Source organism: Treponema parvum (assembly GCF_017893965.1).
GTDB classification, from domain to species: domain Bacteria; phylum Spirochaetota; class Spirochaetia; order Treponematales; family Treponemataceae; genus Treponema_D; species Treponema_D parvum.
This window is the reverse complement of record NZ_CP054142.1, coordinates 1,959,889-2,017,559: the sequence shown is the minus strand read 5'-3', so window position 1 is coordinate 2,017,559 and position 57,671 is coordinate 1,959,889. Positions and strand designations below refer to the sequence as shown.

The window sequence follows — 57,671 nt, the reverse complement described above, 5'->3', positions numbered from 1 at the left end:
TCAGCGTCTTGGTTTTTACTGTTTTGGGCTTTGGATAAAAAGGATTCGCCTTTTTGCGCTATAAAAGAAAAAGAAAACGCAACTGCCGCTCCGAATGCCGCCGCTAATATTATATGACGACGCGTGTATAACTTCATAAAAAAAATATAATGATTTAACCGCCGTAAGGCAAGACCGCATTTTATACTGCATTTTCTAAGGAGTAGGATCTGTCGCTGAAGGCAGTTCTACATAATAGTTTTGTACCAGCCCGCGCCTTACTTCTATTTGATATACGTGTTTTTTTTCCGATTTGTTTTTTGTATTCGTGCTGACCGACATGATATAGTTTCCGGCAACGAGACCTTTCACCGTTAAAGGCGTTTGCCCCATAAAATTCTCATTTAAAAATACTTGAACCTTCTTTTTATTGGAGCGGATTACGATAACCGAAAGTTCGCTGTCTAAGGCTGATTTTGATTCCGGTTCAAGGACAACAGGTTCTCCGCTGCAGTAAAAATTTACGACGAATAAAAGAAGCGATATAACGGTAATATGTTTGAACGGCTTCATAAAAAAATTATAACGACGTTATTTTATTTTATCAATAATTTATGTTCGGCAAAACTGTAGTAAAGGTCTCCGCCGAGTATTATGTGATCTAAAAGCGTTATGCCTAAGAGCTTTGTTCCTTCCAGTAAGGCTTTTGTTGATTCGATATCTTCTGAAGAAGGCTCGGGATTTCCGGAAGGATGATTGTGGCTCAGTATGATAGCCGCGGCGTTTTCTACAATGGCTGAAGAAAAAATTTCTCTCGGGTGTATGAGAGTTTTATTCAAAGTGCCTACGGACGTTACGTGTATTTTTATTATTTCATGCGCGCCGTTTAACGTAATGCATAAAAAATGCTCTTTTTGTTCAAGCGCGTAATGTTTTATAAACGGAATAATATCTGAAGGCTGCTTTATTACGGCTTTTAAATGTCTTGTCTTTCTTCTTCCGAGTTCTATTGCCGCCGCAAGTGCCAGCGCGCGTCCCGTTCCTACGCCTTTAATCTTTAAAAGTTCCGGCACAAGGTCGGGGTAATTTATTGTGTTAAGCATGGAAGCGATTTTTTCCGAAAGCTCATCGATAGGAATGCCCCTTGTGCCGCTTCCGAGTAAGAGCATGATCAATTCCTTATCGCTGGGATAATCGAATCCCTTTTTTAAAACAAGTTCTCGTATATTCGGTTTTAATCCCATGCTTTTATAATTGCAGCGAAGATAAAAATCGGAAAAACTGCATGTTTGGGTTCAACGGCAGGATTAAAAAGCCGATACATAAACTATGAAAAGACACAAGCTTATTTTTGCAGTACAGTTTATATGCCTCATCTTATTTTTTTCCTGCCGTACGACAATTTCCATAGAGGGCTTTGAAAGATTGCCTTCGTCGCATAAAAATCGGCATTTTCCCCAGAAAGAAATTTCCCGGTCTATTGCCGGACGCGGCATAAAATCCGCCGAACAGCTTACGAAATTCTTTATGGCCAACAGGCCCGACGGCGACCGAAAGCAGGTTAAAAGGCTTGCGAAGTATTATATTGAAGAAGGCCTTACCGAAGGCATAAATTCCGACGTCGCCTTTGTTCAGATGTGCCTTGAGACGGGTTTTTTGCGTTTCGGGAACCTTGTCACGGCCGACATGCACAATTATTGCGGGCTGGGCGCCATTGACGCTGCGCGTCCGGGGGAACGTTTTTTGACGGAACAGCTGGGAGTTCGCGCCCACATACAGCATTTGCACGCTTACGGAACCGCTTCGGACGTGCGCCTTGTAAACCCTCTCATAGATAACAGGTATAAATGGGTGAACCCCAGAGGTAAAGCTTTTAGCGTTTTTGAGCTTTCAGGGACGTGGGCTTCGGATCCGCGGTACGGTTTAAAACTCGACGAACTTCTTACGAGGCTTTCAGGCTGTTAAAGCAATCCTGTCGGGAATGACTTTTTATCCTTTGATCCGTGTTCCTATGAATGCTTTACCGTCAAGGATTTTTTTAGTGTTTTCAATATTTTTGCCGGAGGCGCATATCACGGTCAGTCCCAAAGATTGCGCTTTTTTGCTTGCAATCGGGTCAAAAGGCGTGTTTTTACCGGGACTCCACTCATCTCCCACCATTTTGCAAAAGTCTTTCCACGTTATAAGGTCTATGGGGCGTGCGTCGGGATTTGTTTTAGGATCGTCCGTATAGACTTTTTCTATATTTGAAAGATTTATGACCGTATCCGCATTAAAACGCTCCGCAAGTAAAACTGCGTCGTTGTCCGTTGAAAAACCGGGCTTCCAGCCTGCCGCTACTAGGACGCGTCCTTTAAATTCGTTTATCGATAAAGGATCGTATACCACTTCCTGAGCGCAAAGATGCCCTAAACAGGCTTTTAGAAGCTGGGCGTTAAGGCGGGTAGCCATAATACCGATCCAGTCGGCTTCGCCGCTGCACTCGTTACTCTTCGGATCGTTTTCGCCCGTCTTACCTTTTTCGGAATTGTCGGAATTTTTGCCGCTGAAAGAGTCGGAAATTATTTCCGAATAGGCTTTCTGATAAGCTCTCGCCGGGCCTCCGCCTCCTACAACCAAGATCAGGCGGCGATCATTTTCTTCTTCGAGCCATGTCCTTATCATTTGGATAAAGCGTCTTATAAATTCCACGTCCGGTTTTTCAGGAGCTACTATGGAGCCTCCTACCGACAATATCTTTGTTACGGCCATAAGACCTCCTTGTTTATTCCTATAATAAAGTAAAAATCGTTAAAAATAAATGCCGGCCGGTATTATGTGTCAATCTTAAAAATACCGTTTGTGCGGACAAAAAACTGCGGCCGCATTAATAAAGGCCTAAAACTACGGGAACGTTCCAAAAAGAGCTGTAACTGTCCGTCCCGGCGCTGGCTTCTTCCCAAATATTTTGCAGCGCATATGATCGGGGACGATAAACTATCTTATTATTTACCATATAGGGTTTAAGTATTTCCCAGCCGGTAGAAAAAACGATATGCTGCGAGTCGAGGTTTCCGAAGTAATATTCTTTTTTGTTTTCAACGGGATGGAATGCTTCATATCCCATTCCCGCTCCCAAACCGGGATCTACCGGAACCCACCCGAAGTTTTCAATATAAAATTCGCTCCACCAATGGTTCTGCGTTTTCAGCCGTGCGTCTACAAGAATCCCGCTCATCATTTTTGCAGGAACGCCGAGAGAACGCAGCATCGCCGTAAACAATACCGTAAGGTCGTAGGCGTCCGCCTGTTTTTGCTGAAGAATCGTTTCAAGCGCGAAATCTTTGGAAGAGGCTACGTCTGAAAGAGTAAAATTTTCTATGAGATAGTCGTATACGAGGCGCGCCTGCACGTAAGGATTTGATTCTTTTTTTACGACGTAAAGGCCCAGTTCTTTTACTGCGTCCGAATCCGAGGGGACGTACGGATTTGCTTTTATGTTTCCCGCGTACAAGGGCCTCTCTTTGTCGCTGAACGGGCGGACCTGATCCTTATTTATTTCGCAGGAAATTTCATACACTTGTACCATAAAATTCTGCGTAAATTGTTTTTTATTATCCTTTAATTCTTTGAATTCCACTTGGTGAATGACGGTGTTGCGGTAATTATCCAAAAGCGGCTGAGGATTGCATTCGGTCATTTCAACTGCCGGTTGGGACGACAGTATGTTAGGACGCGGAATATGCAGCGTCAGAGAGCTGTTTGAAGTTGCCTTTACGTTTGCAATGTCGGCGCTTACCTGAACGAGGTATGTTTTGCCGTTTGAAAAAGTTTTTTTTCCGCGGTTTGCTATTGTTATGGGCTGCGGCCGCGATAGGCCTTCCGGAGTTTTTACGGTCACGTTGCCGCTGATCGCCCCGTCCGGAACCCTTACGCTTATTTCGGTATCGCTCCAAAATTCATAGTCATAGTCGTCCTGATTTGCGGGAAGCATGTCTGCTGTATTCAGCGAAAGATTTGAGTCGGAAGGCAAAGACGAACTTCTGGATGTTTTAAAAAAAACGCATGAATCGCCGCGTATGTCTCCGAAATTCGCACCTGTAATGGAAATTTTCTGTCCCGTTGCGGCCGTGCCGTGCGACAGTCCAATGATCACAGGAATTTTTGAAATTTGATCCGATCGTACCGTAACAGGAACGGTAGTCTCGTTCGTAAATACTCCGGGGTTCGATCTTTTCCCCGAAACATCCACAATCACAAGACCTTCCTGCACGTTTGACGGAAGAACGAGTTTTATTTCGTCGTCCGCCCAAGAAAGATAACTGCTTGCCGTAAGACGCTCTCCGCCTATTTCAACAAAGCCTGTGTTCCGCGTCGAGCCGAAGTGGTCGCCTTTTAAAACAAGCACGTCTCCGGGTGAGCCAATCGACGGGTTTACGGATTTAAGAAGCGGTTCCGAAACAAAATGCATGTTTATGACCGCCGCCGAACCGAAAACGATCATGATCAAAAGCAGCCATACCAAGGTACGAAAAAGAGGATATTTTCTGAATGCGTATGAAAATATACTTAGCGGTTCCACGGTATCAGTTTAAAGGTTTTGCCGGAGCGTCCGACGTGATCGGGATATTTATCGCACTCGGGATCGTTATGCTTATTCGGATAGTATCTTGTCCTTCAAATTCCGGCTTAAAAATATCTACGGCGGCCAAGGCTTTGCTCATCTTTTGTACTTGCTTTTGCGGAGCATTTGAGGCTATATCGTATTGCACAAATGAAGACGGCGCCGCCGATACTGGTATGGAAGCCGCCCCGGCCGGCGAGGGCAGAAGATCCTGCATTGAAGCGACGGACACCTGAGCGGTGTTTTCTAATCCCGGGTTTTTATTTTGGAATAAACTTGCAAGAGCTTCCCGCGATATATTACCGCTTATCACTATGTTGTTTTCGGATATCGGGGAAGGATTTGCTTGAGATACTAGGGGCGTGAGCTCGCTTTCACTGTGAAAGGATGCGTTTTTTTGAGTTCTCAAAGGAATTGTAACTGCAAGGACTGCAGCCGCCGCGGCTGCAGTGAGCATCGGTTTTACGGGTGCGAATTTAAAAATACTTTTTTTATCCGCATAGGAAACCGTTTTATGAAAGGCAAGGCGGGACTTGAGTTTTTCATAGCTTTGACGTTTTAAAGTTTCGTCAAGGTATAAAGAAGCGGAATCTTTTTGAAAAAGATCCCTCAAATTTTTCATACGCTCAAATACTTTACGGCATTTTTCACAGGACTGAATATGTTCCATATATTCTTTTACATACGCGGGCGGCAGCTCGTTATCAAGATATATGGAGTGAATGTCTTTTTCAGGACAAGTAAACATTGTCTTCCTCCAGAAATGTGAGCAATTTTTCGCGGGCGCGGAATACGCGGACTTTTACGTTTCCTTCCGTAATACCGAGCACCTTGCCGATTTCTTTATAATTTAAGCCTGCATATTCATGCAGTACAAGTACTTCTTTTAAATGCTTGGGAAGTTTATTTAGAGCTTCCCGCGCCGTATTCATGGTTTCGGCTTTAAGCAAGTCCGTTTCGCCTGAAGGCGTTGTGCGGCGGTCTTCGTATAAAGCCTTTTCGTAAGCCTTTTTTTCCCTTTGCTTGCGCTTTATATAGTTGAGAGATGCATTTTTTACTACCCGTATGAGCCAATATTTTGCATCGTTTATGGACGGAAAAACGAGCCCTTTTTCATTGGCCTTTATAAGCGAGTCGTGCGCCAAGTCTTCGGCGGCTTCTTCGTCGTTTACTATACGGTACGAAACCTTATACAGGATCTGCATTGTACCGTCATAGATTGTTTTAAAATCACCCGGATGAGATGCGTTTAACGAGCCGACCGTTTCTTTTTGATTTTCCGTCATATCAGTAAACACAAAAACTCCCAAAAGTTACAAAGATCCCGAATTTTTTAGGATCCGAAAGCGGTATTTCAGATCTCAACCACGCACCGTCCGGTTTTATGGATCACCCTTGGCCGCCGTCCTGCACCGGTCTTGAATACGGCTGGATAGCGTTATCTTGAAGCGCCTGGATTCAACCGCGCTTCCAGACGGATCCATCGGGCGTATCGACAATAATAATTCCCTTTGCCGCAAGATCGTTACGGATCTTATCGGCTTTTGCAAAATCCTTGGCTTTTTTTGCGGCCGTGCGTTCATTTATGAGAACTTCTATTTCATCCGACTGCATACCTGAAATATTATCGTCTGGGTTGACGGAAGACGATGGAATGTTTAATTTTTTCGCTTCTTCTTCAAGATTTAGGGCGAGCACCTTGTCCATTTCACGCACAAGATAAATTATCGTTTCGGCGGAAAGCTCTTGATCTTTTACGGCTGTCTGCAGTTCCCGCAGAGCCTGCGGCGTAGAAAGATCGTTTTCAAGCGCCGCTTTGAAGGCCGCCAAGTAATTTTTTGCTTTTTCACCGATAGCGGGAACGGAAGCATCGAAGCCGCCGCCCGCCGAAGTTTTGCCGTTTATTGCTTCACCGTCGGAAACGCATTCTTGCAAGGCTTTACCCGCTTCGGTTTTACCGGCGTTTTCAGGGAGCGCGTTTAAGACTTTTGCAATCCGCTGCACGAGCGACTTACGCGCCTTTTTAGCTCCGTCCATCGCTTCCCAGCTGAAATATATCTGCTTTCTGTAGTGAGTGCCCAGCAAAAAAAATCTGTAGTCGAGCGCTTCATAATTTTTGTCCAAGAGCGACTGCAGCGTCAGAAAATTTCCTGCGGACTTGGACATTTTCCCCGCTTCTTTATCGTCCTTTGCACCTGCAATAACTAAAAACTCATTGTGCAGCCAGTAATTAACCCATTTATGCCCGGTTGCGCCTTCCGACTGCGCGATTTCATTTGTGTGATGAATAGGAATGTGATCTATTCCTCCCGTATGTATGTCAAAATGTTCGCCCAGATACTTCATGCTCATAGCCGAACATTCTATGTGCCAACCGGGGTATCCGCGCCCCCAAGGACTGTCCCAAGACAGGGCCTGGTTTTCAAATTTGGACTTTGTAAACCAAAGAACAAAGTCATACGGGCTGCGCTTGTTTTCGTCAACTGCGATGCGTGCTCCTGCCTTTAAGTCCGAAAGATTTAAGCCCGAGAGCTTTCCGTAATCTTTATAAGTCGAAACGTCAAAGTAAAGGTTCCCGCCGGACATGTACGTGTGGCCGTTTGCTTCTATGCGTTTTATCAGTTCGATCATGTCTTGAACGTGCTCGGTAGCCTTGCATACGACGTCGGGACGGCGTATGTTTAAGCTGTCCAAATCGTTAAAAAAGGCTTGGGTGTAAAACTTAGCTACGTCGAGGACGCTTTCGTGACGTTCCCTTGCGCTCTTTAACATCTTGTCTTCACCCGCGTCTCCGTCTCCGGTTAAATGGCCTATGTCGGTTATATTCATTACATGTTTGATTTTGTATCCCAGAAAGGAAAGAGTGCGGTCAAGGATGTCGATAAAGACATAAGCCCTCAGATTACCGATATGCGCATAGTTATAGACTGTAGGACCGCAGCCGTAAAATCCCGCAAAACCCGGTTTAATGGGAACAAAATCTTCTAATTTCCGACCCATCGTATTGAATAAACGTAGACCCATAAAATTCTCCGGTGTTAAAAACGGCTTTTATAAAAGCTGCATTTCCTTTATAGTATAAGAATTATGTATAATCTACGGGAAATAGCCGAAAAATGCAATACGGATAAAATTTTTAAAGGCCGCATCCTTTTTGATGAAAAGATCGCTCCTCGCACTTCTTTTAAAATAGGAGGAGCGGCTCCCGTTCTCTTTGAGCCGGCGGATACGGCTTCCCTTCTTTATATACTTTCCCTATTGAAAAAAAACTCTGCACCGTATTTTGTTTTGGGCGGCGGAACAAATCTTGTGGTTTCGGATAATGGATTCGATACGGCGGTTATCGCAACTTGCGCTCTTAACGGCGTTAAAATGGAAGAATCTTGTTTTCAAAATTCCAGCAGTACGCAAAATTTGCAGGATGCGCAAAGATCGAAAGATGATTTTGTTTCGGTAACGGCTTTTGCAGGAACGAGCGTAAACCGTATAGTAGATTTTTGTACAGAGAACACGCTTTCGGGAATGGAGCCTTTTGCGGGGCTTCCGGGATCCATAGGCGGCGCCGTTTATATGAATGCCGCGTGTTTCGGCCTTTCAATAAGCGACGTTTTTCTTTCTGCGGAATATATTGAAGACTGCTCCGTCGCTGATCCCGCCGCCGGGGAATATGGATTTGACAAATCGGACTGGGGGTATAAAAGATCTCCTTTTACCGATGTTCCTCGTATAATTACCTCTGTAAGTTTGCGTTTAACAAAAAAAGCGCAGGATGAAGGTAAAGACATAAAAGAAAGATGCGCCGCCTTTGTGCGGGAACGCGTGCAAAAGGGGCATTTCAAATATCCCTGTGCCGGAAGCATTTTTAAAAACGACCGCGCCGTCGGAATCCCTTCCGGAAAAATCATCGAAGAAGCCGGGCTTAAGGGGTTTTCAATAGGCGGCGCGCAGATCGCTCCGTGGCACGGCAATATAATAATAAATAAAAATAAGGCGACTCAGGCGGACGTAAAAGCGCTTGTAGACTATATAAAAGCTAAAATTTTCGAGGAAAAGGGTATAAAACTTGAGACGGAAGTCATATTTTGCGGAAAATAGAAAAAACTTATACATCCGGCGCCTTAATACGCCGATAATAAAATTGACAAGTTTAAAACATCTTTTTATACTTAAAACTGAGTGGTAAAAATTGTTGCAATTAGCGTTTGTTAATTTCAGAAAAGGTTCGTATCTCGTTGTTGAAGGCAAAGCCGAAAGCGACCGCTTTTATATTATTCAGAGCGGTCACGTAAAGTGCTGGTCTTCGAATATGACCGCAAGCGCCTCAAATCAACTCTTGGGTCCCGGAGATTTCGTCGGAGTTATTCCTTGCATGTCAGGGCATTCCCAGATCGAAAATGTCATTGCCCTCACCGACGTAGTGGCCATTTCCGTACGGCGCGATCAATACCCCGAACTTATTGCGCGCAACACGCCCGTCGCCATGAAAATCATAAGAACGTTCGCCAACAACATGCGTGAGATGAACGAGCGGCTTACCCAGCTCACTTTAAAAAACACTGTCATAGGCAGTCCGGAACAGATATTCGATGTTGCGTCTTATTATGAAAAAATGAATAAGCCCAGCATCGCCATATACGCTTATTATCAGTATTTAAAAGCCTGTCCCGACGGAATTAATTCAGCAAAGGCAAAAGAGCGCTTTATAGTGCTTAAGCCCAAATCGCGGGCGGTCTATTTTGAATCCACTCCCGATCTTATGCGCCTTTATCCCAAAGATACGATGATCTTTTCAGAGTGTCAGCGCGGAGCTGAAATGTTTATAATTCAGGACGGCAAGGTAAAAATAACTAAGGTAGTAAAAGGCGAAGAAGTTACGCTTGCGGTTTTAAAAAAAGGCGACATGTTCGGCGAAATGGCCATGCTTGAAAACAAACCGCGCTCGGCAAGCGCCGTTGCGGATGAAGAATGCCGCCTGATGACGGTAAACCGGCACAACTTTGACCAAATGGTTGCTACGCAGGCACAGCTCATCGCACGCTTGACGACCATGCTGGCGGAACGCCTTTGGTCTATGTGCCGTCAGCTTGCAAACGCTCAAATTTCCGATCCATTGTATAAACTTCTCGACATGCTTGCTTTGCAGGTGGAAAAGGCGAAGATCAATTTAAAAGCCAATACCTCCTACGTTACCGATTTGACCTTACACGACTTGGCCAATATGTGCGGCATACCGCAGGAAGAGCAGGCCTCTTGCCTGTACAAACTGCAGATAGATCCTCACATAAAGATGCGGGGAACAAAGATCACCATTCCCGATTGTGTTGAGCTTATCAAAAATGTTTCGTTCTATCGCCGCCAAAAACGCTGAGTTTACGATGTTAAAGCGACGGCTCTGTCTTGTTTTATTTTTTTTTACATTGTGCAGCGTTCTTTTAGCTCACGAAAATCTTCCTTCTGGTTATGCAAAGATTCGCTTGGGAATGTCTGTGGAAGAAGTAAAAAAGCTTTTAAGGGAAAATCCCGCATTCGGTTATCACGGGGACCGCGACGTATCGCTTTTGCCCGGAGAAAACCGCGTGCTCATAGAAACCGACGCGTTTGCAGGCCATGTGGATTCTTTTCTTGACAGATGCTGGTTCCAGTTTTACGAAGACAAACTATATATCATAATCATAAATTTAAATCGCGCCAAAATCGATCACTACAGTGTTTTTACCGCGCTTTGTAAAAAATACGGGGATCCTTCAACTCTCAATCCCGAGAGATCCTTGTGGGAAAATGATAAAATTTCAATGTCGCTTGAAAGGCCTCTTTCGCTGAAATATGTGGATAAAGCCGTGTTTGAAAAATTAAGCGGCAAATCCAGAGTAGAACAGACCGTTCCCGAATTGACCCAGGAATGGTTCCTTGACAGTTTGTGATATGAAAGACCTTTTTAAAGCCGCATTTTCGGTTTTTGTCTGCCTGATTTTTCTTTCCTGCTCCCGCACAAAACTCGAAGTAAAGACTTTTACGCTTACGGCTTTAGGCGTAGAGGAAGGCAAGAAGGTATCGATTAAGGCGGAAATCGCCGACACTTCTTTTGCCCGTAATTACGGTTTTATGAACCGCAAGAACATTCCTGACGGCACGGGAATGCTGTTTGTTTTTGAAAACGATCAGATCTTAAGATTTTGGATGAAAGATACGCCTTCGGCGCTTTCAATTGCATATATTGATTCAGCCGGCCGCATAAGAAATATTTTTGATATGGAACCGTTCAGCCTTGACGGAATTTCAAGCACGGTTTCCGTGAGATATGCTTTAGAAGTTCCCCGCGGCTGGTTTACAAAAACGGGAATAAGCGTCGGAAGCGCTATAGACCTGTCGCCCCTGTACGATTGATAAAAACGCATGTCGCCGGAAGCGCTGCGGCTTGTTTTTTAGAGATTTTCCAGTTTGGCCAATTCGGCAAGGGCTATCTTATCGCCCGGAGAGAATTCAAGCACTGCGGAAAAATATTTTTGTGCTACGCCGGGTTTTCCCGTTTTTAAAGCTAAAAAGCCTAGATTCGACATGACCTTTATGTTTTCAGGATCGAGCGTGAGCGCGTTTTCAAGACATTTTTGCGCTTCCGCGTAGTTTTTTTGTTCGATATAACAGACGGCCAATTCATTGTATGTGTCGGCATTTGAGTCTCCGCCGTCGCATTCCATGGATTTTAAAAAGGCTTGCTTTGCGTCTTCGTAGCGCTCAAGACGGCGCAGCGCCCATCCCAGCATAAACCATGCGTTCCATGTGTGAGGATTTCTTTGCAAAAATTCGCGAATTTTGTCGAGAGCTTTTTCCTCTTCGCCGTTTTTTATAAATTCGTATGCGGCTGTAAATTTTTCATCGTCCGTATTGCGGTTTTTAATATCGTCGAGAATTTCCTGAGAACGCTTCTTTTTATAAATGCCGTTTTCGCCCAAATCGTTGTCGGGAATGTCGCAGGTAAGGGCAAGGTAGGTTTCAAAGCAGCCTTTTGCATCGCGGAACGCTTGTTTTTTCATATAAAAAAAACCGGCGTTAAAAAATCCGTCCGGCACAGGCGGTTCGGCTTCCATTACGGCCTTATAAAAGGCTTCGGCTTCGCAATCGCAGGCGTCGGCGTCTTCATTTAATCCCAAACGCCTGTATGCGTCGGCTCTTTGATCAAGAAACAGTGCGTAATTCAATTTTATGCTTATATCTTCGGGATCAAGCCCGCGCAGCGCGCAAAAAATTTCATCCGCCAAATCGAAGTCTTCGTTTTTAGTTTTTATTATCGCCGCTTCGGATAACTGCGTTTTAATTTCGGGCCTTATACGCATGATAAGCGAGCGGTAATAGTCGGAGTGTTTGTTTTGTCTGTCATAGGCCAGTACCGTTAAAATCCCCGAAAGGATCTGCTCTTCGGACAGTTCTTTTATATTAAAATCCGAGGAAAAATCGGAATCTTTTTTTTGTACCGGAAGAGGAATGTTCTTATCGATTTTAAGAGAATCGTCGGAAAATTCGAAATTTCCCGGTAATTCAATATAATATATAGTGTTAAGCCGGTCGCTAAAGTTCATGATTTTTCCTTAAAGTCAAAATTCCACATCAAAACCGGTCGTTTGGAAACCGCGCGGTAAAACAGGCGGCGTTGCGCAAGACGGCACTATGCTTGAGGCGCGGACGGCTCTTGCTGTTCTCGCATAGGATCCGGCGCGGATGTAAAATCGGTTTCCGAAGACGACGTTGCATTTTCCGATTGTTCGGATTGTCCGGGCACTGAAGTTTGCCCGTCAGTTTGAGCCGCTTCAGGCGCTGTGGGATTTGCCGCTTGAGCTGCCGCCGCTGCCTGTGCTTCTTTTTGTACCTGTTCCGCTATCTGTTTTTGCTGCATGGCAAGCTGTTCCGCTGCGGAAAGGTGCTTTTTGTGAATCGATGAAAGATACGTATTTATGTGGATCTTGTATGACGAGGGTATTTGCTTTTCGTCAAAGCTGATGTTTGCAAATACTATGTCTTTTCTTCCTTCAATTCTTGTGGAATGAACTATGTGTCCCTTTATGATTACAGGCTTTGGCAGATCGTCGAACTGCAAACACAGAACCGTTTCCTTTTTTTCCAAAAACTGAGGAATCCCTACAAGAATTATCTTCGCTCCTGAAAACGACAAGTCTCTTATGATGCAGTGCCGCGGCACGGATTGAATGTATATTATGGATTCCACCTTTGAAAGGCCGAGCTTTCTTTTGCTGTCGTCGTTTATTACGATACGGTCTTCACGCCGGCGAACGGCATTGGTGTTCGCTTCGAGCAACTCTCCGATCTTTCCTATGAGATCATCAGGCGGCCTTTGGGTATATGTGAGCGTCACGATCGCAAGTTCTTGGGAACCCATATATGCAGTTACGTTTGTTACGTGTGCGGTGACAAAAAAGCTCAGAGACTGGTTTCCTTGTTCAAGAAAATAGAACCTAAGACTTGTAGGCGGAGAATCCGGCTTTGTTATCTGTGCGTAGGCGCCGCCTTTTGTACCCAGTATTATTCGCGCCATCATTAGAGAAGCGGAATTTATTATGCAAGGCCATTGAACTCCGTTGCATTTGACGTAGATTTGCCGCGGATCAATTCCTAAAGTGCGAAGAATATCTTTTGTGAATGTTACTTCTTTGTCCCTGTACTGATCGTAATATAAAGAAATTTTTTGACTAGTGACCACGCCCATATCCATAATAATAGTTTATTATAACTGCTTCGTCAATGTAACTTTATATATAAAAAACGCACCGCAAGATCGGAATTCTATTCCGTCGCTGCGATGCGCTTTAAATTCAGTCGGTTTTGTGTCTAGGGTTACAGGAAAATATTTTCCGCGAACCGATAGAATCAATATGAAACTTTTTCGTGTGTTTTACGAGTTTTTTTCATCATCTTGCGCTGTAAAGCCTTGTTTTTTCTGTTCAGGATGGTGGACGGTTTTTCGTAATACTCACGTTTTTTGTATTCGCGAATGATACCTTCTTTTTCTACCATGCGTTTAAAACGTTTAATGGCTTTTTCAAGGTTTTCGCTGTCGTCAACGTAAATACTCGGCATTCTTTATTCACCTCCTGTCTCCGGAAAAGCGCCGTGAGATTTTTTAATTATCGCACAAAACGGTTTTCGATGTCAATAAAGCGCGATTTTGTGATTTTTGTGCGATTTTGCACTTCGGCGGATGTCTACACTTTAAATTTCTTCACTTCTTCCGCTAGGTTTTGAATGCTCGCCTTGTTCTTTTGAGTGATCTCGTTTACTTCCTGTACAGCGTTGTTTATCTGAATGGCTCCAGCGGCCATCTCGTTCATGCTATCGGTAATAACTCTTGTAAGGCCGTCAAGTTTTTCCATTTCTCTTGCGACGCCTTCGCCCCCCTTAAGCATCTCTTCGGATCCGTCTTTTACTTCTACCGTTACGGTATTTATGTCTTTGATCGCGGCGAGCATTTCCTTGCTGCCTTTTTCCTGTTCCTGCATGGCTTCCGTCAAGCGGTCGCTCATTGTTTTTACCTGTTCGGTTAAGCTGAAAATGACGTTGAACTTTTCTTCTGCAGTTTTGGAAGAGGCCGAAAGATCTTCGATTTCACCTGAGAGCGTTTTAAGAGTGTTGGTTATCGTTTTACCCTGTTCGGCGGAATCTTCGGCAAGCTTTCGTATTTCGTCCGCGACGACGGCAAAACCCTTACCCGCTTCGCCTGCGTGAGCGGCTTCTATTGCAGCGTTCATTGCAAGCAAATTCGTCTGTGAAGCTATGTGTTGAATAACCGCGCTCGCTTCAATTAAACTGCCGGATTCTTCTGCGATCTTTTGAGTTACACTGTTCGAGTTAACGATTGTGGTTTTGCCGTCGACCGTTGCGTCGGCGAGGGTTTTAATCACGCCGTCGGTTTTTTCAAGCGTCTGTCCTATGGACGCTATGTTGCCGACCATCTGTTCGATCGCAGAAGAAGACTCTGCGACGCTCGCCGACTGGTTTTCGATGCTTGCGTTCAATTTATTTATCGTGTTAACGATTTCTTCGATCGTAGCGGCGGTTTCGGTGACGCTCGCCGCCTGTGTCAGAGCCTGCTGCTTAATGCTGTCTATGTTTGCGCTGATTTCATGTACCGCGCTTGCAGTTTGGGTCATATTGCTTGCAAGTTCGCTTCCGATTTCTTCCATGACGCTGCTGTTTTCGCCTACCGCTTTAATTGACGAGCCGATTTTAGCTATAGTCTGATTAAAGTATTCGGACAAGTCGGTTACTTCGTCGTTACCCGTTATGGGAAGACGTACCGTAAGGTCGCCTTCGCCCTGTGCAATGTCTTTTAAAGCTTTGACGACGATTCTTACTGGCCTTACCATTTCGCGGGCAAGGAAGTAAACAATAATAAGGACGACGATCAATATGATCAGTCCCGTAACGTTCATCGATATGCTCAGCTTATTTACCGTTCCCATAAATTCGTCGTAAGGAGCTTCAATTATTACGGTCCATCCGGCAGTTTTCATTTTTGCGTAGGAGGCTATGTTTTTTATACCATTGTATTTAAAATATCCGACAGACGACTTTTCCGCTTCAACCGCCATTTTTTCAAACGCTCCGCAGGATTCAAGTGTCGGATCGGTTTTGGATTCTTCATAGGTATTCGCACGTGTTTCAACCAAATTGAAATCTTTGTCGGCGACCGTGCTTCCGGATTTATCCAAGATATAACATTCGCCCGTCTTACCGACAACAATGTCGGAAATAATATTTGAAAGACGCTTCGCATCGATAACGCAGTTTAATATACCGAGCATGTTGTTGTTATTATCATATAGAGGGAGCGCAAGTATAAGGACAAACTTATTCAGCGACCTTGAAAGAAGCGGTTCCGAAATAAATCTATTACCGGAAGAAGCGGCTTTAAACCAGTCTCGGTCGTGCACATCTACTATCTTACCGTCGCTGGTTGTACGTACGCCTGAAAGTCCGTATAGGTTAAGCTGTTCGATTTTTTCATTGGTAGAAACCGCTTTTTGTAAATAATTTGCCTTTTCCCGATACGACACGTCAGGATCCTTTAAAACAGGTTCCCGCGCTATGTCTTCAAGAAGTTGAATAAAAATTGAAATACGCCCGTCGACAATTTCGGCCGTGTCGGATGCTTTGTCGATCAGGTGTTCCTCAATCTTTTCGGTAACGGCTTTTCGCGCCGAACGGACTGCGATCACGATTTCAACCGCTGAAGTTATAGCGATCAAAAGTCCAAAGATAACGATAAGTTTATAACGTATAGAAAATCGCTTTTTCGTCATTCTTCCTTCCTTAAATGCAGTATTTTTTTACGGTTGAAATAATAACCGTGTTTTGGCGGCGCCGTTCTAAACTTAACCGCTCATTGAAATACGGCATATTTTCAGCCTGCCCTGTGTAAAAGTCTCATACCGCTATGGGCGGCCTAAAACATAACGCAAGGTATCCGTATGATATATCCGAAGTTATTCCGTTGTCAATGAAGCGCATTGCATCACCTTAAATCTAACCGAAAAGAGCTGAATGGTGCGTTTCGAAAACGAGATGTTCAAGGCGAGGTTCCTGTTGCAAGCCGCTTCGAGCGTTATGCTTACGGAATTCTCCTTAAAGAGGCTCGCCGTTTTTTTGATTTATTTCATACCAATCGATTTTTCTTGTTATGAACATCAAAAGAATAACGACGATGAATAAGCCTACGCTTCCTATTAGCAGCGCGTAATCTTCCGCCTGCAAGGTTCCGTATAAAAAAATATAAGAAATCATTTGTACGGCGCTTAGCAACGCTCCCCATTTTATTTTTTTCAATATGGCGGAAGCGTACAGCAGCGTCGCCGCGCAAACGCAAATTGAACAGATCGCATAAGTCAAATCGAAAGAAATGTGTTCGGATATCGAAAGCAGCAGCAAATAAAAAATAACGTCGGCAAAACCTATCAAACAATACTGAATCGGGTGCACTCTGATTTTTGAAAAAACTTCACATATAAGCAATGCGATAAACGGAATGGCTAAAAACAGCAATGCGTATTTAACGCTCCTGTTTGTTTTTTTATAAGAATCGACCGGAACGATAAAAGAAACGTCGACGGTTTCTCCGTTAAAATCGTCTTCCGATTGCCAGCTCTTCGGGTAAACCGTGCTTAACCCTGCGATATTCCACGAAGCCGAAAAACCGTCTTTGCTCAATACCCGCTCTTTGGGAAGCCACCCGCCGGAAAAGCTGGGCGACGGCCAAGAAGAAACCATGTTTATGTGATTGTCCGACGCTATAGGCTGAATTTTGATATTTTCTCCGCCTTGAAAATCTATTGCTCCGTATAAATTGATTTTTCCGGAAAAATCAACTCCGGAAAGGTTATAATAAACGGAAGTTTCAAACGGAGAGACGGAATCATATTTTATCGGAGATATGAATAAATCCTTTCCGTCCATGTTCAGTTTAGGCTGAGTCATCAGATTTTTGGAATTCGATAAGCCCAGTATTAAAAAGCAATCGTTTTGCATTATATCTTTTGGGGAAATATTAAAATATGAAAAATCAAATTTGCTGAAATCGGCTTTTAGCTTTATCTGTCCGTTAAACACGGGAACTTTAAAAATTCCTCTGGTTAAATAATACGGATTTACGGAAATATCAAGATCGTATGAATCGGGTGCAAAGATGATGTATCTTATTTCAGTTTCAACGTGTTTGTTTCCATTGGAATCGAAATTTTCGATATACGACTTATACGGAACGGCAATGACGATTCCTTGAATTTCGGCGTCGCCGCCTAGCGGTCTTGTTATGGATGAAATGGCTTCTCTTTGATAATCCTGTCTGTCATAGATTAAATTTCTTATTAAATTCAGAGGAATTAAAAACAATAAAACCAAAACAAAAATTAAAACGATTTTTATACTTGAATTTGAGAATTCTATTTTTTTCATTTCGTCTCCGGATTTTAGCGACGGCCGTTCAGACGTCGCTTTTTATAGGGGCTTCTTTTTGACACAAGTCCGCCGTTTATGCAGCTTAAACCGCATTGTCATCTTGTGTCAACGCAGCGGAAAACGGTGCACAAAGACGCAGCGATCTACAGCTTGAAAAAGTAAGCGGATTGCTGTATATTTTTTATCACGGCCCTTTAGCTCAGCTGGATAGAGCACTTGCCTTCTAAGCAAGTTGTCGGCAGTTCGACTCTGCCATGGGTCAAAATCCCTCGATTTCGTTGATCCCGTTGTCCTTTAATCGATTGACAAATCCGGGGACTTTTTACGGAAGAGGAGGACGCCTTGAAAGTTGCTGTTTTTTTCGGATCGAAGTCCGATACGGATACTATGAAAAAAGTCGCTCCCGTATTGCAGCAGTTCGGGGTGGATTATGAAGCGTATATTTTATCCGCGCACAGGTCGGGCGAGCTTTTAAAACAAACCGTTCAAAAAGCCGAAGATAACGGATGTGAGGTTTTTATTGCCGGGGCGGGACTTTCGGCGGCTCTTCCCGGGGTGATAGCTTCTCTTACCGTTTTTCCCGTAATAGGCGTTCCTCTTGAATGTGTTTCTTCTTCTTCCAACGGACTTGCAGGCATGGACGCGCTTTTGTCCGTAGTTCAAATGCCGCCTAAAATTCCCGTAGCTTGTGTGGGAATAGGCAATGCGGCAAATGCGGCTTATCTTGCCGTTGAAATTCTTTCGATAAAATATCCCGAACTCCGCGAAGCGCTTTTGAATTTCAGAAAAAAAATGATTCAGGACGCCCAAAAAGAGGGAGCCGCCGGAGTCGTTTTATGAATTTTGAAGACGACAAGCTGCATGACGAATGCGGCGTCGCCGGTATATTTTTAAAAACTTCGGATACAAAGGCCGGCAATTCGGAAAAAAAAACATATTCCGGAATGAACGCCGCCACCATGGTCTATTACGCTCTTTATTCGCTTCAGCACCGCGGGCAGGAAAGCGCCGGAATCGCCGTTTCAAACGGCGATGAGATAAAGCTTCACAAGGGAATGGGGCTTGCCGCCGAAGTTTTTAAACCCGAAGATCTTTCGGAGCTAAAAGGCAGCATTGCGATCGGGCATGTTCGTTACGCAACTTCGGGGAGCAAGGGGCCTGAAAACGCTCAGCCCATGCTTGTGGGATCGAAATTAGGTTCGGTTGCGCTCGCTCATAACGGACAGCTTATAAACTACGAGCAGTTGCGCGAAATGCTTGAGGAGACGGGGTCTACTTTTAATTCCACGAGCGATACCGAAGTTATTGTAAAACTTATCGCAAAATCATACAAAAAAGGACTTGAGAAAGCGCTTACCGATACTATTCAGATGATAAAGGGTTCTTTTTCGCTTTGCGTCATGACCGAAAACTGCCTTATAGGCGCGCGGGATCCTAACGGAATACGTCCGCTTTGTCTGGGGAAGCTTGAAAACGGCTGGATGCTTGCGAGCGAAAGTTGCGCCATCGATGCGGTAAACGGGACTTTTATGCGCGACATAAATCCCGGAGAGATCGTAATAATCAACAACGACGGAGTTCTTTCGTTCGAATTCGGAGAAAGAACTTCAAAGCGTTCCTGTATTTTTGAATATATATATTTTGCGCGCCCGGATTCCGTCATAGATCAGATAGGCGTTCAGGAAGCGAGGATCCGCATGGGCGCGGTTTTGGCGGCGGAGAGCGGAGTTCCGGCGGACGTTGTCATAGGAGTTCCCGACAGCGGGATAGGTGCCGCCATGGGTTACTCGAGGGCTACGGGAATTCCTTTCGCTATGGGGATAGTAAAGAATAAGTATATAGGGCGCTCGTTTATCGCTCCTTCTCAAAAAGAACGCGAAAACATGGTATTTGTAAAATTGAACGCCATGAAGAGCGACGTAAACGGCAAGCGCGTCGTTGTCATCGACGATTCCATTGTCCGCGGAACTACAAGCCGCAGACTCGTTCAAATTTTGCGCCGCGCCGGAGCCAGAGAAGTTCACTTTAGAATTTCAAGTCCGCCCGTAAAATTTCCGTGTTATTTTGGAATAGATACGCCGAGTCGTGCGGAACTTATTTCCAGCACTCATGACGTTGAGGCCATTTGCAAAGAAATCGGGGCGGATTCTTTGGCGTTTATTTCCACCGACGGAATGCTTGAGGCTTTGAAAAGCTGTAACCCCCAACAATACGGATACTGCAAGGGCTGTTTTACAGGCGAATATCCGATACCGGTGCCCGGAGAATTAAACGGAAAAAGTTTTCGATAAAAATCGAGGTTTATTATGGCGACTATTGACTATAAAGAAGCGGGCGTCGATGTGGAAGAAGGCTATCGCGCCGTAAACAAATACAAAGAGCACGCAAAACGAACCGCCATTCCCGGATTGCTTACGGGATTGGGCAGCTTTAACGGAATGTTTCAAGTGCCGAAGGGTTTAAAAGATCCTGTAATGGTCAGCGGAACCGACGGCGTAGGCACAAAACTCGACATTGCGTTTAAGATGAAAAAATACGACACGGTCGGCATAGATTGCGTCGCCATGAGCGTAAATGATATTTTGTGCGCAGGAGTTCAACCGCTGTTTTTTCTCGACTACCTTGCCTGCGGAAATCTTGACGCCGATATTGCTTCCGAACTTGTAAAAGGCGTTGCCGACGGCTGTGTGGACGCCGCTTGCGCCCTGCTCGGAGGCGAGACGGCTGAAATGCCCGGATTTTACGACAAAGGCAAATACGATTTGGCGGGATTTGCCGTGGGAGTGGGCGAAAGGGATGAAATGATCACCGGCCGGGCGATCAAGGAAGGCGACGTTCTGATCGGCCTTTCTTCGACAGGGGTTCATTCAAACGGATTTTCTTTAGTGCGAAAACTTGTGACCGACCTTGATTCAAAATTCACCGTCGGCGGAAAAGACAGCGGAAAGACAATAGGAGAAGTTCTTTTGACGCCGACGCGCATTTATGTCCGTCCCGTAATGGAAGTTCTTAAAAAATTCCGTAAAAGCGTTCACGGTATGGTTCATATTACGGGCGGAGGATTTTACGAAAACATTCCGCGCATGTTTTTCAACGAGAAAGACGAAAAAAAGAAACTCGTTTCGGTTATCAAAAAAAACAGCTGGGAAATTCTTCCCGTGTTTAGAGAGCTTATCGCTCGCGGAGCCGACGAAAGCAAGGTTTTTAACACCTTCAACATGGGAATAGGCTTTATTCTGGCCGTAGAGTCAAAGGACGCTTCGGATATATTAAAGATGTTCAACGAAAACGCTTTTAAGTACCGGCAGCCGGGAATTCCCGATATGAAAGCTTACGATATCGGCCGCACCGTTTATGCCGCAGACCTGGTCAAACGCTCTGAAGACAGCGTCATCTTTGAAGACTGATTTTATTGAGACTAACTATGGTGAATGTTGCGGTTCTTGTTTCAGGCGGAGGTACGAATTTACAGGCGCTCATAGATTATAAAAAAAACGCCGAAAACTGTCCGTATGATATAAGCGTTGTTATGAGCGATAAAAAAGACGCGTTTGCGCTTGAACGCGCAAAAAACGCCGCCATTCCCACCGAAATTGTAAGTCCGTATTTTGTACTTGGCGACTCAAAGGCCAAACTTGCGTCGCGGGAAGAAAAACGGCTCGCCGTTTCCGACAGAGCGCTTGAAAATTGTAAAAAATATAAGATCGATCTGATAGTTCTTGCAGGCTGGCTGACTGTTCTTTGCGGCGGCATAATCGACCGATATTCACAGCGCATTATTAACCTTCATCCGGCTCTTTTGCCTAAATTCGGCGGAGTAGGGATGTGGGGACGTCATGTGCACGAGGCTGTCCTTGCCGCCGGTGAAAAAGAAAGCGGATGTACGGTTCATCTTGTAGATTCAGGCTGCGACACGGGACGTATTCTTATTCAAAAAAAAGTTCCGGTATTGCCCGGCGACACTCCCGAAACTCTTTATTCGCGCATAGCTTTGCAGGAACATAAGGCGCTTGTTGAAGGCGTTTGCCTTTTGGCAAACAGTTTGGGCAAAAGTTGAAGTTCTTTCAGCTCCGGTTCTGCATGCCCTGATTTTATCAGCGCTGGGGGAGGGGAGGCGGCTTGCTGCGGTGCTCTTGGCCGAATCTGTTGATCGCCGCGGAAATTAAAATATGAAACGTTCAAAATATAATGCGCTTTTGTTTTTTATACTTTGCTTTTTTATCGTATGGTCGGCCTTAAAATATAAAAAGTCGAATTCCGATACGTTAATTTCGAAAAATACGGCCGGAGTCGAAGAATCTCCGAATGCGGTTTTAAAATTTTCGGATCAAGATCCTCTCGTTACTTGCTGCGCTCCGTGTCCCGGCCATGAAATCCACACCTACAGCGGATTTACGCTTTGCTACCGCGAAGAATACGAACAAGCCGAATGGGTTGCTTACGAACTTACGGAAAGCGAACTTGTAAAGACTGTAGAGCGGTCGAATTATTTTAGAGCAGATCCTTCAATTTCGACGAATTCCGCAAGCCCTGAAGACTATGTCGGAAGCGGCTACGATAAGGGGCATTTGGCTCCTGCAGGCGACATGGCTTGGAGCGAACAATCTATGCGGGATTCATTTTTTATGAGCAATATGAGCCCGCAGCTTCCGTCTTTTAACCGCGGAATATGGAAATATCTTGAAGATCAGGTTCGCCTCTGGGCCAGAAAATTCGGCTGGGTGTATGTTATTTCGGGGCCCGTGCTCGAAAAGCCCTCAGGCGAATATGAGTCCATAGGCAAAAACAGGGTGAGCGTCCCCGAGTATTATTATAAAGCGCTTCTTACAAAAACAGCCGATGGAAAAATTTACGTGCTGGCGTTTATTCTGCCCAATCAAAAATATACCGGCAGTTTTTACGACTTTGCGGTAACCGTAGACGAAGTTGAAAGGCGCACGTCTCTCGATTTTTTTGCGGCGCTGGAAGACGACGTTGAAAACGCGCTCGAATCTGCAGTAGATATTTCCGTCTGGAAATAAAAAGCCCCTTCGCAAGATTTTAGCCTTACGAAAGGGCTCCGATTAAACGGCTTTTGAAGTCGGCGTTTCGGCAGGCCGTCGTACGCGGTAGCGGTATGCAGTCGCCGCCATAGCCGTCTGCAGGCCGCCGTGTGCCGCCATACGTCGTATTTGAAAACTACAGATTAAACGCTTTCATTCCGGGATATACCGCGCTGTCGCCCAAGGTTTCTTCAATCCTTAACAGCTGGTTATACTTTGCAACGCGTTCGGAGCGGCTTGGGGCTCCCGTTTTAATCTGGCAGGTATTTAAAGCCACCGCCAAATCCGCGATCGTCGTATCTTCGGTTTCGCCTGAACGGTGCGAAGAAATCGCCGTGTAGCCCGCCTTGTGAGCCATCTTTATTGCATCCAAGGTTTCCGAAACGGAGCCGATCTGATTGAGCTTAATGAGAATGGAGTTGCCGCAGCCTGAAGAAATTCCCTTTGCCAAGCGTTCGGTATTCGTTACAAAAAGATCGTCGCCTACGAGCTGAACTTTTTTGCCGAGCCTTTCGGTCATGAGCTTCCATCCTTCCCAGTCTTCTTCGTCAAGTCCGTCTTCAATGGAAACGATCGGATATTTTTTGATCAGGGATTCCCAGTGATCGATGAGCTGTTCGGACGTGTATTCCTTTTTGCATTTGGGCAAAAGGTAGTGGCCTTTGCCTTTCGGGCTCTTCCATTCGCTTGAAGCTGCGTCCATAGCTATCATAAAGTCTTTTTTAGGCTCGTAGCCTGCGTCTTTTACCGCTGCAAGAATAGTTTCGATCGTTTCTTCATCGCTGCTTAGATCAGGAGCAAAACCGCCTTCGTCTCCTACGGAAGTTGCAAGTCCCTTGTTTTTAAGGATTTTTTGCAGGCTGTGGAATACTTCCGTACACCAGCGAAGAGCGTCTTTAAATGATTTTGCGCCTACCGGCATGATCATAAACTCTTGCGTGTCTACAGTGTTCGTCGCGTGCGCGCCGCCGTTTAATATGTTCATCATCGGAACGGGCAGATAATTTGCGTTTACGCCGCCCAAAAAGCGATAAAGAGGAATGTCTAAAGATTTTGCCGCCGCACGCGCACATGCTATGGAAACCGCAAGGATCGCGTTGGCGCCGAGCTTTGACTTGTCCTTTGTTCCGTCCGCCTTTATCATGATGGAATCAACCTTATAAGTGTCCGAAGCGTCCACGCCGAGGAGTGCTTCGTTTATAACGGTGTTTATGTTGTGTACAGCCTTTTGAACACCCTTGCCCCCGAATTTCGATTTATCGCCGTCACGGAGTTCCAAAGCTTCAAATTCGCCGGTAGACGCTCCGCTAGGAGCCGCTCCCAGCGCGATAGTTCCGTCGGCAAGGTGAACTTCCGCTTCTACGGTGGGGTTTCCTCGTGAATCTATGATTTCGCGTCCCACAACCTTAATGATTTCCAAATAATCCATATAAACCTCCAAACCTGCTTAAATAAATTTAAACCAAGAATATCATTTTTTATGAATTATGACCACACCTGTTCTTTTGAACGTATGCACAAAAAAAACGCCCCCGTTTCAAGTTTTGCTTGGTGCGAGCCTTGAGCTATACCTGCTTGCATACCTTCTTGTATTCCTGCCCGTCGGGCATCCATTTCGAATGATTGTATTAACATATATTCACTAGCTATGAGTTTGCGATAAGCGCAAATTCGCTATTTTCATACAATTACCAAACAGTGCGAACTTTGATTGCAATTTTCCAAAAGGATACTATGCTTACATACATGATTTCTTCGGTACTGATTATATTGACTGTCTTTTCGGGAATGTTTGGCGAGTTATGCAAAAACCACAGAAGCGTATGGGTATCCAATAGATACATCAAAGATAATCCTTAAAGCATTCAGGCGTTTCATCGAAATCGTCTGCCATGTAGAATGCACCTGCTGCAAGACCACCGGGAACCCTGCGGATTATGCTTTGTTCCTTTTTGGCAGTGTTTTGCTCCACCAGCAAATTAACATAATCGAAAACGGCTTGCTGTTGTTCTACGTTTAAGCTGTTTATTTGTTTCTCTAAAACGGAAAAAGGCATAGAAAACCTCCTTTCTGTTATGCTGTCATATATTCCGTCACGGATGGCGGTAACAGCCGACCGTCCGCGGTGTTTTGGCAGGCATCAGCCTGACAAAACTCGAGTTGGAAATCGGTCACGGATGTCCGATTTCCATACATTATACCACACTCCCCGCTGTTTTGTAAGGAACCGGAATCCTTTCGGTTAGATTTTTACTTGAGGAAATACGGGGACGCACGCACAAAAAAACCGCTCTCAAAGCCGGAGGTTCCTCCTGCCTGAGAGCGGTCAGATTGGTTTAATTACCGCCATGGACGGCGGGGGGGGGGCCAAGCTCCTTAGAGTTTGCGCTTGCCGCAAACTCTAAGATGAAGGGGTTGTCTCAAAAGTTGGTTATTTTTTCGGACAGCCCCGTTAATTACCGAATTACGGGCGCCAAGCCAGGCGGAAGCAAAGATTGCTGTTCCTGATGTCAGGACTGTAGTTGTTCCGTTTGCCTACAAGGCAGCCGCTCGCGTTGCTGTCCCAACTGCCGCCACGTCTGACGCGGTTAGGACCCGACGCGGCACCTTGCGGATCGGTAACTTCTTCCGGTTTTATTTCGGCATCATAATCAAAACACCATTCCCAGACATTCCCGCTCATGTCATGTAAGCCAAGAGCATTCTTCCGTTTTTCTCCTACAGGATGGGTTTTGATATCTGAATTACCATTATACCATGCAACTGCTTTTGTTTCTTCAGCATCGTTCCAATCTTTGTAGGCTCCGCTTGCACTGTTTAATTTGGTCAGCCATACATCGCCGTATTGTACCGCATTTGTTTTATCGCGTCCCTGCCAGCGGGCTGCGTATTCCCACTCAGCTTCAGTAGGAAGTCTAAAGCCTTTTTTACTCATATCGGCATAAGCGGCATCGCAAGCAGCTGTATCAGTCGCATTTTTTAATACAACCATATGATCGTCCTTTTTGCGGTATACACATTCGGTATCGGCATTGTTCATTTTATGAGTATACGCATTACACCACACAATGCAGTCCCTCCAGCTTATCATTGTTACAGGATGATTTTTGTTTGCTGTAGGAGACTTACCGATATTCGCAAAATTAGGATAAGTACCTCCGCCGCCTGTGCCGTCCCAACCTTCAAGCCCTTTGTTTGCAAAGGTGTAGCCATTACCTTCTGCCCATGTCAGTACCTCGTGCCATAACTCGTATGTTACCTCTGTTTTGCCGAGCTTGTATGGGCTTAATTTTACCTTACGGTCTTTAATAAATACGCCTTTCCAAGAAGCTTCAGTTCCGGGTAAGGTGCATCCGGGATCAACGCCTACAATGCCTTTTACAGGAGGCGTTATTTTTACAAAGTCGCCCGCGTCTTCAAAAGAACCTTCAGCGGGAGTTCCGCCTCCGCCGGAACTGCCTGAGCCCGAACCGCTTCCTCCCGCGTTGTTCGGGCAGGCGGTAAACATAATTGCGATGAACAGCACAAAAGCTGCTCCCAAAAAGGCAAGTGCCTTGTGTTTTGAACTTGTTTTCATCTTGAAAACCTCCTTGTTTTAATTTGTAATTGGTAATTGGTAATGTGTTTACCAATTATCCATATTGTCTATCATTACACCGGTAGATTGGCTACCATTACTGTGGTAGACTGGCTACCATTACTGTGGTAGACTGGCTACCATTATGCCGGTAGAGTGCCTACCATTATGCCGGTAGGGTGCCTACTATTACGTTTGTAGACAGTCTACCGGCTCCGTTTTATGCGGCGCACGTGAGCGGTTTGTTGAACCGGCCGGTTTTGTGCGTTTTCAGTTTTTTACCACCCATATCGATTTTTGTCCGCACTTCGATGTAGTAGGTACCGGCCGCCAAATCGGCAGGGATTATTGCCATAAGACGCGCGGGTTTGTTTTCGGCGATGACGGCGGCACGCACGGCCTCTCCGGTTTCGGGCACAAAGAAGATGCCTTGAGCTTCGTCTTTGGCGTCGAACTTGAGGCGGCTTCCGACCAGTTGAACCACCCCGCCTTTGGTCAATGTTGTGTTTACCGCTCCCGTTACGATGTCGGTTACTTCGGTTATGTACGGATCGGTGCTTGCTCCTTCGGTTTTTTCGCACTTAACCTTGGTAACCGCATCACGAAGGAGCGTGCCGGCGGTTATGTTCAAGTTGACCGTGTGCCGTTTTTTGTCGAAGCTGTCATTTGCTCCGCCGAATACGCCCGATATGCTCATCGAGGTGTTCATAAGCGGTGTGTTAACTGCCGAGCCGTCTTTGATGATGGCACTTACTACCTCTCCGTAGACTTGCAAGGTTGCCGCCACATCCGCACGCGTGAGCGTGGTACCTTTTTCCATCATCAGGTTGATAATCTCGTCAAGAGTGTACGAGCGCACATCAGCTGCCTGTGCCATGTAGTCGTCCGGCGCAGCCGTCAGTAAGTTTTCACGAAGAGCGTACTTTAACATAAATACCTCCTAAAAATTGTTTCGCAGACTTTATCAAAAGCCGAGAAACAATTTTTACGTACTTTCGCAAACGTTAGTTGAGAAAGTGCAGTCCGATAAAAAAAACGCACAAGGGCGCAATACTGCCTTTGTGCGTTCTATTACGTGAGAAAAGTTGTGTGCGTTTGAGTGAAAATTTATGCGGGCATGAGTTAGGCGACCGACTGACCGACTGACCGACTGACCGACTGACCGACTGACCGACTGACCGACTGACCGACTGACCGACTGACCGACTGACCGACATTATTAGGCGCGTTTCATCTTTGTCAAGTGCTTGAGCGTGATTTTTCGTGTTTTGCGCATTAAGCGCCGATGGCAGTGCCCGCGGTCGGTTTATAGCCGCTCGCGGCGCGCTGTGTCGCGCGTTTTGTGTGCTTTGCGTGTTTCGCGCCGGAGATAGATCTGTACCTACGGTATCGTGCATAAATCTCTCGTAACAATAAATTGCGAGACTGACTTAAGATGACTGATGTGTTTATCATACCGTTTTTCTCCGCAGATTTCAACTTTTAGGGGATTTTGTCATCAAGCCCTGTTTTTTCAAATTTTTGCGGGAACCGTACCGATGTCCGGGCGCGGCGCTAAGGGGCTTTTGCCGGTGCGAGGGCTGTGAGAGGCTAGAGAGCTTTAATCTCTTCGACGGAAAGCCCCGATATTTTGCAAATATCACTAATCGGATAATTCATCCCTTTCATCATCTTTGCCGCTTCAAGGGCTTTTTGGCGCGCACCTCTCTCTTCCCCTTCGGCAAAAGCTTTTTCGCCCGCTTCTTCACATCTGACTGCTATGTCCGTATCATAATCATATTCCGACAATAACATGTTCATTACCTCCCGTGATTTTCGTTGCAGGTATTCTCTTAAAATGTCATTTTGTATGCATTCTTTTATTGCGTTTTCAAAGCCGTACTCTTTGTCGAGCGCAGTGTTGCGGCGCACGGCTTCTACAAACATACTGTATTCTTCCAATGGTCTGCAAGTTGTCAAGACTTTATTTGTCTTATCCGTATTGATGTTGAGCACCTCTATCGCAAGTTCCAACGGTGAGAGTTCCGGTTTTACGATGTAGGCGTCTGAAAGCTTTAGCGTCTTGCGGACGGGGTAATTTTCCGTGCCGTTATAAAACACATAGAACTCCGGAGTGGGAATTTTTTGCAAGGTTCTGTGGTACTTTGCCTTAGGGTCTTGAATCTGCTCGTACAGGCGGGCTACATATTGCAAACAGCGTAAAGGCATGTTCTCGTTTATCGTCGATTGGTGCTCGGCTAATACGATAATTTTATTATCGATCAGGCACGACACGTCGTTCGACAATTTTGTATACATAGCCTGTTCGAGCTTGAGCGGTTTCAGTTCCGTCGAAATGTCGAGGTGTGTGCCGTGCAAGGCATTATACAGCGATAAAAAGTTTTCTTTCGCCTTTTCGTCCTCACTGAACAAGTCGACAAAAACGGAATCTTTGTACCGGCGGTTGTGCTTTGTCATATTCTCACCCCTCACCATTTTTCTTTCCGCACTGCAAGGACGCACAATTTTTTAACATTATACCACACTTGCGGCGGTTTGTAAGAAATATGCTTTTGGGGATTAGGCGCTGGCTGCGTGGTTTTACCGGCGCTGAGCATATGCCTGAGTGTTCTTAAAATGTGGGCGAGCATTGCGCTGAGAATGCGGTGAAGGCGACACGATGTGATTGAAGTACGGATACGGCGAAGGTCGTGCCGGGCAAGGCGTTTCACTTCTATTGATTTTTATTTTTTTTGGATATATTTTGATTCCGTTGCCGGTTCTTCGACCTAAGTTAAACTGGGGGTATGCATGAGCTATATTCAAAAAAATCAAAAAGTATTTGAAAAAATAATGAAAGCGATAGCGGCGGAATTCGGCAGTTATTGCGAAGTCGTATTGCACGACCTTACGCTCCCGTATGATCACACGATCGTTGCAATAGAAAACGGTCATGTTACAAATCGAAAAATCGGAGATTCCGGCACTAATATCGGTCTTGAAGTGCTGCGCGGTTCCATCGTTGAAAATGACAGATATAATTATGTGAATAAAACTCAGGACGGAAAACTTCTGCGATCCACCTCCGTATATTTTAAAGACAAAAAGAATAAAACCATAGGAAGTCTGTGCATAAATTTTGATATTACCGGTTTAATACAGGCGGAAAATACTATAAAGGAATACGCGAATTCTTCGTCTCCCGACGAGGTTGAAGAATTTTTTACCGGAAATATTGACGATCTGTTGGACAAAATGCTGCAGGAAACGATCAGACGTATCGGAAAGTCCGTTCATGACATGACAAAAGAAGATAAATTGCAGGCGATAAAATATTTGGATAACAAGGGTATATTTTTAGTAAAAAAATCGATGGATACCGTTTCCGATTTTTTTGGAATATCCAAATTTACTTTGTATAATTATCTTGACGAAGTAAGAAAGCAGTGACGGCTTTTGCGCCTGCCCGTTCTTAAAATTATTTTTTAAGTAGGACGGGTGTCGGAACGAATATAAATTTATTTTGTAAAACAAAACCGATTTTATACGAAATACATGAGTTTTTACAATATTTTTGTAATTTTCTTGACAATAGCCGGAAAGCTTTTTACAATTATTTTGTAAACGATCGGAGGCGCTGTGTCGGAAGAAGTTGTTTCGTTGCTTCAGAAGATGATCCGCATAAATACTGTATCTCCTCCCGGAAATGAAAAGGATCTGGCTGTTTTTTTAGAAGCATATCTGAAAGAAAAAGGTTTGAAACCCTGTGTTCAGAGCGTTGAAGACAATCGTGCCAATTTAATATGTGAAATCGGCTCCGGCGATGAAACGCTGCTTGTGCTTAACGGTCACCTTGACGTTGTTCCCGCACAGGGAGAATGGAAATTCGATCCTTTTGCCGGGAACAGTGACGGCACATATGTGTACGGTCGCGGGGCGGCCGACATGAAAGGCGGATTGGCGGCATTGACGTGCGCATTCCTTTCCGTGATCCCTTACGCAGATAAATTAAAAGGCAAACTGCGCCTTGTTTTCGTTGCGGATGAGGAGACAAGCAATCACGGATCTCTTTATTATCTTGCTCATGATAAAAAAAGATATTCAAAAAATTATGCGGTTATTGCAGAACCTACGGAATTGCGCGTCTGTAAGGGGCATCTGGGAGCCGAACGTTATTGGATATCTTTTAAAGGCTCCGGCGCGCATTCAAGCAAACCCGAAAACGGCTGTAACGCTATTTATCTCGCTTCCAAAATGATAAATGCCCTCGAACAATACCATATAGAATTGAGAAAACGTTCGTCTTCTTACGGAAGCCCTTCCTGCGCGGTTACAAGGATCGAAGGCGGCGAAAAAGACAATACCGTACCTTCGTCATGCAAGCTGTTCATTGACCGCCGTACCGTTCCGGGTGAGACAAAAAAAGATATTGACAATGAAATTGACATTATAATCAAGAATGTTTTCGGAAAAGAAAAAGACCGCGTTGAAGTATCTTCTTTTTTTGATTTTTCGGCCGGCCGTATCGGTGAAGACAATCCGTTAATAGTTACTGCGTGTGAAATTGCCAAGCGGCGCAGAGGAGAGGAGTTTGGGAAACCCATAATCTTCGGCGCCGGATGCGAACAAGCTATTTTTACCAACGGCGGATTTGACACTATTGTTTGGGGCCCGGGTTCTCTTTCTCAGGCACATGTGCCGAATGAAAGGATTCCCATAGAAGAAGTGACGGAAGCAAAAAAACTATACGAAGAACTGATTTTTAAAATGCTGCGCTAAGCGGTAAAAGGTCAAGCAAAAATATTACATAAAACAAATTATAGGAGGTTATGTAATGAAAAAGATCTTAGTATTGTTGCAAATTATAACGCTGTGTGCAGGCGCCGTTTTTGCAGGCGGGCAGGCGGATGCGTCGGTAAAGACACAGAAGAAAATTCGTGTTTTAAGCATGACCGCTCAAATTTCCGACGGTATCGAAAAATACATTGATCAGTTTGAAAAAGAGACTGGGATAAAAGTTGAGCTGGAATTGTACGGCGATCAGGAATTAAGACAAAAAGAAATGACGGAATTTATGACCGGAACTTCTACTGTCGACGCCTATATGTTTAGCCCATTACAGGACATGACTCCGTTCAGTAAGAACGGCTGGGTGGAACCCCTTGATGCCTATCTTAAAGACGCAGACTTTGATTGGGCTGATTTTAAAGCTCCTCAACAACAGATAACTATTAAGGGAACCGGCAAAGTTGGTTGTCTGCCTTTGTATTCGTCCGTGCAATTAATGTACTATCGCAAAGACATATTTGCAAAAAACGGTATCGTTCCTCCTAAGACATACGACGAACTGATCAATGTTTGTGAAAAAATTAACGACCCGTCGAATAATTTTTACGCTGTTGCGTGCAGGGGAGAAAAGATCGCGTTAACGTCCCAATTTTCGCCGTTCTTGTTCGGATTCGGCGCAAGTTTTTTTAAGAACGGCACAAGCGCATTCAGGTCTCCTGAAGCTCTTGAGGCTGTAAAATTTTACGGCCGCCTGCTCGGACAATATGCTCCCCCTGGAATAATGAATGCCGGCTATTCGCAGATGACACAGCTGTTTAATTCGGGGACGGTCGGTATCGTAATAGACGCTGCGGCATTGTATTCTTCTCTGATTGATAAAAACGAATCCAAATTTGCCGACCAAGTGGGCGTAGCTCCTATTCCCGCAGGTCCTGCCGGCGCTCATTCTTATAAACAAGTTGTTTGGGCTATTGCAATGTATTCCGGCTCAAAAAACAAAGACGCTGCTTGGAAATTTATGAAATTTGTCGCAGGTAAGGATGTTGCAACCTATATAACTCCGAGAGGAATGCCCAGTTTTAGAAATTCCGTATGGACGGATCCTCGCGTTACCGGCGCAATGGTCGCCGACATTACGGATGCGTATGCAAAAACCAATGCGATTACGACGAACAACGAATACGGTTTACCGAGGATGACTTCCGTAACCGAAGCCCGCGACGCCATGGGGCAGGCCGTAGTGTATTCGATTGAAACAAAAGGCAACGGAGGCGATCTAAATAAAAAAATGCAGGAAGCTGCTGATAAAGTCGACGCCTTGCTAAAAAAGGCCAACGAATACGGTTCGGCATATAATTGGTAGTTTTAATTTAGATCTTTGACAGAGAAACAAAAAATTTGTTTCTCTGTCGTTTGTATGAGGGTCTTCATGACAAATAATTGGGTTGATCGGCATTATAAATGGATGTTCATATTGCCTGCGCTTGTTTTTATGACGGTTATGACCGTTATACCGGTAGCGATGACGATAGGATTCAGTTTTACCGATTGGGATTTGCTTCTCGGAGATTCGGTCCGTTTTAACGGTCTTGAAAATTATATACGGATTATTTGCAATGCGGACTTTTGGAATTCTTTCGTAATAACATTTTACTATACGTTTTTGGCAACTTTTTTGGAAATGGTCTTAGGCGTTGCCGTTGCCGTGGCTCTAAACAATGAATTCGCAGGCAAAGAGTTCATTAAAACTATGATATTGCTGCCTTATATGATGGCTCCCGTTGCCGTCGGTATGATGTGGATGCTGTTTTACGAACCGTCAAGCGGTCTGATAAATTACTTATTCGGTATGCTTTGTTTGCCTAAATCGGGTTTTACTTCTGTTCGATCGTCGGTTATCCCATCGATCGCTGTTGTTGAAGCTTGGCAAATGACGCCTATGGTGATTATCGTCTGCCTTGCGGGGCTTGCCGCTTTACCCAAAGACTGTATAGAGGCTGCGGCAATCGACGGAGCTTCCGTCGTTCAGACATTTTTTAAAATAAAATTGCCGATGCTGGTGCCCATACTTTTTTCCATCGGTTTATTGCGATTTATCGATATATTTAAATCATTTGACTTGATTTTTGCTATGACAGGGGGAGGTCCCGCCAATTCTTCGCGGACTATGAATCTTCTGGCGTATGAAAATGCTTTTTCGTATTATAAATTCGGATTGTCTTCCGCTATTCTTACTCTGGTTTTCGTACTTGTGATAGTTATCAGCTGTTTTACTTTAAAAGCAAAAAATAGATGGAGTATTCAATAAAGATGAACAATTATCGTGTTGAAAAGAGGATGAAAATATTTTTATTTTATCTTTTAATGTTGCTTATATGTACGGTTGTGATCTTTCCATTGTATTTTGTTCTTATTTCTTCATTTAAAAATATGGCGGACGTATACATGATGCCGCCTAAACTGCTCGGTTTTAAACCGATATTCGATCATTATAAATACATTTTCAAGTCGCAGCATTACGGCACATATATCTTTAACAGCGGCTTTATCGGAATATTGTCGACACTGTTTTCTCTGCTTTTAGGAATCCCCGCCGCTTATGCGATAGCACGGGAAAAAATGAAGGGCGCGGCATTGTTTATTCTTATAGCGCGCTTGCTTCCGGCAATGTCCTTTTTGCTTCCCTACTATTTTGTTTTTTCAAAACTGAAGTTGATAGATACGTTCTGCCCGCTGATTTTAAGCCATATGGTATTGTCGCTGCCGCTGGTCGTTTGGCTTATGGAAGAATTTATTGCCGGCATTCCTGTTGATCTTGACGAAGCCGCTATAATCGACGGATGTTCAAGGGCTAAATGTTGTTGGTCTATTATCGTGCCTATCAGTAAATCGGGAATAGCGACGTGTACGATTTTGTCATTCTTAGGATCGTGGAATAATTTTCAGTTTGCTCTTGTGCTGAGCGGTACTAGAACTCGAACGCTGCCGGTAACATTGCAATATTTTGTTTCAGGCGCGGATATCAGATGGGGCAGGATGCTATCTGCAACTATAGTTGTCATTCTTCCTGCGATTATTATTACGTTGATATTGCAGAAGTATATTATTCAAGGAATGACCGCCGGAGCGGTAAAAGGATAATATCCGTAATTGGTTTTGATAAACGGGCGGGAAGTCCTGCCGGAATTTAATTTATTTTGAGGTGTAACCGTATGAAGTGTTTGTACGACAATGATAACGTTGACGACGTTATAAGTCCCGTGTTGATTTATTATAAAAAGATAATTATCGATAATATAAAACTTTCGATAAAAATTGCCGGTAGCGCCGACAGATTATGGCCTCACGTTAAGACGCATAAGTCCGAATCTATGGTAAAACTGCAGCAGTCGCTGGGTATTAATAAGTTTAAATGCGCTACGATTGCGGAAGCGGAAATGTTGGCGATGGCCCGTGCGGAAAAAATTGTTTTGGCTTATCCTCTCGTCGGGCCGAACATAAAACGATTCCTTCAGCTTATTAAAACATATCCCGACAGCACATTTTACGCCATAGGCGACGATTACGATACGATCAAAAAGCTCGGCGAAGCGGCGGTTAAAAACGATATGATCGTTTCCATGATGATCGATGTGAATATGGGGATGGACAGAACCGGCGCGCCGATAGACGAAGTCGAAGCCTTGTACGCACGATGCGCCGAGTTGCCCGGAATAGAAATGACAGGGTTGCACTGTTACGACGGCAATCATCACGAATCCGACGTCAATGAACGCACGGCTAGGGTTTCGGAGGTTGATAAAAAAATCGAAACCGTAGTGTCTTGTCTTGAGGCAAAAAAAATAAAGTGTCCCATATTGATAATGGGCGGCTCGCCGTCTTTTCCCTGTCATGCAAAACTTACAAAGTATTATCTTTCCCCCGGCACGGTATTCATCAATGACGCCGGATACAGGAACGGATTTAAAGACCTTCCTTTTGTGCCTGCCGCCGCCTTGCTTACCAGGGTGATAAGTCATCCGGTCAAGGGGAGCTTTACGCTTGATTTGGGGTACAAGGCGATTGCTTCCGATCCGCAGGGTGTAAGAGGAGAACTTCAGAACTGGCCTAATGCGGAGCCCGTTCTTCAAAACGAAGAGCATTGGGTTTTTAAAATGAAAAAAGGCCATGAAAATGAAGTTCCTCCCATCGGTACCGTATTATATGTAATACCGACGCATATTTGCCCGACGTCTGCGTTGTATCCTTCGGTCTTGGTATCGGAAAACGGAAAGATAACGGAATCTTGGGACGTAACCGCGCGAAACAGAAAAATAAATATTTAGCCAAAACTTCCGTCGCTTCATTGGCGGCGTTTGTTGCACGGGGCGTGCGACAAACAATAATGGGCGACAGTTTTTGAAAAAACTGTCCGTGAAGCGTAAATTCTTTACTTGTCAGAAATGCATAAAAATGCAATAATACGCGTGATAAGTGCATAAAACAAACATGCGCAAACGGAGATATTTATGGCGGCATTATTTCGCGGCGCTTTTACGGCGATGATCACCCCGATGGGTTCGGACGGGTCCGTAGATTTTGAGGGATTCCGTAAAAATGTTAAATTCCAGCTTGAAAGCGGAATAACAGGGCTTTTTCCTCTGGGAACAACCGCCGAAACTCCTACGCTTGATGAAGACGGCGAAGAGGATAAGATCGTCGATATAGTGATGACGGAGACGCGTTCTTATGAAAAGGCTCGCAATGTAAAAATTCCTGTCGTATTGGGGGCAGGAAGCAATAATACGCGGGACGCGGTACGCTATACCGAGCGCGCAAAAAAAGCGGGCGCCGCCGGAGCGCTTGTCGTAACTCCGTATTATAATAAGCCTTCGCAGGAAGGTATTTTTAGGCATTTTGAGGCCGTTTCAAGGGTCGGCGTTCCGATAATCGTTTACAACATACAAGGAAGATCCGGAGTGAATATTTCCACGGAAACTCTTTTGCGCATAGCGGCTTTACCGAATATTGCGGGCGTAAAAGAAGCCAGCGGAAATATCAATCAGATGATGGACGTTATAGCTTTAATCAAATCAAAGCGTCCGGATTTTTCGGTTTTAAGCGGAGACGATGTGCTTACCCTGCCGCTTGTTGCTTGCGGCGGAGACGGAGTTGTGTCGGTTGTATCAAATCTTGCTCCTTCCCTTATAAGTGAAATGGTAAATTCCGCTTTAAATGGGGATATGACGAAGGCGCGTAGTCTTCATTACAGGTTGTTGCCGTTTTTTAAAGCGGCCTTTGTAGACGGGAATCCTTCGTCAATAAAATATGCCATGAATGTCAAAGGTCTTGCAGCCGGTAAGCCGCGGCTTCCGCTTGTCGAGCCTACGGATGCGGCTAAAAAAGTTATTGAAAATGCGCTTAAAGAATGTAATCTTATCTGATAGGTAGAATTCTGTAGGCGTAACGCTCGAAGCGTCACGCTGCTGGAACCTCGCCTTAAGTATCTCGTTTTTAAAACGCGCCATTCCATTGAACAATGAAATAGAAGGGAGAGAGAATTATGTCAAAAATTTGTGTCGGTGTTTTAGGTGCGACCGGGATGGTGGGACAGCGCTATATTCATCTTTTGGAAAACCATCCTTGGTTTGAAGTTACTTACGTGGCTGCAAGTCCGCGCTCGGCGGGAAAACCGTACAAAGAGGCCGTTGCAAATCGCTGGCTAATCGGCTCGGACATTCCGCAGGGCGTTGCGGATCTTACAGTCTATGATGCCGGAGACGTAAGCTCCGCCAAAGGAAAATGTTCTTTTGTGTTCAGCGCGCTTGAAATGGACAAGGAAGCGATAAAGGCGTTGGAAAGTTCCTACGCGGCTTTCGGGATTCCCGTGGTTTCAAATGCGAGCGCCAATCGTTGGACACAAGACGTTCCCATGCTTATTCCCGAAATAAACTCTTCTCATATCGATATAATCGCAAGCCAGCAAAAAAAGCGCGGCTGGGACAAGGGCTTTATAGTTGTAAAACCTAATTGTTCGCTTCAGACATATATGATGCCGCTTTATTCGCTCATAAAAGCCGGTTATCCGGTAAAACGCATGATTATAACGACTTTACAGGCCGTTTCGGGCGCAGGATATCCGGGAGTTTCGTCGTTTGATATGATCGATAATATCATTCCCTATATAGGCGGCGAAGAAGAAAAGACTGAAAAGGAATGTCTTAAAATTCTCGGAAACGTGTCCGGCGAAAAGATAGTGGACGCTTCTTTTCCGCTGGTGTCTTCAACCTGCACGCGCGTTCCCGTAATTGACGGACACACTGCCTGTGTAAACCTTGAATTCGATCTGGCGGAAAATAAAAAACCTTCGCTCGAAGAGATAGAAAAGATTTTCACCTCGTTCAAGTCCGTTCCGCAGGAGCTTAAACTTCCGTCTGCGCCGGATCATCCTATCGTAGTGCGCCGTGAGGAAAACAGACCCCAACCGCGCCGCGACAGGGACGTGGAAAAAGGTATGGCTTCGGTTGTGGGGCGGCTGCGGAAATGCAATATATTCGACGTAAAGTTTGTGGCTCTAAGCCATAACACAAAGCGCGGCGCCGCTCTTGGCGGAATTTTAAACGCCGAATTGTTGAAAGCCAAAGGTTTCTTTGACAAATTAGTTTAATTTCGAGTTTTACCAAACCCTAACTTCGGCCGAATTATAAGGTTTTTTTTGGAGAAGTATTTATGAGCTCTAATTTTCCCCTCACGCATGATCAGCTTGTTGATCTTGAAAAGAAATTTCCTACGCCGTTTTATCTGTATGATGAAAAAGCCATACGCGGCAACGTAAGAAAATTTATCGGAGCGTTCGGAGTTTTCTCAGGAATTTGTGAATATTTTGCCGTAAAAGCGCTCCCTAATCCGTACATACTTAAGATTCTCGCTTCCGAAGGCTGCGGCGGCGACTGTTCCAGTTTACCGGAGCTGATTCTTTGCGAATTATCCGGTATAAAAGGCGAAAAGGTTATGTTCTCTTCCAATGAAACTCCGGCGGACGAATATCGCCTTGCTTTTAAAAACGGAAATATCATAAACCTTGACGACATAACTCATATAAATTTTTTGGAAAAAACGCTCGGCAAGTTGCCCGATCTTATATGCTTTCGCTATAATCCTGGGCCCCTCAAGGGAGGAAACGCGCTAATAGGAAAACCGGAAGAAGCTAAGTACGGACTGACAAAAGAGCAGATATTCGAAGCGTATTCCGAATGCAAAAAAAGAGGCGTTAAGAGATTCGGACTTCACACTATGGTTGCGTCGAACGAACTTGATCCTGATTATTTTGTCGATACGGCGAGAATGCTTTTTTCACTCTGTGTTGAAATAAAACAAAAATGCTCGGTGCGAATCGAGTTTGTGGATTTGGGCGGCGGCATAGGAATTCCGTATAAGGCGGAACAAAAGGAAGTCGATCTAACCTACGTAGCCGACAATATGCGTAAGGCTTATGACGAAATTATAACGTCGGCGGGCCTTGATCCGCTTAAAATTTATTGGGAATGCGGTAGGCCCATAACCGGTCCGTACGGATGGCTTATCACAAAGGCGATACATGAAAAGCATATTTACCGTGAATATATAGGCGTGGACGCAAGCATGGCCGATCTTATGCGACCGGGAATGTACGGGGCTTACCATGAAATTACCGTAAGCGGCAAGGAAACGGCTGAAAAAGATCACGTGTACGACGTCGTAGGTTCTCTATGTGAAAATTGCGACAAATTTGCCGTACAGCGCAAACTGCCCAAGATTGATATGGGCGATCTTTTGATAATACACGATGCGGGCGCTCACGGACGCGCCATGGGATTCAATTACAACGCAAAGCTGCGCTGCGGTGAGGTTTTGCTGCGCCCCGACGGTTCATTTAAAGAAATCCGCCGAAAAGAAACGATAGACGATTATTTTGCTACGCTGGACATGAAAGGCCTTAAATCGTTCAGGTAGCGGCGACTCGGCTTTGCTTGAAACCTTTTTGTCTTTACAGTTATTTTCTAAATATGAATTATATGACAAAAAAATTGAAAAATGCGCTTTTGTGTTTTACCGTACTCTTCTGTGCGGTTTCGCTGGTTTCGGCTTCGGGCAAAAAAGAAGCCGCAAAAACTTCGGTAGAAAGTCTTTATGAGTATGAGCTGGATAACGGATTAAAACTTTTTGTGGCTGAAAACGATTCCGCTCCGCTTGCGTACATTGAAGTTGCCGTAAGATGCGGCGCGATAGCGCAAACGCCTGAAACGGCAGGTCTGTTCCATCTTTATGAACATATGATGTTTGAAGGCGATTCCAGATATCCCAGCAGCGCCGATATGGACAAGGCCGTGCGGGATATGGGCGCGCTCGGACAAAACGCACAGACAGGAATAAACGGCGTAAGATATTTTTTTACCGTGCCCAGCGCATTGCTTGAAAAAGGACTTGAGTTTTGGAGTTATGCGATCAGAGAACCTTTGCTCTCCGAACACGGCCTTGATTCTCAAAAGAAGGTCGTAATCGCCGAAATTGAAGGAAATTTTCCGGATCCCGCAAGGATTTATTCTTACAACCTGTTTAGGACTATGTTCCCGAAATATCCGTGGAGAACGGATCCGTCGGGTTCTTCGCAATTGGTTCAAAACGCCGCTTCGGACGATTTACGGCTCATGCTAAAAAAATACTATGTGCCGAACAACGCGGCGGTTTTTGTAGGCGGCGACGTGCGGCATGAAAATGTGTATGAACTTGTAAAAAAAATATACGGTTCTTGGGAAAGAGCGGACGACCCGTGGAGCGAAGAGCGGGAGCGGCAGCTCTCGGATCCTCTTACGGAAACGACGTTTAGAGTGATGCCTTCCGATACGATTTCGGCGGAACAGGCAGTAATAAGCGTGTATTTCAGAGGGCCTGACGCAGGTTATGACGAGGATTTTATAGAAATCGCGTCTTTTTTTGACGAACTCATGGACGATCCTTCAGGCTTTTATAAGCAAACCCTGCTCGGCATGAGCGATCTTGAAATTTCCGACGCGGATCACATAGGAGAGGGAGCGTCTTTTTACCGCGAAAACGGACTCATAATGTTTAAAGCCGTCGTAAATTCCCCTCAAAAAGATCTCGCAGAAAGGGCGGCTCTTTTTGCTTCTACCGTAACCGATAAAATCATTCCTCAAATTCTTAATAAAAAAGATATTTTTACAAAAGAACAGTTTGCTCAAGTTAAACGGACGATGAAAGATTATGGGTATCTTACGGCCGAAACCGCCGAAGATCTTCTTAGACAAGTTGAATACTGGTGGGAAAACGCATCGGCGGAATTCTTTTTTAAAAAGGCTCCCAAGATAAAAAAATCGGATATCGATAAATATCTGAATACGTATATAAGTAAGAAATATCCGCTCGTGACGGTCCAACTTAATACGGCCGTGTATGCGGAACAAAAAAATTCTTTTGCCGCCGCAGGTTTTAAAGAATTTACTCAAGACAGCGCATATTGGTGGAAGGATTACGAGCGCTTTAAACAGGAATGAATATGATAAAGAAAAAAAGAATATATATTTGTACGGTTTTTTTGTGGCTGCTCGCCGCCGGAGCCTTCGGGAAAGAATTTTTTTTGAATAATAAAATTCCCGTTTACGTAAAAGAAAACCGTTCCAATCGCTTAGTTTCAGTTTATTTGATAGTCGAAGGCGGCACCGCGCTCTTGCCGCCTGAATATTCCGGCCTTGAAATGGCGCTGTTCCGCATGATGAGAAGCGGCTCTAAAAAATATTCGTACGAGTATATTCAAGATCTTTTATACAAAACGCATGCGGATTTTTTCGGATTTGCGCAGACTGAAGGCGCAGGGCTTGGAATAGAATGCCTTGATTATTATCTCGACGATCTTTTGCCCGTATTTGCGGATGGATTTTTGAATCCGCTGTTCGATGAAGCGGAATACGATACGATGAAAAAGGAATACGCCCAAAGACTTCAGGCGACTCTTAATTCCCCGAGTTCTCTTGCGTTTTACACAGCCTTGGAAAACATATACGCGGATCACCCGTATAAAACTCGAGCTTCTGCAACGGCGAGTTCCATCGAAAATATCACTGTAGAAAACATGAAGGGACTTCATAAAAAAACATTGGACGCAAGACGGATCTTTGTTGTGGTAGTCGGCAACGTTAAGGCAAAAAAGATCGTAAAAAAACTGAATTCGATGCTCGGTTCTGAAATTTCTCCTTTGTCCGAACAAAAATTTTATCCGCCTGAAATAAGCCCGGTAGACGTAGGCGGAAAAAACGTTGTCATAAGCCATCCGGCTGCAGCGGGGACGGGATTTATGTACGGATGTTTTGATTCTCCGCCGATAGACAGCGAAGATTACATTCCTGCCTGCATTGCTTCGGATATGATGAGCGACGTTCTCTATCAGGTAGTGCGCGAAGAACACGGAGCCTGCTATACTCCTTCGTCTTTTATTTTAAGTTCCAAGGCGCCCTTCGGCGTGATTTCGCTTTACAGAGTAAGCGATCCTGAAAATATCGTAGGCTATGTTGAAGAAGCCGAGAAAATCATGGAAGAAGGAAATATAATAGTCGGAAGGAATCCCGATCGTTCTTTTATTTTTGAACCGATGGAAGCTCATCTTGAAAGCTATAAAAACATCTATATAAATCAAAAATATGCCGATCAAAAGACAAACAGCGGCGTTGCCGGAAGTATAGGAAAAAGCCTTTTACAGTTCGGAGATGCGGTAAGCGCGGGAAGACTTGCTCAAAAGGCGGAATCCGTCACTTATGAGCAGATAATGCGCGTTTTTAAAAAATATTTTTTGCAAAACAAAAGATGGTTTTGCGTCGTAGGACCTGAAGCGGACGGAGATGTAAGATTTTAAGGAAGACGGGGGAGGCGAATTCCGGCAGAGCCGACACATCGCTAATTACCGTATGCGCTGCCGCGCCGGCGACGGAATTACAGAGCCGGAAGAATTTTATCGGAATTCGATCATGTCTTTGTGCATCCGTTTCTCAAATACATATCCGCGAGCACGATATAGGTCATCGCTTCAATTACCGGAACTATGCGCGGACATATGCACACATCGTGGCGCCCCTCGATCACTAAGTCGGTATTTTCGATCTTGCCTTCTTTTACGGTTATTGTCCTTTGCGGTTTGAAAATACTCGGAACGGGTTTTATCGCGGCGCGGAAGACAATTTCATTTCCGTTTGAAATTCCGCCCAATATTCCGCCTGAATTATTTGTTTCAAAACTTATCAAATCGGGCATAGATCCTGTTCGCATAGGATCGTTATTTTGACTGCCCGTCATGTCCGCAACATGAAAGCCTTCTCCGAATTCTATGCCTTTTACGGCGCCTATTGAAAGGATCGCCTTTGCGATCTCTGCATCCAATTTGTCAAAAACAGGTTCGCCCAATCCGGCAGGCGCTCCTTTTACTACGCATTCGATAATTCCGCCTGCGCTGTCTCCCGTTTCTTTGAGATGTTTGATTTTTGCTTCCATTTCGGCGGCGGCGGCGCAATCGGCAGCTCTCAGAGGATTTTTTTCAATATCGTCAAAGTCGATTTTTTTGCATTGAATTCCGGCGGCTTTGAGCGTAAAAGCCGTAACTTTTATTCCTTCTTTTTCGAGCAAAAGCTGTGCAACGGCTCCCGCGGCAACTCTCGCCGCCGTCTCTCTTCCGCTGGATCTGCCGCCGCCGCGCCAGTCGCGCGTTCCGTATTTTGCGTAATAAGTAAAATCTGCGTGCCCCGGCCGAAACGTATTTGCAATATCGGCGTAATCGTTTGACTTATGAGATTTGTTCCGTATTAAAAGAGAAATGGGAGTTCCCTGCGACACACCGTTAAAAACGCCGCTGAGTATTTCTACCTCGTCGTCTTCTTTTCTTTCTGTTACGGCGGCGTTCGGCTTGCCGTCGGCCGCGGCTCCCGGACGACGGCGATTCAGAGCTTTTTGAATGTGTTTTACATCTATTTTAAGACCTGCGGGACAACCGTCTATCACAACTCCCAACGCTTCCCCGTGACTTTCTCCGAACGTGGTTACTCTGAAAACCGTTCCGAATGTGTTTCCGCTCATGAACTCTCCCTGTGCGGCGCAAAACTTAAACTTCCTTTTCAGTATCTTTTTCTCTTATTTCAACGCGGCGGATTTTGCCGCTGATCGTCTTAGGAAGTTCGCTTACAAACTCTATTACGCGCGGCCTTTTATACGGAGCCGTATGATGTTTGACAAAATCCTGCAGATCAAGTTCCAGCTTTTTCGTAGCCTCATATCCGGCTGACAAAACCACCGTCGCTTTTACAAGCTGTCCGCGCCTTATGTCCGAAACGCCCGTAACGGCGCACTCGAGTACGGCCGGATGTTTTTGCAAAACGCTTTCAACTTCGAACGGACTTATTCTGTATCCCGCGCTCTTTATTATATCGTCATTTCGACCTATAAACCAGATAAAACCGTCTTCGTCCATCTTTGCAGTATCCTTCGTATGATACCAGCCGCTTTTAAAAACTTCTTCCGTCAACTGTTTGTCTTTGAAGTATCCTGTAAAAAGCCCGAACGGATGATTGTTTTTTAAATTGATGACTATTTCACCCGTTTCACCGGGTTTGCAGGGCTGCCCGTCGGGATCCACTACGGCAACTTCATATCCCGGCGCAGGTTTGCCCATGGAACCGGGCTTAGGCGTCATGCCGGGGAAATTTCCGCAAATGACCGTGCTTTCGGTTTGACCGTAAGCTTCAAACATTTTTATTCCCGTCTGCTCGTAAAAGCGGTCAAATACTTCAGGGTTTAGGGCTTCGCCTGCAGTTACGCAGTATTTAAGCGAAGACAGATCATATTTTTTAAGATCACGCCTTATAAGATAGCGGTATATTGTCGGCGGAGCGCAAAAGGTGTTGACCTTATATTTTTCGATTTTGTGAAGTATGACGTCTGGTTTAAAGGCCAGCATGTCAAAGGTGAATACCGCCGATCCTGCCAGCCATTGACCGTATAATTTTCCCCAGACGGCTTTTCCCCAGCCTGTTTCGGCTATGGAAAGATGCAGTCCGTCGTCGATAACGTTTTGCCAATACTTGGCGGTTATTATGTGGCCGAGCGGATACAAAAAATTATGGGCAACCATTTTAGGATAGCCTGAAGTTCCCGAAGTAAAATAAAGGAGCATGGGATCTTCGTTGTGCGTGGCCTTATCGCCTTGGGGGCGGGGAAAATCTTCGGGATATTTTTCAAATTCTTGTGAAAAGCATATCCAGCCCTCTCTTGCCTTCCCGATAGTTACGAGCGATTTTACCGTAGGGGAATTGGGCATAGCCTTTTCGATTTCATTTTGCACGTCTTCATCGTCAAGCGAAACGATCATCTTTATGGCTGCAGCGTTATTTCTGTATTCTATATCCGGCTGAAGCAAGAGAACGGTGGAAGGAACCGCCATCGCGCCGATCCGATGCAGCGCGAGCATAAAGTACCAAAACTCGTATCTTCGCCTTAGGACGAGCATTACGGCGTCGCCTTTTTTTATTCCGTGGGCGGATAAAAACTGTGCGGTTTTTTTAGAAGCCGCGGACATTTGCGCAAAGGTAAAGATTTTTTCTTCATTGTCGTCGCACCACACAAGCGCTCTTTTTTCAGGGGCTTCACGCGCATAACGGTCGACTATGTCGTAACTGAAGTTGAAATTTTCAGGCGTCTTTATCTTAAAATTTTCTTTTAGATCCTCATAAGTTTTAAAATCTCGAGCTTCCGTTATGTATTCCTTGTATAGGTTCATCAGTATTTCTCCCGTGTTTTTTAGATTTCATAGAATAATTTTTTTAACGATTTTGCGGGTATCGACAAAGATTTTCACAAAATGCTTGTCCCCTAAAGCTGAAGGTTTTCTTAAGTGACGCATTTTAAAAATTAATTATAGCCTACAATTCCTTTAACGGATACCCTTTTTATATTTGACACCGATTTAAAAAAAAGGTTGCAGTGAAATCGGTGGAAAGGGCAAAGATTGTATTTTATCAGGGAATATTAATTCTGATTGTTTAAACTTGATTTTTGTGTACGTATAATGTGTAACTTTACAAAATTGAAGCTTGTTGATATAGTAGTTTATAAAATCAAACGAAACGAGGACCCGCTGATTTATGAAAGTCGTTATTTTAGCCGGAGGTTACGGAACTCGGATCAGCGAAGAATCTCATCTCAAGCCGAAACCGATGATCGAAATCGGGGAGCTTCCGATCATTGTGCACATAATGAAGATCTACGCGGCTCATGGTTTTAAAGAATTCATTATCTGTGCCGGATACAAACAGCATATCATCAAAGAATATTTTTCAAACTATTTTCTCTATAACAGCGACGTTACGTTTGATATGCAGGATAATGCATGCATATTCCATAACAAACCGAAAGACGATTGGAAAGTCACCATTGTCGATACCGGTTTACGGACGATGACAGGCGGACGAGTTAAACGCATAAAAGAATATATCGAAAATCAACCGTTTATGCTTACTTACGGCGATGCCGTCGGCAATATCGATATGGCGGCGCTGCTTGCGTCACATAAAAAATCCGGAAAACTTGCAACGATGACATGCTACAATTTAGGTCAAAATAAGGGAGTCGTTGAAGTTGCGGACGGGACCGTAAAAGCATTCCGAGAAAAAGACGATGAAGACGGAGACCTTATTAATGTCGGTTTTATGGTGTGTGAGCCCGAAGTGATTAATTATATTGAAGGAGATGCGACCGTTTTTGAACAGACACCGTTAAAATCGCTCGTTCTGGATAATCAACTGAACGCATATATTCATCGCGGTTTTTGGCAGTGCATGGATACACTGCGAGAAAAAGAAAAACTCGAACGGCTTTGGGCAAGCGGCAGTGCTCCGTGGAAAATTTGGAAAGACTGATCATGGATTTGTCGTTTTATGACGGAAAGAAGGTATTTATAACAGGACATACGGGCTTTAAAGGGACATGGCTCTGCCGTATTTTAATTAACGCTAGGGCACGTATTAAGGGGTATTCTCTTGAACCGCCAACCATACCGAGCCTCTTCGTATCAACCGGGACTGTAAACGATATCGACAGTATAATCGGCGACATCCGCGACGGAGTGAAGCTTCGCGATGAGGTAAACGCTTTTCGGCCGGATATTGTCTTTCACTTGGCCGCCCAACCGATTGTTCGTACGAGCTATAAGGAGCCGATCGTGACATATGAAACAAATGTGATGGGTACGGTAAATGTTCTTGAAGCCGTCCGATCTGCGCCGAGCGTAAAATCGTTTGTAAATGTTACTACAGATAAAGTCTATCTCAATAGAGAATGGGCATGGGGTTACCGCGAAAACGAAGAGTTGTGCGGCTATGATCCGTATTCAAATTCGAAATCCTGTTCCGAGTTGGTTACCTACAGCTATAAAAATTCGTTTTTTAAAGAACAAAACAGCGCAGCGATAAGCACTGCCCGCAGCGGCAATGTCATAGGCGGCGGCGACTATGCGCCGGATAGGATTATTCCGGACTGTATCCGCGCCGTAGAAAACGGCAAAGAGATAATACTTCGCAATTCAAACAGCATACGCCCGTATCAGCATGTTCTTGAATGTTTGCGCGGATATCTTATGCTTGCCGAAAAGCAATCCGAAGACAAGAAAAAATACAGCGGAAGCTATAACTTCGGACCGGACGATGAAAGCTGCGTTACGACGGGTGGGCTTGCGGATTTATTCTGCGATACGTGGGGGTGCGGTGCATCTTGGAAAACCATAGAAGAAGCCGATGCTCCACACGAAGCTAATTTTTTGAAACTTGACTGCTCAAAAGCCAAAGCCGTCCTAGGTTGGTACCCGAAATGGAGCGTGCGGACGGCAGTGGAAAAAATCGTCGAATGGCAAAAATCCGTTGCAAGCGGAAATTCTGCAAAAGAAATGACGGATAAACAGATAAAGGAATATTTCGAGGAGTAGTATGTTTGAAGATAGCACAAAAAAACAGGCAGCAGAGCAGATTATTTCTGCCGTAAAAGAATATTACAAAAAATTTATGGTAAGGCCGGAATACAAGGACGGCGACCGTATCAGCTATGCAAGCCGCGTGTTCGACGAAAACGAAATGGTGAATCTTGTGGACAGCTCCCTTGAATTTTGGCTTACGAGCGGACGCTACACGGATCAATTTGAAGCGCAGCTTGCAAAGTATCTCGACGTTCCGTTTTGCTCTCTCGTCAATTCAGGGTCAAGCGCCAATCTTTGTGCATTTATGGCGCTTACATCGCCGCTTTTAAAAGAACGTCAGTTGAAACGTGGAGACGAAGTGATCACCGTAGCCTGCGGATTCCCTACAACGGTAACGCCGATCATTCAATACGGCGCGGTTCCCGTTTTTGTCGATGTCACGATTCCGCAGTACAACATTGACGTGACAAAGCTTGAAGATGCTTTGTCGCCTAAGACAAAAGCTGTAATGATTGCGCATACGCTCGGAAATCCGTTTGACTTAAAAGCGGTAAAAGAGTTTTGTGCAAAGCATAATCTTTGGCTTATAGAAGATAACTGCGATGCGCTCGGCTCAGAATACACGATTGACGGGAAGGCGTATAAGACCGGAACCGTCGGCGATATAGGCACATCGAGTTTTTATCCGCCGCATCACATGACGATGGGCGAGGGCGGTGCCGTGTATACTCGCAATCCGCTGCTGCATAGGATTATTAGATCTTTGCGCGATTGGGGGCGCGACTGTATTTGCCCGAGCGGAGTGGATAATAAGTGCGGCCATCGTTTTGACGGGCAGTATGGAGAACTTCCGTTCGGATACGATCATAAATATACGTACAGCCACTTCGGCTATAATCTTAAAGCGACAGATATGCAGGCTGCGATCGGCTGTGCGCAGCTTAAAAAATTTCCGACATTCGTTGAACGACGAAAGTATAACTGGAAGCGTCTGAAAGACGGACTTGCGGGGTTGGAAGACAAGCTCATACTTCCCGAACCCGCCGCTTCAAGCGATCCGAGTTGGTTCGGTTTTTTAATAACGTGCAAGCCAGGCACGAACAGGACCGAACTCGTAAAAAAGATTGAAGCGGCGAACATCCAAACGCGTGCTCTTTTTGCCGGAAATCTTGTGCGCCATCCGTGCTTCGATCAAATGCGTTTAAGCGGGAAAGGTTACAGGATAAGCGGTACGCTGGATGTGACCGACAGGATTATGTATGACACATTTTGGATCGGCGTGTATCCCGGCATGACCGATCGGATGTTGGATAAGATGATAAATGTCATTAGGCAAAGATAATAATTTTTTATGCTTTTTGGGGGTGTTAAAAATAATAAGAAATTAATAAAAAGTATTTTTCTCAATATATTATTGAAGCCTTGTTTGGTGTTGGTTAGTTTTTTTTATACACCTTTGGTTTTATCGTTTTTGGGTGTCGAAAAGTATGGGGTATGGGTTACTATGCTTTCGGTATTGAATTGGCTAACGATTTTTGATTTTGGTATAGGCGGCGGCTTTAGAAATTTATTGGGAAAATCGCTGGTAAAAAATGATAAAAAAGAAATAAACAGCATATCGTCTACTGCATATATAACCCTTTTATCAAGTGTATCAATTCTTTGTGTTATTTTATTGATATTTTCATATTTTATAAATTGGAATAGTGTCTTTAATACTGACGTAGTAATAAAACCGGCTGTCTTTATAATTTTAATATTTTTATGCTTAAATTTTGTTTTTGGTCTTACAAATTCTATCCTATATGCAAATCAAAAATCGGAAATAGTACCGATAATAAATTTTGTAGTTCAAATTTTTAATTTATTTGGCGTATTTCTTTTCAAAAAAATTATTAGTGAAGAGAATAGAACAATAAGCCAGATGGCGCTACTTTATTCTAGTTCCGGAATAGTGGTTAATTTATTTGTTGTTAGCTATATATGGAAAAGATATAAGGAATATATTCCCAGTTTTAACAGCTTTGATAAAAGGTATATAAATTCCATTTTTAACTATGGAGTAAAATTGTTTTTTTTACAAATTTGCGGAATATTATTATTTATGACCGACAGTATAATTATTACACACCTTTATTCTCCTGAGCAGGTAACGCCATATGCGATAACTAGGAATTTGTTTTCCATAGTTAATTCTTTGTTTGTTGCATTATTGGTACCTTTTTGGTCGAAATATACAATTGAAAATGAAAAGAAAAATTATGTATGGATAAAGAAAAGTATAAATGTGCAACTGGTATTATTGGGGTGTGGTATTATTGGGCTTATAATTCTATATCATATTTTTATTCCATTGACAAAGATTTGGTTAAAAAAAGAACTTGATTTTCCTCCATATCTGATTTTGACTATGGCTATATTAATCGGTACTGAAATGTTTACAGGGGTATTCTCAATTTTTTTGAATGGAGTTAGCTATATAAACGGGCAACTTAGTATTTCCATAATAGGGGCTATTTTAAATGTTCCCTTGTCTATTATTTTTGCTAAGTATTTAGGATTTGGAGTTACAGGAGTTTGCTTCGCAACGGTATGTTGTCAGATGCTTGGTGTTATTTTTCTACCTGTTTTTACTATTAAATTTTTAAAGCAAAATATGAAAATGTGTAAAAATTGATTTCCATAGAATATTTTGAAAATCTCTTTCCATGATTAAAAAATAAATATATGATTAATTATCTGCGTAAAAGAGGTTTCTATAGAATGAAAGTTAGTGATTATATTATTAATTTTTTCATAGACAACGGTATAAATGATATGTTTGGATATCCAGGTGCCGTTGTATGCCATCTGATGGATTCTGCTGCTAAAAACAAAAAAATGCATTTACATTTGAATTACCATGAACAGGCATCGGCTTTTGCAGTTTGCGGGTATGGATTAGGAACTGGAAAAATAGCCGTTGCTTATTCTAACGGCGGACCCGGGGCGACAAATCTTGTAACAGGGATTGCCGATGCATATTATGATTCTATTCCTTCCATTTTTATTGCAGGTCAGGTTGATACTTCCGACATGAAGGGAATGTTTCCTATGCGTCAAAAGGGAATACAAGAGATCCCAATTGCAAAATTGATGTCTCCGATTTGTAAAGCTTTCTATTTAGTAGATGCTCCTAGCGCGGTACCTTTTTATTTTAAGAAAGCATTGTATGAGGCAAAGTCTGGACGTCCCGGTCCTGTTGTTCTGGAATTGCCGGCTGATGTGCAAAGAGCGGATATAGATGTTGATTTGTGTGATGTTTTTTCTATTCCGGATTGTGAAAAAGTAAAGGCGGGTGAATATAGTTTATTGATTGAAAGAGCGCTAATGGAATCGAAAAGACCGTGCATTCTCGTTGGAAACGGCATAAAGGTTTCTAATCTTGGAGATAAACTTAAAAAAATTATTGAAAAATTTCATATTCCTGTAGTTTTTAGTTTGCACGCCTTCGATTTATTTGAATATGATTATAAATATAATTTCGGTTTCATTGGAAATAATGGAAAACGGTATAGTAACTTTATTCTTTCGAAAGCAGATTTAATAATTTCATTTGGGGCAAGGCTGGATATAAAACAGGTCGGAAATCAAAGATCAAATTTCGCGAAAAATGCAAAATTGATTAGAGTTGATATCGATAATAATGAACTGTCTTATCGAGTAAGGCCTGATGAGATTCAATTACTTATTGATTTGCGTTATTTGTTAGATAAATTGTTGGAATGCGATGTAGCGCTTGATACGAAAAATTGGATTGATATATGTAATATTTTAAAAACCCAATTGGAAGGATATGACCTTCATGAGTATCATCTGTCTCTTAGAAGCCTTTTATCAAAAGTTAATGGAGCATGTATATATACGGCAGATGTTGGTCAACATGAAATATATATGGCACAAGCCTTGAAGCTTAAAAAAGAACAACATGTAGTTTTGTCTCTAGGATTAGCCTCTATGGGTTTTGGCATACCTGCGGCTATCGGTGCTTATTATGCGACCGGAAAATATGTCGTTTGTGTTTGCGGTGACGGTGGTTTTCAGATGAATTCTCAGGAATTACAGTTTTTAGCAAGGGAAAATATTCCTGTCAAAATTATTGTATTCAATAATAATTCACTAGGGATGATTCGTGAATTTCAGGAAAGAAATTTTGCCAATAAGTGTATTCATTCTGTAGAATCTGAAAGTTATGTAGTGCCAAATATTGAGCGATTATCAAATGCTTATGGGATTTCATATAGAAAACTGAATAGCGAAGATAAAATCGAGATTGAGAATTTCGAATTTAAATCGGATATTCCGGAAATTATAGAGCTTGTAATTTCAACGCCAACGACTTTATATCCGAGATTTATAAAAGGTAAAAATATTCAAGATATGGATCCTCCCCTTCCGGATAATTTATATACGGAGTTAAATAATTTATAAGAATCAGAAATTATGATTAATATGATAGAGTTTTATGGTAATAATAAGAAATATTAAAGCTTTTAATGAAAATTGATATTTTGTTCGGCTGCTGAATTTTAAGTTTGGAAAGATGGCTGTAAAAATAGATACCGATAAAATAAGAATAAAGTGTATTTGTCTTGGAGTCGGTGATATGTTTTTATTTTAAATTATACGAGGAAACCGAACTTGCTGGACGTATGAGACAGGTTGGTAATTGCTAAAGTTATTATGTATCCAGCATCTGATGATGTTGATTATATTTAATAGGCTGTTATTTCACTCGACGGTGGATTAACTTTATAAAGGGGTATAAATGAGTAAATGCTTATTGCTGGACTGTACCTTACGTGACGGAGGGTATATAAACAACTGGGAATTTGGTGATAAAGCTATATATGATATATGTTCAAAGTTGGAAGATGCCGGAGTTGATATTTTAGAATTAGGCTTCTTAAGAGATGAAACTTATTCTTCAAATAGAGTTGTTTGGAATGATATTCAACTGGCTGATAAGTATATATCTAAGAAAGATTCGAATAGGCTTTATGCCGTTATGGGAGAGATATTTAATCCTTTCCCATTAGAGAAATTAAAACCTAAAAGCGAAACTTCAATTGATATAATCCGTATAATTGTTTGGAAACGCTTGATTCCTGAAGCCTTAAATTATTGTAAAGCAATAATAGACAAGGGATATAAGTTATGTGTCCAGCCGGATCGGGTCAATCAATATACGCTTGAAGAATTTAAGGACATGGTTTCAAAATTCGCCGCAATAAACCCTTATGCAATTTATGTTGTTGATTCAAATGGATTACTGTGTAAGAAACGCCTTTTGGAATATTTGAATACAGCGGATTCTGTATTATCTAAGAATATAAAACTTGGTTATCATGGACATAATAATCTATTACAGGCTGTAGGTACTGCAGAAAGTTTTAGAGAACTTGAATTGGACAGAGATATAATTATTGATGGAACAGTGAGGGGTATTGGAAGAAGCTCCGGAAATTTGAATATTGAACTTTTTGCCAAATATTTAAATGATAATTTTAAGACTAATTATAAAATTAGAAATTTTATTGAAATTTATGATAAATATATACACAGCATTTATGAAAAATCTCAATGGGGATACTCCATGGAAACTTTTATTACAGCCTATCATGATTGTAACCCCAATTATGCATATATTTTAAAAAATGATTATCATCTCACAGCAAGAGAAATTTTTGATGTGATTTCCTTGTTTAATGAAAAAGATAAAGTAATAACAAATAGAGATGCAATCCAGTCATATATTGATAAATACAGGAATATGAAATGATTAAACTTTTAGATTGTACATTGAGAGATGGCGGTTATATAAATGATTGGATGTTTGGCAGAAGAGCTATTGATGAAATTACAAAAAAATTGGTTGATTCTAATATTGATATAATCGAGCTTGGTTTTTTAAAGGATGAACAGGAAGATCACAATAGGACGGTTTTTAATTCAGTAAAAAGACTTATTCCTCTTATTGGTAAAAAGAAACCAGGGACATTATATGCTGCAATGATTGATGTTCAGGGAAGAATCCCTATTGAAATGATAGATCCGTGTACACCTGAAACGATAGATATTATTCGGGTTATTGTATGGAAGCGCCTGCTTAGTCAGGATTTTGAATATTGTAAAAAAATTGTAGAAAACGGATATAAGCTTTTTATTCAGCCGGCTCGTGTTGATCAGTACACGGACGAAGAATTTATAAATATGATTCATCAGTTTGAAGTTTTGACTCCAATGGCAATGTATATAGTAGATTCATGGGGAACTCTGACAATTGAAAAGGCCATGCATTATTATAAACTTATGGAAGCCAATCTAAATAAACAGATTTTGATCGGGTATCATGGTCATAATAATATGCAACAGGCATTTGGAATCGCAGAAGCTCTTATTTGTAATAAAGGCGACCGTGATCTGATTATTGACTCCAGTATTTATGGTATAGGACGAGGTGCCGGTAATTTAAATACTGAAATAATCGCAAATTATCTTAATACAAATTTCAATTATAAATATGATGTGGAAAATATAATTTCTTTATATGATAACTATATAAAAGATATATACGATAAGTTTTCATGGGGCTATTCTATTCCTTTGCTTATTACTGCTATAAATCATTGTAATCCTGAATATGGTATTTATTGTGAGAAAAACGGTTTATCTGAAATGCAGACATTGGAAGTAATCAATCAATTAAACGGTGGAAATAAAATTCGTTTTAATAAAGAACTTATAAAAAAAATAGTCGATTCTATAAAAAGGAATAAATAGTCATGGAAGAAATTTCAAGAAAATTGCGAAAGACGGCTTTATATCTCTCTCATAAATGCAAAGACGGGAATTTGCAAAGTGTATTTTCTTGCCTGGATATTATGTGGGTTTTATATGACAGAGTGATGAACTGGTCTCCAGAAAAAGCATTAGATGATGACCGCGATTTTTTTATTATAAGTAAAGGGCAGGCTACTCTCGCTTTATATCCTATTTTAATAGAAAAAGGTATGTTTAATTTAAAAGATATTGCAAGCGAAATTGGAAATTTTGATAGCCGTTATTGCATACAAACGGATTTAACTAAATTCAGCGGCGGTATAGAAAACAATGCGGGGTCTTTAGGTCATGGACTTCCGTTTGGTACGGGTATCGCATATGCAAACAAAATAAAGAAAAGTCGTTCCAATGTATATGTACTTTGCGGTGATGGTGAACTTTGTGAGGGTACGATGTGGGAATCATTTATTTTCGCCGGTGATAAACATCTTGATAATTTATGTGTGATTATTGATGATAATGATTCTGTAAAAGCGATGGTTTCTCTTAATTCAATTAGTGAAAAGCTTAGATCATTTAATTTTGATACGTTTGAAGTAAACGGACATGATATGAACGAATGTGAAAGTATTCTTTCTGGAATTAAAAAAATGAACAATGGAAAGCCAAAGGCTGTTATTGCACATACAATACGTGGGTATGGTAGCAAAACGATGACAGAACATGAGATATGGTTCCACAAAGCACCGAACGAAAGCGAACTTGTGTTATTAAATAAAGAGGTAGATGAATTTTGAGAAAAACGTTTTTAAGTCGTGTAGCAGATATGATAAGGAATGAACCGGACACTATTTTCTTTACAGTGGATATTGGTATGTGGGCAATTCGTGATGTATTGGAAGAATTTCCTGATAGATGTACAAATGTTGGAATTTATGAAGACGGAATGTTTAGTATTGCTGCCGGTTTGGCAAGAAGGGGATTTATCCCAACGCTTTTTGGAATACAACCTTATCTTATAGAACGAGCCCTAGAACAAATTAAAATGGATTTTGCTTATCAAAAGCTTGGTGTAAATGTTGTAGGTACGGGCGCTGCTATAGATTATCCTAAATATGGTTATTCTCATTACTGTCCGGACGATGTACAATTGATTAAGATGATTCCCGGCTGTGAATTCGTCGCTCCCGGTACGGCCCAGGAATTTTTAACTCTTTTTAATCAGACTTATCGTGACGGACGTCCGACTTTTTATAGAATTAGTGATTATCCGAATAAAAAATATGATATTGATGTGAAATTTGGAAAAGCGAATGTTATACAAAAAGGTTCAAAGATTACTGTCATTGTTGTTGGAGTTTTGCTTGACATGGTAATGGACGTTTGTAAGAATAAAGATGTCACGGTGCTGTATTATACAACGCTGGAACCTTTTGATGGCGATACGCTTGCAGATAATTGTCCTTCCGATAACATCCTTGTGGTTGAGCCGGAATATAAAGGTTCTTTGGACTATGATATTATAAATTCTCTGGCTGGTAGAGAATTACAAATTAGGCATGTCGGATTTCCTAGGGAAATATTTAGAAATTACGGTACATATCATGAGAAGTTGGATTTTTATAAAATAACTTCTCTACAAATAGAGAAGTTGCTTCATGGAGTTATATGATTTATCTAAGTGTTTGTATTCCAACGTATAACAGATGCAAACAATTAAAAAAGTCAATAGAATCTATTATTTGTCAAAAGGCATTCATATCTGGGGATGTAGAAATTGTTGTTTCTGATAATGCTTCAACTGATGGTACTCAATTTATGATGGAGGAATATTCCAAAAGATACAAAAAAATTATTTATTCAAGAAATACTGAAAATGAAGGTGTTAGTAAAAATATTTATAAATCTCTTATGCTGGCTAACGGCGAATATAGAAAAATTTCAAACGATACGTTTATTTATAATTCAGATTCGATTGATAGAATAGTAAAATATATTAAAATTTATATTGATAATAGACCTCTTTTATTTTTTGCAAACAGCTATTTAAAAGATATACCGATGATTTATGTAGTTAAAGATGTTGATTCCTTATTGACAAAGCTTTCTTTCCAAATTACTTCTGATGTTTTACATGGATATTGGAAAGACGATATAAAGTTCTTACTTGATTTAGATATTTCAAAGTGGTTTTATACAATTCGGTTTGTAATTGAGAGAATGTTTATAAAAAAATCAGCGGTTATAGTTAATGAAAGGCTGCTTTCTATTCATGAAGTAAACAAGAAGGATTTGTCGTATGGGCTTTATAATGTGTTTTATATTGAACAATTTAATATTTATAGCGAATATTTAGCCAGACATATCATATCAAAATCAACGTATGATTATCTGGAAAAGGATATTTTATTTGGCTTTTTTATTGAATGGGTTATTAACCAAAAAATAAATAAAGATAAATTTATTTTTAACGAATATGATGATTTGGATAGTTTGATTAATATAACTTATAATTGCAAAGATTATTATAAACATTATAGAAGAAAACTTGGATTTCAAATATTTATCAGACATATAAAGAACTTATTAAGTTGCGTTAAGTAATAACTAAAAAATAAAACAAGTAATTGTTCAAGTAATATTTAAAATGATAAAATAAGCAAATATAAAGGTATCGTTATATGTTTGGATTAGAACGAATAAAGCTTCAATTCTTTCGAAGAAAATATAGACGACGTAATAAACACAATGAAACATGCATTGCAAATTTTTGTGATTTATCTAAAGTTCTTGTCGGGAAAAGAACATATGGATTAATTAATGTTACCGACTACAGTTCTGCAGATACAAAACTGTATATCGGTTCATATTGTTCCATTGCTCCAAATGTCAGATTTTTACTTGGAGGCGAACATCAGCTTGATTCTATTTCAACATATCCATTTAAAGTCAAGTGTTTCGGCGCATTGAAAGAGGCCGGCTGTAAAGGGGATATTGTTATTGAAGACGATGTTTGGATTGGTGACAGCGTTGTTATCTGCTCCGGTGTGACTATCGGACAAGGCGCCGTTATTGCAGCGGGCGCTGTCGTTACTAAGAATGTCGAACCATATGCTATTGTCGGAGGAAACCCCGCGAAGTTTATAAAGTATCGGTTTGATGAGCGACTTCGACAACGGCTTGTGCAAACAGATCTTGTTTCTTTATTTGATTCATTTACGGCCGAAGACATACCATTTGTGTATGAGAGACTTGATGAAACAATATTGAATAAGATTTTAGAGGAATATAATGCAAAAAAATAAACCTAGGGTTATAGCTTTTTATTTGCCTCAATTTCACCCTACAAAGCATAATAACGAGTGGTATGGAAAAGGATTCACCGAATGGACGAATGTTGCTAAAGCAAAGAAATTATTTATAGGACATGAACAGCCTCATATTCCAAGTGATTTGGGTTTTTATGATTTAAGGTTGGAAACAACTAGAATAGAACAAGCGGAAATGGCAAAAGAATACGGGATAGAAGGTTTTTGTTATTATCATTATTGGTTTTCCCCAACCAGACAGGAACTTGAATTGCCGTTCAATGAAGTTTTAATAAGCGGGAAGCCGGACTTTCCATTCATGTTATGTTGGGCAAATGAAACTTGGCAGCATAAATTCTGGAATTTAGACGGATCTTATGATAAAAAAGATTTAGTGATTCAGACATATGGTGGTAAAAATGATTATGTAAAACATTTTTATGATATTTTACCGGCCCTAAAAGATCATAGATATATTTGTATAGATGGTAAACCTGCATTTATGATTTTGAAACCGTTGCAAATTCCTGATTTAAAAATCTTTTTAGATACTTGGAACGAATTAGCAAAGCAAAACGGTATGAACGGTATATTTTTTATAGCACAATCTGTCAGAACGGATGAGGAATATAAGAGT

Annotated in this window: 53 protein-coding genes and 1 tRNA gene (2 of these 54 only partly in view); 34 read left to right on the top strand and 20 right to left on the bottom strand. The window is 42.8% G+C overall.

The features are described 5' to 3' along the window. The 3 genes in view from HRQ91_RS08935 to radC are tightly spaced (at most 58 nt apart) and all read right to left on the bottom strand, a layout consistent with a single transcriptional unit that may run on beyond the window. Positions 1-137, bottom strand: partial view of a S1C family serine protease gene (locus HRQ91_RS08935; protein WP_210119223.1) — the 5' end (the start) only. Its footprint begins 1,111 nt before the window's first position; only the first 137 of its 1,248 coding nucleotides appear in the window; its start codon is at positions 135-137; the stop codon falls past the left edge of the window. Between the two features lie 58 nt (positions 138-195). Then, positions 196-552, bottom strand: a complete 357-nt coding sequence (locus tag HRQ91_RS08930) for a PEGA domain-containing protein (RefSeq protein WP_210119222.1) — start codon at positions 550-552, stop codon at positions 196-198. A 23-nt stretch (positions 553-575) separates the two neighbouring features. Continuing rightward, the gene (gene radC / locus HRQ91_RS08925) at positions 576-1,223 is read right to left on the bottom strand and encodes a RadC family protein (RefSeq protein WP_210119221.1); all 648 of its coding nucleotides are present in this window, start codon (positions 1,221-1,223) and stop codon (positions 576-578) included. Positions 1,224-1,308: 85 nt separating this feature from the next. Here radC and HRQ91_RS08920 point away from each other — a divergent pair, with 85 nt between their 5' ends. Beyond that, positions 1,309-1,944: a glucosaminidase domain-containing protein gene (locus tag HRQ91_RS08920; protein ID WP_210119220.1), complete on the top strand. Its 636-nt coding sequence runs from the start codon at positions 1,309-1,311 to the stop codon at positions 1,942-1,944. Positions 1,945-1,968: 24 nt separating this feature from the next. On the opposite strand, the gene HRQ91_RS08915 is transcribed toward HRQ91_RS08920, so the two are convergent. The 5 genes from HRQ91_RS08915 to cysS form a co-directional block, all read right to left on the bottom strand. After that, positions 1,969-2,730 carry an amino acid kinase family protein gene (locus HRQ91_RS08915; protein ID WP_210119219.1) on the bottom strand — a complete coding sequence of 254 codons (762 nt, stop codon included), beginning with the start codon at positions 2,728-2,730 and terminating at the stop codon, positions 1,969-1,971. 115 nt (positions 2,731-2,845) lie between these two features. Next, positions 2,846-4,540 carry a transglutaminase domain-containing protein gene (locus HRQ91_RS08910; protein ID WP_210119218.1) on the bottom strand — a complete coding sequence of 565 codons (1,695 nt, stop codon included), beginning with the start codon at positions 4,538-4,540 and terminating at the stop codon, positions 2,846-2,848. 4 nt (positions 4,541-4,544) lie between these two features. Next, positions 4,545-5,330 carry an anti-sigma factor family protein gene (locus tag HRQ91_RS08905; RefSeq protein ID WP_210118054.1) on the bottom strand — a complete coding sequence of 262 codons (786 nt, stop codon included), beginning with the start codon at positions 5,328-5,330 and terminating at the stop codon, positions 4,545-4,547. Further along, positions 5,314-5,868 (bottom strand): RNA polymerase sigma factor, encoded by a 555-nt coding sequence (locus HRQ91_RS08900; protein WP_210120777.1) that lies wholly within the window; start codon positions 5,866-5,868, stop codon positions 5,314-5,316. Before HRQ91_RS08900 ends, HRQ91_RS08905 begins: the two co-directional genes overlap by 17 nt. Positions 5,869-6,040: 172 nt before the next feature. Further along, complete coding sequence (gene cysS, locus HRQ91_RS08895; RefSeq protein ID WP_210119217.1) at positions 6,041-7,606, bottom strand: cysteine--tRNA ligase; 1,566 nt, start codon at positions 7,604-7,606, stop codon at positions 6,041-6,043. 63 nt (positions 7,607-7,669) lie between these two features. On the opposite strand from cysS, the gene murB reads away from it, so the two are divergent. The 4 genes from murB to HRQ91_RS08875 all read left to right on the top strand — a co-directional run bounded on the left by murB (position 7,670) and on the right by HRQ91_RS08875 (position 10,966). Then, complete coding sequence (gene murB, locus HRQ91_RS08890; protein WP_210119216.1) at positions 7,670-8,677, top strand: UDP-N-acetylmuramate dehydrogenase; 1,008 nt, start codon at positions 7,670-7,672, stop codon at positions 8,675-8,677. 91 nt (positions 8,678-8,768) lie between these two features. Then, positions 8,769-9,950 carry a Crp/Fnr family transcriptional regulator gene (locus HRQ91_RS08885; protein ID WP_210119215.1) on the top strand — a complete coding sequence of 394 codons (1,182 nt, stop codon included), beginning with the start codon at positions 8,769-8,771 and terminating at the stop codon, positions 9,948-9,950. Between the two features lie 7 nt (positions 9,951-9,957). Further along, entirely contained in the window at positions 9,958-10,503 is a 546-nt protein-coding gene (locus HRQ91_RS08880) for a hypothetical protein (protein ID WP_210119214.1), read from the top strand. 1 nt (position 10,504) lies between these two features. Next, on the top strand, positions 10,505-10,966 hold the full coding sequence (locus tag HRQ91_RS08875; RefSeq protein WP_210119213.1) for a DUF192 domain-containing protein: 462 nt from the start codon (positions 10,505-10,507) through the stop codon (positions 10,964-10,966). Positions 10,967-11,004: 38 nt separating this feature from the next. Here the strand turns inward: HRQ91_RS08875 and HRQ91_RS08870 are convergent, their stop codons facing one another. The 5 genes from HRQ91_RS08870 to creD all read right to left on the bottom strand — a co-directional run bounded on the left by HRQ91_RS08870 (position 11,005) and on the right by creD (position 17,539). After that, positions 11,005-12,156 carry a tetratricopeptide repeat protein gene (locus HRQ91_RS08870; RefSeq protein WP_210119212.1) on the bottom strand — a complete coding sequence of 384 codons (1,152 nt, stop codon included), beginning with the start codon at positions 12,154-12,156 and terminating at the stop codon, positions 11,005-11,007. An 86-nt stretch (positions 12,157-12,242) separates the two neighbouring features. Next, positions 12,243-13,304: a PilZ domain-containing protein gene (locus HRQ91_RS08865; protein ID WP_210119211.1), complete on the bottom strand. Its 1,062-nt coding sequence runs from the start codon at positions 13,302-13,304 to the stop codon at positions 12,243-12,245. A gap of 155 nt (positions 13,305-13,459) precedes the next feature. Beyond that, positions 13,460-13,669, bottom strand: a complete 210-nt coding sequence (gene rpsU / locus HRQ91_RS08860; RefSeq protein ID WP_210118060.1) for a 30S ribosomal protein S21 — start codon at positions 13,667-13,669, stop codon at positions 13,460-13,462. 125 nt (positions 13,670-13,794) lie between these two features. Further along, positions 13,795-15,891 carry a methyl-accepting chemotaxis protein gene (locus HRQ91_RS08855; RefSeq protein WP_210119210.1) on the bottom strand — a complete coding sequence of 699 codons (2,097 nt, stop codon included), beginning with the start codon at positions 15,889-15,891 and terminating at the stop codon, positions 13,795-13,797. Between the two features lie 322 nt (positions 15,892-16,213). Then, entirely contained in the window at positions 16,214-17,539 is a 1,326-nt protein-coding gene (gene creD, locus HRQ91_RS08850) for a cell envelope integrity protein CreD (protein ID WP_210119209.1), read from the bottom strand. Positions 17,540-17,730: 191 nt separating this feature from the next. Between creD and HRQ91_RS08845 the strand changes: the two genes are divergently transcribed. The 6 genes from HRQ91_RS08845 to HRQ91_RS08820 all read left to right on the top strand — a co-directional run bounded on the left by HRQ91_RS08845 (position 17,731) and on the right by HRQ91_RS08820 (position 22,563). After that, positions 17,731-17,804, top strand: a tRNA-Arg gene (locus HRQ91_RS08845). A gap of 80 nt (positions 17,805-17,884) precedes the next feature. Then, a complete protein-coding gene (purE, locus tag HRQ91_RS08840; protein ID WP_210119208.1) occupies positions 17,885-18,382 on the top strand; it encodes a 5-(carboxyamino)imidazole ribonucleotide mutase in 498 nt (165 codons plus the stop codon). Further along, positions 18,379-19,833, top strand: coding sequence for an amidophosphoribosyltransferase (gene purF, locus HRQ91_RS08835; protein ID WP_210119207.1), 1,455 nt, complete (start codon positions 18,379-18,381; stop codon positions 19,831-19,833). Before purE ends, purF begins: the two co-directional genes overlap by 4 nt. Positions 19,834-19,848: 15 nt before the next feature. Next, positions 19,849-20,949, top strand: a complete 1,101-nt coding sequence (gene purM, locus HRQ91_RS08830; RefSeq protein ID WP_210119206.1) for a phosphoribosylformylglycinamidine cyclo-ligase — start codon at positions 19,849-19,851, stop codon at positions 20,947-20,949. A gap of 17 nt (positions 20,950-20,966) precedes the next feature. Continuing rightward, positions 20,967-21,599 carry a phosphoribosylglycinamide formyltransferase gene (gene purN, locus HRQ91_RS08825; protein WP_210119205.1) on the top strand — a complete coding sequence of 211 codons (633 nt, stop codon included), beginning with the start codon at positions 20,967-20,969 and terminating at the stop codon, positions 21,597-21,599. 112 nt (positions 21,600-21,711) lie between these two features. Next, the gene (locus HRQ91_RS08820) at positions 21,712-22,563 is read left to right on the top strand and encodes a DNA/RNA non-specific endonuclease (RefSeq protein ID WP_210119204.1); all 852 of its coding nucleotides are present in this window, start codon (positions 21,712-21,714) and stop codon (positions 22,561-22,563) included. Positions 22,564-22,720: 157 nt separating this feature from the next. Here the strand turns inward: HRQ91_RS08820 and eno are convergent, their stop codons facing one another. The 5 genes from eno to HRQ91_RS08795 all read right to left on the bottom strand — a co-directional run bounded on the left by eno (position 22,721) and on the right by HRQ91_RS08795 (position 28,618). Further along, the gene (gene eno, locus HRQ91_RS08815) at positions 22,721-24,013 is read right to left on the bottom strand and encodes a phosphopyruvate hydratase (protein ID WP_210119203.1); all 1,293 of its coding nucleotides are present in this window, start codon (positions 24,011-24,013) and stop codon (positions 22,721-22,723) included. Positions 24,014-24,427: 414 nt separating this feature from the next. After that, entirely contained in the window at positions 24,428-24,640 is a 213-nt protein-coding gene (locus HRQ91_RS08810) for a DUF2281 domain-containing protein (RefSeq protein ID WP_210119202.1), read from the bottom strand. Between the two features lie 408 nt (positions 24,641-25,048). After that, positions 25,049-26,161: a formylglycine-generating enzyme family protein gene (locus tag HRQ91_RS08805; protein WP_210119201.1), complete on the bottom strand. Its 1,113-nt coding sequence runs from the start codon at positions 26,159-26,161 to the stop codon at positions 25,049-25,051. 220 nt (positions 26,162-26,381) lie between these two features. Continuing rightward, entirely contained in the window at positions 26,382-27,092 is a 711-nt protein-coding gene (locus HRQ91_RS08800; RefSeq protein WP_210119200.1) for a DNA-binding domain-containing protein, read from the bottom strand. A gap of 659 nt (positions 27,093-27,751) precedes the next feature. After that, positions 27,752-28,618: an Rpn family recombination-promoting nuclease/putative transposase gene (locus HRQ91_RS08795; RefSeq protein WP_210119199.1), complete on the bottom strand. Its 867-nt coding sequence runs from the start codon at positions 28,616-28,618 to the stop codon at positions 27,752-27,754. 333 nt (positions 28,619-28,951) lie between these two features. Here HRQ91_RS08795 and HRQ91_RS08790 point away from each other — a divergent pair, with 333 nt between their 5' ends. The 11 genes from HRQ91_RS08790 to HRQ91_RS08740 all read left to right on the top strand — a co-directional run bounded on the left by HRQ91_RS08790 (position 28,952) and on the right by HRQ91_RS08740 (position 41,810). Further along, positions 28,952-29,590 (top strand): helix-turn-helix transcriptional regulator, encoded by a 639-nt coding sequence (locus HRQ91_RS08790; RefSeq protein ID WP_210119198.1) that lies wholly within the window; start codon positions 28,952-28,954, stop codon positions 29,588-29,590. A gap of 189 nt (positions 29,591-29,779) precedes the next feature. Then, positions 29,780-30,919, top strand: a complete 1,140-nt coding sequence (locus HRQ91_RS08785; protein WP_210119197.1) for a M20 family metallopeptidase — start codon at positions 29,780-29,782, stop codon at positions 30,917-30,919. Positions 30,920-30,974: 55 nt separating this feature from the next. Continuing rightward, positions 30,975-32,291 (top strand): ABC transporter substrate-binding protein, encoded by a 1,317-nt coding sequence (locus tag HRQ91_RS08780; RefSeq protein WP_210119196.1) that lies wholly within the window; start codon positions 30,975-30,977, stop codon positions 32,289-32,291. 66 nt (positions 32,292-32,357) lie between these two features. Then, positions 32,358-33,236 (top strand): carbohydrate ABC transporter permease, encoded by an 879-nt coding sequence (locus tag HRQ91_RS08775; protein ID WP_210119195.1) that lies wholly within the window; start codon positions 32,358-32,360, stop codon positions 33,234-33,236. Continuing rightward, complete coding sequence (locus HRQ91_RS08770) at positions 33,221-34,069, top strand: carbohydrate ABC transporter permease (RefSeq protein ID WP_210119194.1); 849 nt, start codon at positions 33,221-33,223, stop codon at positions 34,067-34,069. The genes HRQ91_RS08775 and HRQ91_RS08770 overlap by 16 nt, the downstream gene beginning before the upstream one ends. 71 nt (positions 34,070-34,140) lie before the next feature. Beyond that, positions 34,141-35,253 (top strand): D-TA family PLP-dependent enzyme, encoded by a 1,113-nt coding sequence (locus HRQ91_RS08765; RefSeq protein WP_210119193.1) that lies wholly within the window; start codon positions 34,141-34,143, stop codon positions 35,251-35,253. A 183-nt stretch (positions 35,254-35,436) separates the two neighbouring features. Further along, positions 35,437-36,351, top strand: a complete 915-nt coding sequence (gene dapA, locus HRQ91_RS08760; protein ID WP_210119192.1) for a 4-hydroxy-tetrahydrodipicolinate synthase — start codon at positions 35,437-35,439, stop codon at positions 36,349-36,351. A 119-nt stretch (positions 36,352-36,470) separates the two neighbouring features. Continuing rightward, positions 36,471-37,574: an aspartate-semialdehyde dehydrogenase gene (gene asd, locus HRQ91_RS08755; protein ID WP_210119191.1), complete on the top strand. Its 1,104-nt coding sequence runs from the start codon at positions 36,471-36,473 to the stop codon at positions 37,572-37,574. A 62-nt stretch (positions 37,575-37,636) separates the two neighbouring features. Then, positions 37,637-38,899, top strand: coding sequence for a diaminopimelate decarboxylase (locus tag HRQ91_RS08750; RefSeq protein WP_210119190.1), 1,263 nt, complete (start codon positions 37,637-37,639; stop codon positions 38,897-38,899). A 53-nt stretch (positions 38,900-38,952) separates the two neighbouring features. Beyond that, the gene (locus HRQ91_RS08745) at positions 38,953-40,458 is read left to right on the top strand and encodes a M16 family metallopeptidase (RefSeq protein ID WP_210119189.1); all 1,506 of its coding nucleotides are present in this window, start codon (positions 38,953-38,955) and stop codon (positions 40,456-40,458) included. Positions 40,459-40,460: 2 nt separating this feature from the next. Next, complete coding sequence (locus HRQ91_RS08740; RefSeq protein ID WP_210119188.1) at positions 40,461-41,810, top strand: M16 family metallopeptidase; 1,350 nt, start codon at positions 40,461-40,463, stop codon at positions 41,808-41,810. Between the two features lie 110 nt (positions 41,811-41,920). Here the strand turns inward: HRQ91_RS08740 and aroC are convergent, their stop codons facing one another. Next, entirely contained in the window at positions 41,921-43,021 is a 1,101-nt protein-coding gene (aroC, locus tag HRQ91_RS08735; RefSeq protein ID WP_210119187.1) for a chorismate synthase, read from the bottom strand. Between the two features lie 25 nt (positions 43,022-43,046). After that, positions 43,047-44,717, bottom strand: coding sequence for an AMP-binding protein (locus HRQ91_RS08730; RefSeq protein WP_210119186.1), 1,671 nt, complete (start codon positions 44,715-44,717; stop codon positions 43,047-43,049). Between the two features lie 364 nt (positions 44,718-45,081). On the opposite strand from HRQ91_RS08730, the gene rfbF reads away from it, so the two are divergent. From rfbF to HRQ91_RS08670, 12 genes are all read left to right on the top strand, one after another. Further along, the gene (gene rfbF / locus HRQ91_RS08725) at positions 45,082-45,855 is read left to right on the top strand and encodes a glucose-1-phosphate cytidylyltransferase (protein WP_210119185.1); all 774 of its coding nucleotides are present in this window, start codon (positions 45,082-45,084) and stop codon (positions 45,853-45,855) included. A 2-nt stretch (positions 45,856-45,857) separates the two neighbouring features. Continuing rightward, positions 45,858-46,916, top strand: a complete 1,059-nt coding sequence (rfbG, locus tag HRQ91_RS08720) for a CDP-glucose 4,6-dehydratase (RefSeq protein ID WP_210120776.1) — start codon at positions 45,858-45,860, stop codon at positions 46,914-46,916. Between the two features lies 1 nt (position 46,917). Then, positions 46,918-48,246, top strand: coding sequence for a lipopolysaccharide biosynthesis protein RfbH (gene rfbH / locus HRQ91_RS08715; protein WP_210119184.1), 1,329 nt, complete (start codon positions 46,918-46,920; stop codon positions 48,244-48,246). A 9-nt stretch (positions 48,247-48,255) separates the two neighbouring features. Next, positions 48,256-49,581 (top strand): lipopolysaccharide biosynthesis protein, encoded by a 1,326-nt coding sequence (locus HRQ91_RS08710; protein WP_210119183.1) that lies wholly within the window; start codon positions 48,256-48,258, stop codon positions 49,579-49,581. Between the two features lie 86 nt (positions 49,582-49,667). After that, positions 49,668-51,374 carry a thiamine pyrophosphate-binding protein gene (locus HRQ91_RS08705; RefSeq protein ID WP_210119182.1) on the top strand — a complete coding sequence of 569 codons (1,707 nt, stop codon included), beginning with the start codon at positions 49,668-49,670 and terminating at the stop codon, positions 51,372-51,374. Between the two features lie 337 nt (positions 51,375-51,711). After that, a complete protein-coding gene (locus HRQ91_RS08700; protein WP_210119181.1) occupies positions 51,712-52,725 on the top strand; it encodes a beta/alpha barrel domain-containing protein in 1,014 nt (337 codons plus the stop codon). After that, on the top strand, positions 52,722-53,726 hold the full coding sequence (locus HRQ91_RS08695) for a beta/alpha barrel domain-containing protein (protein ID WP_210119180.1): 1,005 nt from the start codon (positions 52,722-52,724) through the stop codon (positions 53,724-53,726). Before HRQ91_RS08700 ends, HRQ91_RS08695 begins: the two co-directional genes overlap by 4 nt. 2 nt (positions 53,727-53,728) lie before the next feature. Beyond that, complete coding sequence (locus HRQ91_RS08690) at positions 53,729-54,523, top strand: 1-deoxy-D-xylulose-5-phosphate synthase N-terminal domain-containing protein (protein ID WP_210119179.1); 795 nt, start codon at positions 53,729-53,731, stop codon at positions 54,521-54,523. Further along, positions 54,520-55,398 (top strand): transketolase family protein, encoded by an 879-nt coding sequence (locus HRQ91_RS08685; protein WP_210119178.1) that lies wholly within the window; start codon positions 54,520-54,522, stop codon positions 55,396-55,398. Before HRQ91_RS08690 ends, HRQ91_RS08685 begins: the two co-directional genes overlap by 4 nt. Then, the gene (locus HRQ91_RS08680; RefSeq protein WP_210119177.1) at positions 55,395-56,330 is read left to right on the top strand and encodes a glycosyltransferase family 2 protein; all 936 of its coding nucleotides are present in this window, start codon (positions 55,395-55,397) and stop codon (positions 56,328-56,330) included. Before HRQ91_RS08685 ends, HRQ91_RS08680 begins: the two co-directional genes overlap by 4 nt. 77 nt (positions 56,331-56,407) lie before the next feature. Beyond that, the gene (locus tag HRQ91_RS08675) at positions 56,408-57,031 is read left to right on the top strand and encodes a CatB-related O-acetyltransferase (RefSeq protein WP_210119176.1); all 624 of its coding nucleotides are present in this window, start codon (positions 56,408-56,410) and stop codon (positions 57,029-57,031) included. Continuing rightward, positions 57,018-57,671 carry the 5' portion of a glycosyltransferase WbsX family protein gene (locus HRQ91_RS08670; RefSeq protein ID WP_210119175.1) on the top strand. Its footprint extends 441 nt past the window's final position, so the window shows 654 of its 1,095 coding nt (coding positions 1-654); the start codon lies at positions 57,018-57,020; its stop codon lies off the right edge, out of view. Before HRQ91_RS08675 ends, HRQ91_RS08670 begins: the two co-directional genes overlap by 14 nt.

Bases quoted from the DNA above. Each gene is read 5' to 3' on its own strand.
- HRQ91_RS08930 (WP_210119222.1), bottom strand. From the start codon at position 552: ATGAAGCCGTTCAAACATATTACCGTTATATCGCTTCTTTTATTCGTC.
- radC (WP_210119221.1), bottom strand. From the start codon at position 1,223: ATGGGATTAAAACCGAATATACGAGAACTTGTTTTAAAAAAGGGATTC.
- HRQ91_RS08920 (WP_210119220.1), top strand. From the start codon at position 1,309: ATGAAAAGACACAAGCTTATTTTTGCAGTACAGTTTATATGCCTCATC.
- HRQ91_RS08915 (WP_210119219.1), bottom strand. From the start codon at position 2,730: ATGGCCGTAACAAAGATATTGTCGGTAGGAGGCTCCATAGTAGCTCCT.
- HRQ91_RS08905 (WP_210118054.1), bottom strand. From the start codon at position 5,330: ATGTTTACTTGTCCTGAAAAAGACATTCACTCCATATATCTTGATAAC.
- HRQ91_RS08900 (WP_210120777.1), bottom strand. From the start codon at position 5,868: ATGACGGAAAATCAAAAAGAAACGGTCGGCTCGTTAAACGCATCTCAT.
- cysS (WP_210119217.1), bottom strand. From the start codon at position 7,606: ATGGGTCTACGTTTATTCAATACGATGGGTCGGAAATTAGAAGATTTT.
- murB (WP_210119216.1), top strand. From the start codon at position 7,670: ATGTATAATCTACGGGAAATAGCCGAAAAATGCAATACGGATAAAATT.
- HRQ91_RS08880 (WP_210119214.1), top strand. From the start codon at position 9,958: ATGTTAAAGCGACGGCTCTGTCTTGTTTTATTTTTTTTTACATTGTGC.
- HRQ91_RS08875 (WP_210119213.1), top strand. From the start codon at position 10,505: ATGAAAGACCTTTTTAAAGCCGCATTTTCGGTTTTTGTCTGCCTGATT.
- HRQ91_RS08870 (WP_210119212.1), bottom strand. From the start codon at position 12,156: ATGAACTTTAGCGACCGGCTTAACACTATATATTATATTGAATTACCG.
- HRQ91_RS08865 (WP_210119211.1), bottom strand. From the start codon at position 13,304: ATGGATATGGGCGTGGTCACTAGTCAAAAAATTTCTTTATATTACGAT.
- rpsU (WP_210118060.1), bottom strand. From the start codon at position 13,669: ATGCCGAGTATTTACGTTGACGACAGCGAAAACCTTGAAAAAGCCATT.
- HRQ91_RS08855 (WP_210119210.1), bottom strand. From the start codon at position 15,891: ATGACGAAAAAGCGATTTTCTATACGTTATAAACTTATCGTTATCTTT.
- creD (WP_210119209.1), bottom strand. From the start codon at position 17,539: ATGAAAAAAATAGAATTCTCAAATTCAAGTATAAAAATCGTTTTAATT.
- purF (WP_210119207.1), top strand. From the start codon at position 18,379: ATGAATTTTGAAGACGACAAGCTGCATGACGAATGCGGCGTCGCCGGT.
- purM (WP_210119206.1), top strand. From the start codon at position 19,849: ATGGCGACTATTGACTATAAAGAAGCGGGCGTCGATGTGGAAGAAGGC.
- purN (WP_210119205.1), top strand. From the start codon at position 20,967: ATGGTGAATGTTGCGGTTCTTGTTTCAGGCGGAGGTACGAATTTACAG.
- HRQ91_RS08820 (WP_210119204.1), top strand. From the start codon at position 21,712: ATGAAACGTTCAAAATATAATGCGCTTTTGTTTTTTATACTTTGCTTT.
- eno (WP_210119203.1), bottom strand. From the start codon at position 24,013: ATGGATTATTTGGAAATCATTAAGGTTGTGGGACGCGAAATCATAGAT.
- HRQ91_RS08810 (WP_210119202.1), bottom strand. From the start codon at position 24,640: ATGCCTTTTTCCGTTTTAGAGAAACAAATAAACAGCTTAAACGTAGAA.
- HRQ91_RS08805 (WP_210119201.1), bottom strand. From the start codon at position 26,161: ATGAAAACAAGTTCAAAACACAAGGCACTTGCCTTTTTGGGAGCAGCT.
- HRQ91_RS08800 (WP_210119200.1), bottom strand. From the start codon at position 27,092: ATGTTAAAGTACGCTCTTCGTGAAAACTTACTGACGGCTGCGCCGGAC.
- HRQ91_RS08795 (WP_210119199.1), bottom strand. From the start codon at position 28,618: ATGACAAAGCACAACCGCCGGTACAAAGATTCCGTTTTTGTCGACTTG.
- HRQ91_RS08790 (WP_210119198.1), top strand. From the start codon at position 28,952: ATGAGCTATATTCAAAAAAATCAAAAAGTATTTGAAAAAATAATGAAA.
- HRQ91_RS08780 (WP_210119196.1), top strand. From the start codon at position 30,975: ATGAAAAAGATCTTAGTATTGTTGCAAATTATAACGCTGTGTGCAGGC.
- HRQ91_RS08775 (WP_210119195.1), top strand. From the start codon at position 32,358: ATGACAAATAATTGGGTTGATCGGCATTATAAATGGATGTTCATATTG.
- HRQ91_RS08770 (WP_210119194.1), top strand. From the start codon at position 33,221: ATGGAGTATTCAATAAAGATGAACAATTATCGTGTTGAAAAGAGGATG.
- HRQ91_RS08765 (WP_210119193.1), top strand. From the start codon at position 34,141: ATGAAGTGTTTGTACGACAATGATAACGTTGACGACGTTATAAGTCCC.
- dapA (WP_210119192.1), top strand. From the start codon at position 35,437: ATGGCGGCATTATTTCGCGGCGCTTTTACGGCGATGATCACCCCGATG.
- asd (WP_210119191.1), top strand. From the start codon at position 36,471: ATGTCAAAAATTTGTGTCGGTGTTTTAGGTGCGACCGGGATGGTGGGA.
- HRQ91_RS08750 (WP_210119190.1), top strand. From the start codon at position 37,637: ATGAGCTCTAATTTTCCCCTCACGCATGATCAGCTTGTTGATCTTGAA.
- HRQ91_RS08745 (WP_210119189.1), top strand. From the start codon at position 38,953: ATGAATTATATGACAAAAAAATTGAAAAATGCGCTTTTGTGTTTTACC.
- HRQ91_RS08740 (WP_210119188.1), top strand. From the start codon at position 40,461: ATGATAAAGAAAAAAAGAATATATATTTGTACGGTTTTTTTGTGGCTG.
- aroC (WP_210119187.1), bottom strand. From the start codon at position 43,021: ATGAGCGGAAACACATTCGGAACGGTTTTCAGAGTAACCACGTTCGGA.
- HRQ91_RS08730 (WP_210119186.1), bottom strand. From the start codon at position 44,717: ATGAACCTATACAAGGAATACATAACGGAAGCTCGAGATTTTAAAACT.
- rfbF (WP_210119185.1), top strand. From the start codon at position 45,082: ATGAAAGTCGTTATTTTAGCCGGAGGTTACGGAACTCGGATCAGCGAA.
- rfbG (WP_210120776.1), top strand. From the start codon at position 45,858: ATGGATTTGTCGTTTTATGACGGAAAGAAGGTATTTATAACAGGACAT.
- rfbH (WP_210119184.1), top strand. From the start codon at position 46,918: ATGTTTGAAGATAGCACAAAAAAACAGGCAGCAGAGCAGATTATTTCT.
- HRQ91_RS08710 (WP_210119183.1), top strand. From the start codon at position 48,256: ATGCTTTTTGGGGGTGTTAAAAATAATAAGAAATTAATAAAAAGTATT.
- HRQ91_RS08705 (WP_210119182.1), top strand. From the start codon at position 49,668: ATGAAAGTTAGTGATTATATTATTAATTTTTTCATAGACAACGGTATA.
- HRQ91_RS08700 (WP_210119181.1), top strand. From the start codon at position 51,712: ATGAGTAAATGCTTATTGCTGGACTGTACCTTACGTGACGGAGGGTAT.
- HRQ91_RS08695 (WP_210119180.1), top strand. From the start codon at position 52,722: ATGATTAAACTTTTAGATTGTACATTGAGAGATGGCGGTTATATAAAT.
- HRQ91_RS08690 (WP_210119179.1), top strand. From the start codon at position 53,729: ATGGAAGAAATTTCAAGAAAATTGCGAAAGACGGCTTTATATCTCTCT.
- HRQ91_RS08680 (WP_210119177.1), top strand. From the start codon at position 55,395: ATGATTTATCTAAGTGTTTGTATTCCAACGTATAACAGATGCAAACAA.
- HRQ91_RS08675 (WP_210119176.1), top strand. From the start codon at position 56,408: ATGTTTGGATTAGAACGAATAAAGCTTCAATTCTTTCGAAGAAAATAT.